38 protein-coding genes and 4 pseudogenes are annotated in these 55138 nt (G+C 64.7%); 26 read left to right on the top strand and 16 right to left on the bottom strand.

What is annotated here, in order from left to right; genetic code table 11:
* From G3N64_RS17190 to G3N64_RS17150, 10 genes and pseudogenes are all read left to right on the top strand, one after another.
* Positions 1–99: IS3 family transposase (locus tag G3N64_RS17190; protein ID WP_205784712.1), on the top strand; the 99-nt coding region annotated here is incomplete at its 5' end.
* A gap of 105 nt (positions 100–204) precedes the next feature.
* A complete protein-coding gene (locus tag G3N64_RS17185; protein WP_205784999.1) occupies positions 205–384 on the top strand; it encodes a hypothetical protein in 180 nt (59 codons plus the stop codon).
* 591 nt (positions 385–975) lie between these two features.
* A pseudogene (locus G3N64_RS40220) lies at positions 976–1191 on the top strand (Tn3 family transposase); the annotation flags it as partial.
* Between the two features lie 395 nt (positions 1192–1586).
* Entirely contained in the window at positions 1587–2660 is a 1074-nt protein-coding gene (locus G3N64_RS17175; protein ID WP_205784998.1) for an ATP-grasp domain-containing protein, read from the top strand.
* A gap of 13 nt (positions 2661–2673) precedes the next feature.
* The gene (locus tag G3N64_RS17170; protein ID WP_205784997.1) at positions 2674–3474 is read left to right on the top strand and encodes an amino acid racemase; all 801 of its coding nucleotides are present in this window, start codon (positions 2674–2676) and stop codon (positions 3472–3474) included.
* A 58-nt stretch (positions 3475–3532) separates the two neighbouring features.
* Positions 3533–4234, top strand: a complete 702-nt coding sequence (locus G3N64_RS17165) for a hypothetical protein (protein ID WP_205784996.1) — start codon at positions 3533–3535, stop codon at positions 4232–4234.
* Between the two features lie 3 nt (positions 4235–4237).
* Positions 4238–4861 (top strand): C39 family peptidase, encoded by a 624-nt coding sequence (locus tag G3N64_RS17160; protein ID WP_205784995.1) that lies wholly within the window; start codon positions 4238–4240, stop codon positions 4859–4861.
* A gap of 418 nt (positions 4862–5279) precedes the next feature.
* Positions 5280–5483, top strand: a pseudogene (locus tag G3N64_RS39765) (EmrA/EmrK family multidrug efflux transporter periplasmic adaptor subunit); the annotation flags it as partial.
* A 211-nt stretch (positions 5484–5694) separates the two neighbouring features.
* On the top strand, positions 5695–6306 hold the full coding sequence (locus G3N64_RS17155) for a PLP-dependent transferase (protein WP_241021031.1): 612 nt from the start codon (positions 5695–5697) through the stop codon (positions 6304–6306).
* A gap of 75 nt (positions 6307–6381) precedes the next feature.
* Complete coding sequence (locus G3N64_RS17150) at positions 6382–7113, top strand: SDR family oxidoreductase (protein ID WP_205784993.1); 732 nt, start codon at positions 6382–6384, stop codon at positions 7111–7113.
* 110 nt (positions 7114–7223) lie between these two features.
* On the opposite strand, the gene G3N64_RS17145 is transcribed toward G3N64_RS17150, so the two are convergent.
* The 8 genes from G3N64_RS17145 to G3N64_RS17110 all read right to left on the bottom strand — a co-directional run bounded on the left by G3N64_RS17145 (position 7224) and on the right by G3N64_RS17110 (position 15537).
* Entirely contained in the window at positions 7224–8531 is a 1308-nt protein-coding gene (locus G3N64_RS17145; RefSeq protein ID WP_241021038.1) for a sensor histidine kinase, read from the bottom strand.
* 37 nt (positions 8532–8568) lie between these two features.
* Positions 8569–9246, bottom strand: a complete 678-nt coding sequence (locus G3N64_RS17140) for a response regulator transcription factor (protein WP_205785004.1) — start codon at positions 9244–9246, stop codon at positions 8569–8571.
* Positions 9243–10550 (bottom strand): MFS transporter, encoded by a 1308-nt coding sequence (locus G3N64_RS17135; protein WP_205784992.1) that lies wholly within the window; start codon positions 10548–10550, stop codon positions 9243–9245. Before G3N64_RS17135 ends, G3N64_RS17140 begins: the two co-directional genes overlap by 4 nt.
* Positions 10551–10642: 92 nt before the next feature.
* On the bottom strand, positions 10643–11632 hold the full coding sequence (locus G3N64_RS17130) for a quinone oxidoreductase (RefSeq protein WP_205784991.1): 990 nt from the start codon (positions 11630–11632) through the stop codon (positions 10643–10645).
* A gap of 50 nt (positions 11633–11682) precedes the next feature.
* Positions 11683–12588, bottom strand: coding sequence for an ABC transporter substrate-binding protein (locus G3N64_RS17125; protein WP_241021037.1), 906 nt, complete (start codon positions 12586–12588; stop codon positions 11683–11685).
* Between the two features lie 315 nt (positions 12589–12903).
* On the bottom strand, positions 12904–13647 hold the full coding sequence (locus tag G3N64_RS17120) for an SDR family oxidoreductase (RefSeq protein WP_205784989.1): 744 nt from the start codon (positions 13645–13647) through the stop codon (positions 12904–12906).
* A gap of 66 nt (positions 13648–13713) precedes the next feature.
* Positions 13714–14391, bottom strand: a complete 678-nt coding sequence (locus G3N64_RS17115; RefSeq protein WP_205784988.1) for a DJ-1/PfpI family protein — start codon at positions 14389–14391, stop codon at positions 13714–13716.
* Between the two features lie 186 nt (positions 14392–14577).
* Positions 14578–15537, bottom strand: coding sequence for an aldo/keto reductase (locus tag G3N64_RS17110; protein ID WP_205784987.1), 960 nt, complete (start codon positions 15535–15537; stop codon positions 14578–14580).
* Positions 15538–15707: 170 nt separating this feature from the next.
* Between G3N64_RS17110 and G3N64_RS17105 the strand changes: the two genes are divergently transcribed.
* The 5 genes from G3N64_RS17105 (at position 15708) to G3N64_RS17085 (ending at position 21156) form a co-directional block, all read left to right on the top strand.
* Positions 15708–16607 carry an AraC family transcriptional regulator gene (locus G3N64_RS17105; protein WP_205784986.1) on the top strand — a complete coding sequence of 300 codons (900 nt, stop codon included), beginning with the start codon at positions 15708–15710 and terminating at the stop codon, positions 16605–16607.
* 170 nt (positions 16608–16777) lie between these two features.
* The gene (locus tag G3N64_RS17100) at positions 16778–17695 is read left to right on the top strand and encodes a LysR family transcriptional regulator (protein ID WP_205784985.1); all 918 of its coding nucleotides are present in this window, start codon (positions 16778–16780) and stop codon (positions 17693–17695) included.
* Between the two features lie 214 nt (positions 17696–17909).
* Positions 17910–18959 (top strand): Ldh family oxidoreductase, encoded by a 1050-nt coding sequence (locus G3N64_RS17095; protein WP_205784984.1) that lies wholly within the window; start codon positions 17910–17912, stop codon positions 18957–18959.
* A 140-nt stretch (positions 18960–19099) separates the two neighbouring features.
* Positions 19100–20380: an MFS transporter gene (locus tag G3N64_RS17090; RefSeq protein ID WP_205784983.1), complete on the top strand. Its 1281-nt coding sequence runs from the start codon at positions 19100–19102 to the stop codon at positions 20378–20380.
* A 44-nt stretch (positions 20381–20424) separates the two neighbouring features.
* Complete coding sequence (locus G3N64_RS17085) at positions 20425–21156, top strand: ABC transporter substrate-binding protein (RefSeq protein WP_205784982.1); 732 nt, start codon at positions 20425–20427, stop codon at positions 21154–21156.
* A 33-nt stretch (positions 21157–21189) separates the two neighbouring features.
* On the opposite strand, the pseudogene G3N64_RS17080 reads toward G3N64_RS17085, so the two are convergent.
* From G3N64_RS17080 to G3N64_RS17060, 5 genes and pseudogenes are all read right to left on the bottom strand, one after another.
* Positions 21190–21941, bottom strand: a pseudogene (locus G3N64_RS17080) (hypothetical protein).
* A gap of 51 nt (positions 21942–21992) precedes the next feature.
* Complete coding sequence (locus tag G3N64_RS17075; RefSeq protein ID WP_205784981.1) at positions 21993–23183, bottom strand: M20 aminoacylase family protein; 1191 nt, start codon at positions 23181–23183, stop codon at positions 21993–21995.
* An 84-nt stretch (positions 23184–23267) separates the two neighbouring features.
* Positions 23268–24602 carry a DUF3100 domain-containing protein gene (locus G3N64_RS17070; RefSeq protein ID WP_205784980.1) on the bottom strand — a complete coding sequence of 445 codons (1335 nt, stop codon included), beginning with the start codon at positions 24600–24602 and terminating at the stop codon, positions 23268–23270.
* A 48-nt stretch (positions 24603–24650) separates the two neighbouring features.
* On the bottom strand, positions 24651–26168 hold the full coding sequence (locus G3N64_RS17065) for an aldehyde dehydrogenase family protein (RefSeq protein WP_205784979.1): 1518 nt from the start codon (positions 26166–26168) through the stop codon (positions 24651–24653).
* Between the two features lie 58 nt (positions 26169–26226).
* Positions 26227–27114 carry an NAD(P)-dependent oxidoreductase gene (locus tag G3N64_RS17060; protein WP_346778821.1) on the bottom strand — a complete coding sequence of 296 codons (888 nt, stop codon included), beginning with the start codon at positions 27112–27114 and terminating at the stop codon, positions 26227–26229.
* Between the two features lie 128 nt (positions 27115–27242).
* Between G3N64_RS17060 and G3N64_RS17055 the strand changes: the two genes are divergently transcribed.
* Positions 27243–28151, top strand: coding sequence for a LysR family transcriptional regulator (locus G3N64_RS17055; RefSeq protein WP_205784977.1), 909 nt, complete (start codon positions 27243–27245; stop codon positions 28149–28151).
* Positions 28152–28359: 208 nt separating this feature from the next.
* Here G3N64_RS17055 and G3N64_RS17050 read toward each other — a convergent pair.
* Both G3N64_RS17050 and gcvA read right to left on the bottom strand, forming a co-directional pair.
* A pseudogene (locus tag G3N64_RS17050) lies at positions 28360–29133 on the bottom strand (formate/nitrite transporter family protein); the annotation flags it as partial.
* Positions 29134–29162: 29 nt separating this feature from the next.
* Positions 29163–30095 (bottom strand): transcriptional regulator GcvA, encoded by a 933-nt coding sequence (gene gcvA, locus G3N64_RS17045; protein ID WP_205784976.1) that lies wholly within the window; start codon positions 30093–30095, stop codon positions 29163–29165.
* 138 nt (positions 30096–30233) lie between these two features.
* Here gcvA and G3N64_RS17040 point away from each other — a divergent pair, with 138 nt between their 5' ends.
* Entirely contained in the window at positions 30234–31436 is a 1203-nt protein-coding gene (locus tag G3N64_RS17040; RefSeq protein WP_205785003.1) for an MFS transporter, read from the top strand.
* A 14-nt stretch (positions 31437–31450) separates the two neighbouring features.
* Positions 31451–32347, top strand: coding sequence for an oxidoreductase (locus G3N64_RS17035; RefSeq protein ID WP_205785002.1), 897 nt, complete (start codon positions 31451–31453; stop codon positions 32345–32347).
* 431 nt (positions 32348–32778) lie between these two features.
* Here the strand turns inward: G3N64_RS17035 and G3N64_RS17030 are convergent, their stop codons facing one another.
* Complete coding sequence (locus G3N64_RS17030) at positions 32779–33633, bottom strand: SDR family oxidoreductase (protein ID WP_205784975.1); 855 nt, start codon at positions 33631–33633, stop codon at positions 32779–32781.
* 187 nt (positions 33634–33820) lie between these two features.
* On the opposite strand from G3N64_RS17030, the gene G3N64_RS17025 reads away from it, so the two are divergent.
* The 8 genes from G3N64_RS17025 to G3N64_RS16990 form a co-directional block, all read left to right on the top strand.
* On the top strand, positions 33821–34726 hold the full coding sequence (locus tag G3N64_RS17025; RefSeq protein WP_205784974.1) for a LysR substrate-binding domain-containing protein: 906 nt from the start codon (positions 33821–33823) through the stop codon (positions 34724–34726).
* A gap of 646 nt (positions 34727–35372) precedes the next feature.
* Positions 35373–36092, top strand: coding sequence for an alpha/beta fold hydrolase (locus tag G3N64_RS17020; RefSeq protein WP_205784973.1), 720 nt, complete (start codon positions 35373–35375; stop codon positions 36090–36092).
* Between the two features lie 136 nt (positions 36093–36228).
* On the top strand, positions 36229–37179 hold the full coding sequence (locus G3N64_RS17015; RefSeq protein ID WP_205785001.1) for a UDP-glucuronic acid decarboxylase family protein: 951 nt from the start codon (positions 36229–36231) through the stop codon (positions 37177–37179).
* A 206-nt stretch (positions 37180–37385) separates the two neighbouring features.
* A complete protein-coding gene (locus G3N64_RS17010; RefSeq protein WP_205784972.1) occupies positions 37386–38696 on the top strand; it encodes a diaminobutyrate--2-oxoglutarate transaminase family protein in 1311 nt (436 codons plus the stop codon).
* 76 nt (positions 38697–38772) lie between these two features.
* Positions 38773–39759, top strand: a complete 987-nt coding sequence (locus G3N64_RS17005) for a TauD/TfdA family dioxygenase (protein WP_205785000.1) — start codon at positions 38773–38775, stop codon at positions 39757–39759.
* Between the two features lie 196 nt (positions 39760–39955).
* A complete protein-coding gene (locus tag G3N64_RS17000) occupies positions 39956–44371 on the top strand; it encodes a beta-ketoacyl synthase N-terminal-like domain-containing protein (RefSeq protein WP_205784971.1) in 4416 nt (1471 codons plus the stop codon).
* Entirely contained in the window at positions 44368–47691 is a 3324-nt protein-coding gene (locus G3N64_RS16995) for a type I polyketide synthase (protein ID WP_205784970.1), read from the top strand. The genes G3N64_RS17000 and G3N64_RS16995 overlap by 4 nt, the downstream gene beginning before the upstream one ends.
* Positions 47688–55138 (top strand): type I polyketide synthase (locus G3N64_RS16990; protein ID WP_205784969.1); only part of this gene is annotated, 7451 nt, incomplete at its 3' end. The genes G3N64_RS16995 and G3N64_RS16990, both read left to right, overlap by 4 nt.

Raw genomic sequence — 55138 nt, 5'->3', positions numbered from 1 at the left:
GATTCTTACATCCGCTGGTACAACGCCAAGCGGATTAAGATCTCGCTTGGCTCACTGAGTCCGCTCGAATACCGGGAGCGCCTCGGGCTCGCGGCATAAACCAGTCCAAGATTCTAGCCGCACCCCCTTTTGGCTACATAGAAATGTCCGCTTTCGGGCCGCGTAAGCTGTTCGGCCGCCGGGTGTCCGGCGCCGGAGGCTGCGATGGCTGCAACGGAGCGGATCACGATGACGATGCGCGAGCTGGACAGGTTCAAGGTCATTCAGGACGTGGCCGACGGCAAGCTCAAGCCGTGGCGTGCAGCGGAACGGCTGGAGTTGACGACACGGCAGATGTGCGACGGAAGCAATTCCGACCACTTCGGAGTCTGCGTAACGTATTGAATATAAAAAATTTCCATTGTTTGGTGGCCAAAGATGCTTCTTGGGCATTCGGAAGGAATCTCGATCACTTGCTATGCAAGGAGCAGCAATCTTGACCAATTCTTTGTATGGCGCCCCAAGTTGGCCAGTCGTTGACCACTCAGGCTTGAATGTAGCCACTCGTTGCCCGCCGAAATTTCTGGAGCATCGCTTTTGGAGTCTTAGCCTTATCCGTGCCGATCCGGCCTCCGACGCTCCCCTCGGCGTGTGTGATGCGCAGACAACTCAAAGCTATGTTGGTCCCGAGATCGCTGGCGCTGGCGGACAGATTCGCTACTAGCTGAACCGAGCGAAGTAGCTCTTGCAGCCCTCAGCGGTAGCCACGAGAGCAAAAATGAATGTGTGTCGGTTACATATAAAAAGGAAATGTGCCCTTCTCGAACGAAGGTGCTTAGACCATTTCCTCACTGAATTCTAGGGAAATCTGCGGATTGCAAGATTGCCCTAGAAATCGCGACCGCCAGCGAGCATTTTTGATTATCAGCCGTTGGTTTGCGTCGCATCGCGTTGTATTACATTTGCGAAATCGCCATGCCGAACTTGGGGGCACCCCTGCTCTACCACGAGTCGGATCTGCTGATCGATGAGCACTATACCGACACGGCCGGGTTCACCGATCACGTGTTCGGTTTATTCCCGTTCGAAGGGTCCGTGTTTGCACCGCGTATCGCTGATCTCCCCGACTACGTCTGGCATGCCAACAAGCGGGTTGCTCACGGGCGATTCCGGCCGCTGCGCTCCATCAAACCAGGCACTCCGCGGTCTTAGCGTAACAATCTGTCTCTTGAGGGTACCCCAAACCGACGGCTCAACCGTCACTTCTGCGACGCACTTCCTCAATCGGCCTGACGGTGGCGTCATTGCCCTGACGCATCGCCATCCGATTACACCTCCTTTCGAAAGAATTTAAGTGAGAATTATTCCATTGCAAATCAATATCGATGGAAAAATACATAAATCCCCGCATTCCTGTCAGGCTATTCGACGCTTAGTCCGATAAGCATCCACAATAAAAAACTATTTCCAAACCCGAAACAATCCTAAATCTTCAATTCTGCTAGACTCCGCCTGCATATATCCGTTCGCGCACCTTCCGTTCGGATTTCCATTATGCGAAAAGCCGTCTAACTCCATCTATATCACTGAAACCGTCGGAGGCTCCAATGTCGAGTCGTGCACGAATTTCGATTGTATTTGGCGGAAAGTCTGCAGAACATCGCGCATCTCTAGAATCGTTCCGTCACGTTGTCGGGGAGATTCATCAAGGTGAATCCATCGAGATTGACGAGATCTACTACGTGGATGTCGAAGGTCGCGTCACGATCAGGCCCTTCCGACCCGACTGCCCATTGAACGACTACATGCGGTCTAGTGAGCCCGTGCCTTACTGGGAAGCCCTCGGCAGGATGGCTAACGCCGGCACGTTTGTCCTGAATCTGTTGCACGGGAACTTCGGTGAAGACGGCCATGTTCAAGGTGCAGCGGCCATAACGTCGGTACCCGGAAGTTTTGGCCCCGTTCTCGCTGCAAGCCTGGCGATGAGCAAATACCACATGAATCAGTTTGTCTCCAGTACGCATCCGGAGGCAAAAATACCGGACACTCTCCTGCTGCATGAACGTGATCTTTCGGATGCTGGCCCCCATATCACCGATCGCTTTTCCGGAACCACAGTCGTCGTCAAGCCTAATTCGTTGGGGGCATCATTATTCACTCAACGCTATCTTGTCGATTTCGAAAATATTGCATCGATCAAAGCGAATCTTGAGCAGATATTCGAATATGACGCGCACGCCATTATTCAAGAGTATATTTCTGGCGCCGAGTATTCAGTTGGATGCATTCAGAATGGCGAATCTATCGACGCCTTGCCCGTCGTCCGCATCGAAACGGATGGTGCATTTTTCGGTCACGAACAAAAACATCGGATCGGAAAAGCAAACGAGATCGTTTTAACAGACGAATCGAAAATAATTCGGACTCTGAAGAATATGTCCGTCGACATATTCCGGTCCGTTGGCTTCAGAAACATGTGCCGATTCGATTTCATCGTTTCTCCGGATGACTCGATTTTCTTCCTCGAGGCCAATCCGATCCCGGGATTGATGCGCAACAGCATCTTCCCAAAGATGCTCGCGGCGTCCGATATCACCCTCGGCGAAGTAATTCTGCAGTTCCGTAGCAACCTTCTGTCGGAGAAGCTGCGAAAAAGCTTCGTCGACTATCAAATCGACTGATACGGAGGCAAACATGGAGAGAATCGGTCTGATAGGTGGGGTAAGCTGGGTTTCGACGATGGAATACTATCGCCGGCTGAATATGCGGGCACAGCAATCGGGAGGCTCGCATGTTTCCGCAGATATCGTCATGGTAAGCTTGAACTTCGAAGAAATCCTCGCACGGCAGAATGCCAACGATGGCGACGGCGAGTACGCGATTCTCGCCCGGGCGGCGGATGTCATTCAGCATGCAGGGGCACGGAAGCTACTGATCTGCTCAAACACCACAAGCAATACTTGCGACCGACTTCAGAACAGCTTCGAACTGGACATCGTCAATATTATCGACGCAACCCGATCGCACGTTCTGGACCACGGCTACAAGCGCGTCGGGCTATTGGGAACCCGATATGTGATGGAACGCGAGTTCTATCGAGAGCGCCTCGAATCGGCTGGCGTCGAAGTGGTGATACCCAACGCAGGCGACCGTGTAGTGATCCACAACATCATTTACCGCGAGCTGTGCCATGGAATCTTCTCCCAAGTATCGCGCGATATCTTCATGGGCGTCGTGAAGCACTTCGCGCTCTCCGGCGTTGAGGCCGTCATTCTGGGATGCACCGAGATTCCGCTTATCCTCCCGGATTTCAGCTTCCACGGTGGAATCGCCGTCATCGATTCCATCGACGTACATCTCGATTCGGCACTCGGCATATCGAACAACAGATCCACGATTGAGGACCGCGACAGTGAGCTCGGTACAGACCGAATTTTTTCTCGCAATCCTAGTGCTCGTCACCGTTCGGACGCTAGTGTTCAGGCGGGTCGTTAACGACGTCGATCCCGATGCCACTTCGCTATGCGTAGGTCTTGGCACGGTCGCGAGCTGCGTGACGTTGTGGTCGGCTCTGGCTGCATTCGGTCGTGCACCCACTCTTCATCCAAGCGCTGCAGGTATTGGTGCCGGCCTAATTAAGGGAGCGCTTCTCGCTGCGTTGATGGGAATGCAGCAACGTCTAATCGGGCGGAGCCTCTCGGCGACGACCTATACGTTTCCTATCGCAGTTGGACTCATCGCGATAGTCGAATCGTGGGCATTCGGTACACGCCTCACGCCTGGCAGTGTCGCCGCCGTCGCAATTCTTTTCGCGGCTGGGGTCGGCTTTGCCATGTTCGGCCATCTCGCTTCGATGAAAGCGGAAGACAAGCAGCGCTTTACCTGCATGATCGTGTTGGTCGTCGGATTCGCAGTCTGCGACAAGATCGGCATCCCTCGAACAGGCTGGCTCCCGTATCTCTTCTGGACCGGTATTGGTAATGTCCTCACGGCATGGCTGATCCGACGCAAGCTGTTCGGCATTCGCATCCCACCACTACTTTTCATCGGCGCAATCTGGGCAATACCCGAACTATTCTTCAATTTCTCGTTGCAGGAAAACTTACCCGTCGCTCTCGGCTACCTGGCGATTGCCTTGCGCGTTCCGTTGCTGTTGGGCGTTTCGGCCATTCTCTACGGTGAAGGCAAACTCCGGGAACAACTCGCGTTCGGCGCGGTTGCCGTCGTTGGCGTCGCGCTTCTGTTCATGGGATGACAAATGATCGAAGTGCCGTATTTTTCGCAGTGGGAATCCAGAACGCTGATCCGCCAATTTCTGTCGCTTGAACTGCGTTCTGAGGAAGATCCACTTTGGCGCAACTCGGGCGCCAGCAGTCCCGACGAATATGCTCAGTGGAGTCCTCATATCTGCGGCATAGCCTGCCTGAAGATGGTGCTGGCACATCGCACGACCCGGGTGATTCCGTTGCTCGAGCTCGTTCGTGAAGCCGTCACGCTCGGCGTCTATCAACCAGAGCTGGGAGAAAAAGGCAAACGCCTGCTCTATCGGCCGTTCGTACGCTGGATCAGCGAGCGCTTTCAAATTGAAGGCCGTGTTGTCGAACACACGGAATCATCCAGCATTGAACCCAAGCTGCGTGAAGGCCATATGCTCATGGCATCCGTTCATCCGGGCATTCGGCATACCGGATTTGAACCGCCCGCCCGCGGCGGACATCTCGTCCTAGTGCTCGGCGTCAATCCGGCGACCGACGAGTGGGTGTTCCACAATCCGTCGGGTTTCGAGCAGTGCACGCAAGAATACGTCGCGATGCAGCGAAGTACTTTCGATCGCTATTTCGCGAACCGCGGGATCTTGATCGCACCTGCAGTCTCCGCATAACGAGCGTTCCATGGCGGACGTTGGCAAAAATGGGGCGATGCTCACTCACCGCATCGAGCGCCCGCCGGACGCTTCCCGCACGTCGACGACGACAATGGTTGGCCGATCTATCTTGTCGCGTTGCGCGTGTGCCGGCCGTATGCGCACGCCCATGCCTCAAACCAGAGCTAACCGCGCATTCGCGTCGGCCACTCAAAACACTTCGGGGTCGAACGGTTCACCTAGCCAGGCTAGCAACTCGCGCCTGGCGTCGGTCATCCGGCCGGCATGCAACACGATCGCGAAGATAGCGGCATACCGCGCTCGCGAAGCAGCCAAGATGGATTTGGCTGACGGGCCGCACTGATACCAACCGGTACGTATATTTCGATGCGCTTCACCTTAGCGTACGTAAAAATCCGAATCTTGAGGGCACCCCGACACGCACGATGCGTCGGGCACGCAGTTGGGTGCCGCGAAAAACACTACGTACCGTACCGACGTTTTCGCAAAGTACGGTAGCGAAGCCGATGCGCAGATCCGCGACGTCATCGAGCAGAACAAGATTGCACCGCGCGTGGCATCTGACAAGCAGCTCGTTGCGGTTCCGTCAGCCGGCAAGACTGCACATCACGCCGGGTGATGCGGGCCGATCCATCACCGATCTGGGGCTTGCCGGCGTCGGGAACAAACGTATGCCGGTTATGCTCCCAGCCAGTATGGATCTACAGACACCTCCGTCGTTAGCGCGTGTGTTTCGATCGTGTAGAAACGGATGCGCCGGCCGTCAGGATCCTCGATCGCGAGAAGCCAGCCAAGGGCATCGGTGAGCACGGGCGAATGCACTATGCCAATTGCGTCGAAATGAGCAGCCTCACGAATCCGGTATCGATATCGTGGTGCATAGCGTGACGAAATACATCGGCGGTCACAACGACCTGATGGCCGGCTGCGTCACCGGATCGCGAGCCCTCGTCGAACGTATCTGGGACACCAGCTATACCACCGGCGCCGTGGGTGCGCCGTTCAATACCTGGCTTTCGCTGCGCGGCATCCGGACCCTCGGGCTGCGGATGAAACAGCACAATGCAAACGGTCAGACGATTGCGACCTGCCTCGAAGGGCATCCGGCGGTGAAGGCGGTCTACTATCCGGGCCTGGCGTCGCATCCGCAGCACGAACTGGCGAAACGCCAGATGAGCGGCTTCGGCGGCGTCGTGACGTTCGAGCTTCGGAACGGGTATGACGCGGCGCACCGCTTCATCGAGCGGCTGAAAATACCGACGCATTCGGACGGGCTGGGCGGCGTCAACTCCACGGTCCTGCAGCCTGCGTCGTTCTTCGGCAACCGGCTTTCCGAGGAACGGCTCGCGCAGATGGGGCTGAGCGTCGGCATGGTGCGGATCTGTTCAGGGATCGAAGAGACGGCGGACCTGATTGCCGACATCGAACAGGCGCTGGGGTGAGCGCCGGATGGGCACTCCTCGCGCACGAGACGTCATAAAACGACGACGATCAAACAACCCAGGAAGGACTCGCTGATGACCCACTCCCCCCGGATCGCACTCGTCACGGGCGCCAACAAGGGCATTGGACTGGAGATCGCACGGCAACTTGGCGTGGCCGGCGTCTCTGTCATTCTGGGTGTGCGTGATGCGCAACGAGCACGCGTCGCACTCGACGACCTGTCCTCACAAGGGCTCTCCGTGCAAGCCGTTCCCCTCGACCTCAATGACGAAGCGAGCATCGCCGCGGCAGCCGAAAGCATCCTGACGCAATACGGCAAACTGGATATCCTCGTCAACAACGCGGGCATCGTCGACGCGGCTGACGGACCACCCAGCACGGCCTCACCGGACGCTGCGAGGCGCATCCTGGAAACGAACTTCATTGGCACGCTGGCAGTCACGCAGGCGATGCTACCGTTGCTGCACAAGTCGCCAGCCGCGCGAATCGTCAACTTGTCCAGTGCGCTCGGCTCACTCACGCTGAACGGCGATCCGGCCTCTCCCTACTATGCAGCGCGTCTGATAGGTTACAACGCGTCCAAAGCGGCGCTCAACATGCTCACCGTACAACTTGCGGAAGAACTGAAAGGGACCGCGATCGCGGTGAATTCGGTGAGTCCGGGATATGTCAAGACTGACCTGACCGGCCACAAAGGATTCCTGACCGCTGAAGAGGCAGCAAAGCTTCCAGTCAAGTATGCGCTGCTCGGCGAAGATACCGTTTCCGGCACCCTTGTCGGATCGAACGGGGCGACGCCGTGGTGATCGATCGCGCGAACGGAGCAGGCCTGCCATTGGACTGCAAGCGTTGCTCCAATGCCCTTGGGGACGGGTTTCGCATGTCGCGAGATGTCCGTTCCCACGAGCCGTGCCGCTCAAGTCCATAGCGTTATACGCACCCTCGTTCCACGTCCTGCCGATGCCTCCGAGATCGAGATCGTTCCGCCATGCGCCCGGACGATTTCCCTTGCGATCGCAAGGCCGAGCCCGCTGCCCTCTTCTTCCGACAAGCGGAAAAACGGCTCGAACACACGCTCGCGCAATGCGTCCGGAATACCGGGGCCTTCGTCGGCGACATCGACATGAACCGCGGCATCCGCGCGACGCGCTTCGACGGTGACGCGCGTACGCTCGGGCGAATATCGGATCGCGTTGTCGATCAGATTCGACATCACGGCCGACAGGAGCGGCTCGCTGCCCGTCACGACAAGTGCATCGGCGAGCGAGACGACCAGCTCGATATCGCGACGCCTCGCCGCAAGCGCGAGCTTTTCCACCGCCGCCGTGACGACATCCTTCAGGTCGACGGCCTCCCCACCAAACGCGGTGTAATCGGCGGCTTCGGCCTGGGCGAGCATCAGCAACTGATTGATCAGCGCGACCATCGCGCGGTTGCTGTGATGCATCGCCGACAGTGTCTCGCGCACTTCGTCGAGCGTGCTCTGTCGGCGCGCGTATTGCAATTGCGATCCCAGCAGCGTCAGCGGCGTACGGATCTGGTGTGCGGCATCGGCGATGAAGCGTCGCTGCGTCGCCGTCTGACGCTCGATCACTTCCAGCGATGCGTTGAAAGCCGCCACCATCGGCTCCAGTTCGGCATGCAGATCCGTCGAGTCGACACGCGCCCGACTTCGCAGCGGGTCGGCCGTCAGGCCGCGGGCCAGCTTTTCGAGCGGCCGCAATTCAAACGCGAGACCTGCGCATATCAGCATCATCGCAACAGCAATGCTGCCGACGACATACATGATCTGGGGCTCCCACAGCGAAGTGATCAACGCATCGCGTGCGACGAGCGTACGCCCCACCGACACGACCACTTCAATCGTGCGACCCTCATCGAACATCGGCCGCGTGAGCGAGACGGCACGGATCGGGAACCCGGAAACGCGCGCGTCATACCACTGCGGCGAACTGCTCGGACGCGCACGCGGAAACTCGGAGGTGCCCGCGATCATCGCCCCCTCCGCGATTTCCACCCGATAGAACACTTGATCGCCGTCCGGCGTGCCGACGATCTGAATCGTGCTGGGGGACACCGACACGACCAGATCGCGGCCATTCCAGCGCACATCGGCCGCCATGACGCGCGCCGCCGCGAGCAGCGCCGCATCCTGAAGCAGATCCGCCGTGCGGCGTGCATTCGCATGCGTAATCCATGCGCTCAGCAGGCCGAACGCGGTCATCGGCACGATGAGCCAGACCAGCAGCCGCGCGCGCAGGCTACGTCTGCTGCGCTTCATGTTCCAGCAGATAACCGAGCCCGCGCAGTGTGATGATGGCGGCCGTGCTCTTTTCGAGCTTCTTCCGCAGTCGCGAGATATAAATCTCGATTGCGTCGCCGCTTGGAGGCGCATCGCGGTCGTCAACGGCTTTCGCGAGCAGCGACTTCGACACCGTGCGGCCGGTTTGCAGGATCAGCGCCTCGAGCACGGCGTGTTCGCGCGGCGTGAGCGTCATCATGTCGGCGCCGACGAAAAACTGCCGCCGGTCGATGTCGTACAGCAAGGTGCCGCAGCGAATCCGGTTGGAGCGCACCGGTGCATGGCGTCGCGCCAGCACCTTGATGCGCGCGACCAGTTCGCGATCGTCGAAGGGTTTGACGACGTAGTCGTCCGCGCCGTCGCTCAGGCAAATGACCTTTTCGCCGATATCGCCCGTGGCGGTCAGGACCAGCACGGGCGTATCGTTGGTATCGCCGCGCATCCGTCGCAGCACGGCCTTGCCCGACATGCCGGGCAGATTGAGGTCGAGCAGCACGACGTCGTAGCGCATGCCGGAGAGCGACGCCAGGGCCGCTTCGCCGTCGGGCACGTGATCGACGAGGAAGCCCTCGTCGAGCAGCGTTTTCGCGAGCCAGTGCGCCAGTTTGCGGTTATCTTCGACAAGCAGGAGCTTCATCGTTCCGGGACGCATTGCAGCCTGTGGCTGTTGCGGATCGTAGGTGACCAGTAGAGTACCAGCGTTGCCACCGCGCCACACAGCGCGGCGGCGCCCATCCATGCACCTGGCGCGGCCTTGTCTCCGGTGAAATGGATCAGGGATGTCGAGATGGCCGGCGTAAAGCCGCCCACCAGTGTCGCAAGACTGTAGGCCATGGAGAACCCCGTCGTGCGCACGTGCGCCGGCATCAACTCGGTCAGCGCGACGACCATTGCGCCGTTGTACCACGCATAGAGTGCGGAGAGCCACAGATCCACCAGCAGCAGGCGCTCGAACGACGGCGCGGCGACGAGCCAGCGCATGGCCGGATACGAAGTCAGGATCGTCAGTACGGTGAAAGCCAGCAGGACGGGCCGACGCCCGACACGATCCGACACGGCGCCCGAAATCGGTAGCCAGACGAGGTTCGACACGCCCACGCATACGGTCACGACAAGCGAATCGATCGACGACAGATGCAGCACGGTTTTGCCGAACGTGGGCGTATACGTGGTGATCAGATAGAACGACGCCGTGGTCATCACGACGAGCCCCATTCCCGCGAAAATCAGTCCGGCATTCTGCGCCATCGACAGCATGATCTCGCCCATGTGCGGATGATGCTTGCGCGTGGCGAACGCGTCGGTCTCGCGCAGCGTGCGGCGTATCAGGAACAGGAACGGCACGATCAGGCAGCCGATCAGGAACGGAATGCGCCATCCCCACATGCTGATGCTGGCGGGCGGGAGTGCCTGGTTCAGCACTACGCCGAGCGATGCAGCGAAGATCACCGCCACCTGCTGACTGCCCGACTGCCATGAGCAGAAGAAACCGCGCTTGCCGGGCGGTGCGATCTCGGCGAGATAGACCGACACGCCGCCGAGTTCGACGCCGGCGGAAAATCCCTGCAGCAATCGTCCGATCAGCACGATCGTCGGCGCGGCCAGTCCGATCGACGCATAGCCCGGCACAAAGGCCACGCAGGCGGTGCCGACGGCCATGAGCGCCAGCGACAGGATGAGCCCTTTTCGGCGCCCGTGACGATCCACGTAGGCACCCAGCACGAGTGCCCCGACAGGACGCATGACGAAGCCCGCGCCGAATACCGAAAGCGCAAGCAGCAACGAGACGAATTCGTTCTCCGCCGGGAAGAACGTGCGCGCGATGGCACTTGCGTAGTAGGCGTAGACAGTGAAGTCGTACATCTCCAGAAAATTGCCGCTGACCACGCGGAATACGGTGCGAAACAGCGATTCGGGACGGCTTGAGGCATCGTGCTTCATGAGTTCCTCTCAGGCTGAGGGACGAGTCGTGTCACCGGTGATGCATGCGCATCGCCGGACCAGAGTCTGCGTCGTGTGAATGTTCGGCGGGACTACCCGATGTCCATCACCGCCTTGCCCGACTGGCGGCGCTCCTCGAGGGCAGCATGCGCTTCCTCGACGTTGTCCAGCGTGTAGCGCCCGTTGATTTCGACGCGCAACGCACCCTGCGCGATGGCGGCGAACACGTCGTCGGCGCGGCGCTGCACGGTAATCGCGTCAGCGAGATGGTCGGCGAGCCGCGGGCGTGTCAGGAAAAGCGAGCCGGCTTCGCCGAGTTCGTAGGGATCGAGATCGCGGATCGGGCCGGTCACCGAGCCGTAGTTGACGACCAGCCCACGCACCCGGGTCGAGCGGAAGCTGTCGCGCAACGTAGTCTTGCCGACGGCATCGAACACCACGTCCACGCCCCGACCATCGGTCAATTCGCGGATGCGATCCGCGAAGCCGCCGTTCTCGTAGAGCAGGACATGATCCGCACCGCGCGCACGCGCGATCGCGGCCTTGTCGGCCGTGCTCGTCGTGGCGAACACCTCGATGCCGCGCCGCTTCGCGAGTTGCACCAGCAATTGGCCGATGCCGCCTGACGCAGCATGGACGAGACAGTTCATGCCGGGTTCGAGCTTCGCAACGTCGTCGAGCAGATAATGCGCAGTCGAACCCTGAAAAATCGCTGCTGCGGCGAGATCGTACGGAATGTCGTCCGGGATGCGTGCAAGCCGCGCGGCAGGGACGACTGCATACTGGGCGTACGCGCCCCAGACGATGCACCACGCGACGCGATCGCCAGCGCGCACGGATGTGACACCCGCCCCCACCTCCACGACCTCTCCCGCGCCCTCCATGCCAAGGGTGCACGGAATCCGCACGGGATAGGTGCGCGAATCGCGGTACTTCCCCTGTCGCGTATGAACGTCCATGAAGTTGATGCCGGCTGCAACCACACGCACCAGCACTTCGCCCACGCCCGGCTTCGGCACGTCGATATCCACCCGACGCAGCACTTCGGGGCCGCCGTATTCATGAATCTGAATGGCTCGCATGAGCATGTCTCCTTCGTTTGATCATGTTTGAACGAAATGCGCGTCTTGTCTTATCGGCGCGCATCGACGAAACGGTTGGTCCACGTGCGCGTCAAGTCAACGTGGTGCGGCATGACGTCGGCATCGACGTCGGCGACGATCGCGAGCACGGTCTGCGGCGCATCGGGCGCCATGCGCCCGGTGGACGAGAATGCCGGCTTCATGATGGTCAGCGCCTTATGGTAGGCGGCGCGGTCGCCGCCCTTGAGCGACTCGGGCACCGCCGCTTCGATATCGGCCTGGTCGTGCGTCTTGATGAAATCCAGCGCAGCCTGCACTGCGCGCACGAGACGCGCAGTCTCGTCGGGATGTGCGTCGATCCATTCCCTGCGCATGTAGATGCATGCGCCAACGTACGAGCCGCCCAGTTGCGCACGCGTGTCCGCTACACCGCGCAGGTCGATGACTGGTCGCACCACGGCGCGGGTCAACAGACGCGTCGCGGTCGGCTCCTCCGTCATGCCCGCATCGATGTCGCCCGAAGTCATCGCCCGCTCGAATGCAGCCTCGGCCGCGAGCGGTATCACCGTGTAGGCGTCGGACGCAAGACCCGCGCGCTTCGCGAGATATCGGGTCAGCACATAGGTTGACGAACCAAAACCGGTCACGCCCAGCCTGCGCCCTTTCGTGTCGGCCATCGTCCGGATGCCGTTGGAGGCGCTCGCCAATTCGATGACGCCCGCCGATTGTCCGAGCACGATCACCGATTGCACATCCATCCCTCGACTCTGAAGCGCGATGACGTGATCGTAGTAGCCGACCGCGCCCTCGATCGCGCCCGCGACGAGTTCAGTCGACACATCGATGCCCGACGGCAACGACATGATCCGCACATCGAGCCCTTCCCGACGAAAGTAGCCGAGCCGGTCCGCGAGGATCACCGGCAGATAGATCAGCTTGGCGGCACCGCCGGTCATCAGGCGGAGCGGTTGCGCGGGCGCTGCCTGGGCCGTGCACAGCACGAGCAGGCACACGAACGCACGGGACAACAGTCTTGCACCAAGCGACATCGAAAGGCTCCTGAGCATTGGCAAACGCCTCGGACGGCCGGCGTCACACTGTCAGGCAGTATAGAAAAACGTGCCCTTCTGAATGCTTTCTGTTCCGGGCGTGATTTCTACGTAGTTTCCCGGCATGAGGCTTCAACCCAATCGCCTGTAGACGCGGAAGCGATATCAAGGGCCATCCCGAGTACCCGTAGAACCACCGTACGGCATGGAGGAATTCATCCGTCAGATCTGCGAGATGCCGCCGTCGACGACCAGCTCGGTGCCCAGCATGTATCGAGACGCATCGCTCGCCAGAAAAAGTACCGCTTCGGCAATTTCGTCCGCGTCGCCCATCCGGCCCAGCGGCACCTGGGACGCCATCTGCTCCTTGAAGGCTGCCAACTGTTCCGGCGTGCGGTGACGGCTGATCAGCGGGGTGTCGATGCTGCCGGGACTGATCGCGTTGACGCGAATCGCGCGATCAAGGAGTTCACGGGACCAGCTGCGTGCCAGCGAACGAACGGCTGCCTTTGATGCGGCGAGCAGCGAGATACCCGGCCGGCCGACATGAATGATGAAGGAGGTCGTCAGGATCACCGATGCGCCTTCATTCAGGATCGGAGAGACGGCCTGCATCGAGAAGAAAACGCCCTTCACGTTGGTATCCATCATTTCGTCAAAGCGACGTTCGTCTGTCGTGGCGAGCGGTGTTCCATAAGCGATGCCGGCATTGGCGAAGAAGATATCCAGTCCTCCAAAGCGCTCGCCGATACGATGGCTCGCGGCCTGCATGTCCGCGATCGAATTCGCATCGGCAGCGAGAACCATGGCGTCGTCACCGAGAATCCTTTGAACCTGGTCGAATTTGCTCGTGTCGCGTCCGGTAACGGCAACACGTGCGCCTTCGCCGACGAACAATTTCGCCGTTGCAAGGCCAATGCCGCTGGTGCCGCCGGTGATCAGTGCGGTCTTTCCTGCAAGTCTCATACATTCATCCTCGACGTATTGACGCCGGATAGCGTCGGGAAAGCACGGTGAGCGGCAGATCGCGCGCTAGGCGCGGGAATGTTCGGCGACCGCCCCGATACGCCCTTCGGCGTCCGCGAGCGTACGCGCCATTCGGCCGAAAACCGCCTCGCGAACGTGTGACGGCGCGGCTTCGGGCAGGCCCGCATTGAAGGGCGGCTCGGGCGCATACTCCAGCAGGAGTTGAATCGACTGGGCGGTATCCGCACCGTGTAATTCCGCGACCAGTGCCAGCGCAAAATCAATTCCTGCCGTGACGCCGCCACCCGTGATGACGTTGCCGTCTCGAACGACGCGCCCGTCATCGGGCGTCGCACCAAAGAGCGTCAGCATATGGCGCCACGCCCAGTGAGAGGCTGCCCGACGACCAGTCAGAAGTCCTGCCGCGGCAAGGATGAGCGACCCCGTGCAGACAGACGTCACATGTTCCGAGAGAGCGCCGAGCCGCCGGATGGTCGCCAGGAAGCGCTTGTTTTCGATTGCAGGGACGCAACCCGCGCCCCCGGGAACGCACAGGATGTCGCATCGCTCGATTGCTTCGAGATCGGCGAGCGCGGCGAAGGTCAACCCGTGCGACTTGATTGGCACGCCGTCGAGCGACGCGACGATGATGTCAGTATCCGGAAGCATGCTCAGAATCTGATGCGGCCCGGTGAAATCGAGGTGCGTAACACCCTCGTAGAGCGGGATGACTACCGTGGTCATGTGCGCTTTCCTTTGGCTTCAGGTTCTCCAAGTAGCATTCATGGTGGCGCTAGCCACAAATCGCGTAAAGGACGTAGATCCCTTGAAATCCGCCATCGCGCACACCATCGGCTTCTTCGTTTACCCCGGGTCACCCGATCCTCGATCTGACCGGAACGGAAGGCCGAGAACCGGGACAACGAAGCGTCAGACCTGCATCTCGTGTTCCCACCAGCCGCGGGTGTTCACGTCAGCAGCGTCGGCGAGCGCTTCGAGCTCGGCGATTTCATCGGCGGCAAGCGTGATGCTGCTGGCTCGAACCAGGCCATCGACATGATCGGGCTGGGTCACGCCGATGATCGGTGTCGTTCCCTTGGCGATCGCCCAGGCCACCGCGACATCAGGCGCTGCCGCACCCCGCTTCCGACCAATCGCGGCGAGCGTGTCCGTCAGCGCTTTCAGCCGAGGCAGCAGGCGATTGTATGTTTCCGCCCGGTTGCTGCCTTCCGGCAAAGGATGCGCCGGACCGTACTTGCCACTCAGCGCGCCCTGCTCAAGCACCATATAGGCGAAGAACGGGATGCCGCGATTGCGGCAATAGTCCAGGACGCCGGCGCGCTCGGAACCGCGGCAAAGGAGACTGTAGTGGTTCTGGATGGCGTCGACCCGAAACCCGGCTTCGCCGAGAATCAGGTCGGCGTGTTCGATTTCACTCAGGTTGTGATTCGAGACGCCGACATGTTTGACCTTCCCGCTCTTCAGCAACGGAATCAGGTGCGGCGTCCACCGCGCCACGCCTGCCGGATTGTGAATCCAGTAGAGGTCGATGTAATCAGTCCCTAGGCGGGCCAGACTCTGCTCCAGCATGTCCGCCACCGGATCGGCGCCGGTTCCCGCAGCCTGCGGCGTGAATTTCGTGGAAAGCCGGTAGTCGCTGCGCGCGAAGCGCTTCAGCACGTCGCCGAGTACGGTTTCTGAACGGCCCATGCCGTACACCATGGCGGTGTCCCAGAGGCTGAATCCGGCCGCATGGGCCTTGTCGGCGACCGCTTCCAGGCCAGCCCGCGTGAGGCTGCTGCCGAAGTAGCCATTGCCCGCCTCGCCGCTGTCGCCCCAGGCCCACGTGCCCAGTGCAATCGTGGGGGTTTTCGGATTGTCGGTTGTCATGTGCGTTCCCTATTCGTTTCACGACCGGGTTTGCCGTGCCCCGGCTGCCGCTCACACTGTGATGCGCGGCGGCGCCGAACCGTTAGCCTGATATCCCGAAATAGCTGCACGATCCTCCGGAAACGGGTTCGCATTGCAGCCCTCCCGCGTCGCATGCGATAGTCGGCTGCATGGAAACCTTGACCGAAATCGCTTCCGTGATTGCCCGGCACGTGTCGATGGACGGCTTCCAGGCCACCCCGATCGAGCGCATGACGCTCGTTCGATCCTCGACGGTGACGATGCCGATGCCGAATGTTTACCGGCCGCAACTCTGTCTCGTCGCGCAGGGACACAAGGTGGTCACGCTGGGCGACCGCGTCCTCGAATATGCACCAGGGCGCTACGGAGTCGTGACCTACGATCTGCCGGCAACCGGCCGCGTGGTCGATGCGACGCCCGACAAACCCTACCTGTGCCTGTACCTCGATTTCGATCCGGTCATGCTGGCGGATCTGGCGCTGCGCGTGCCACCGCCACCGGACGCGCCCTCCCCGCCCATCGGCAAGACGGTGTCCGACGCCGGCGCCGGTCTGCTCGATGCGGCGCTACGCCTGCTGCGCCTGCTCGACAATCCGGCGGCGCTGCCCGTGCTCGGACCGCTTGCCGAGCAGGAAATCCTCTATCACCTGCTCGCCGGTCCCGACGGCGCCAGGATGCGCCACATCACCGCCAGCCAGGGTCGGGTGGCTCAGGTCGGTCGCGCCATCGCATGGCTCGGCAAGCATTTCCGGGAACGGTTCAGCATCGAGCGGCTTGCCGCGGAGGCGGGCATGAGCCCGTCGAGCCTGCACGAGCATTTTCGCGCCGTGACGGCGATGACGCCGTTGCAGTTTCAGAAGCAGCTCAGGCTGCAGAACGCGCGCAGCCTGATGCTGGTCCACGACATCGACGTCACGACCGCCGCCTTGCGCGTGGGTTACGAGAGCGCGTCGCAATTCAGTCGCGAATATCGCCGCCACTTTGGAGAATCGCCGGCACGCGACATCACTCGCTTGCGCGCATCGGCGGATTCGGCAAGGATCACTTGAGCCGGCCGCCCGGCCGACCTCGCTGCGTGCCGGGCACCGAGCAGCATGGGAATGGCGCGCCGCAAGGCAGGACGATCGCGCCGGCGAATTCATGTGCCGCACGCACGAATTGACAGCCCCCATCGGCACGCCGAAACTAACCATCCCTTTCCATCGCTGCGATCGTCGGGATGAATTTCGAAATATCAGACTTGCGAGCCTTCGTCGCGACAGCCGACCTCGGCAGCTTTCGCGCGGCGGCCGACACGCTGCATCTGTCGGCGTCCGCGCTGTCGCGCCGGATAGAAAAGCTCGAGGAGGTGCTGGGCGTCAGACTGTTCGAGCGAACGACACGGAAGATGGACCTGACGATCGTCGGTCGCGGGTTTCTCGAGCGCGCTCACCGCATCCTCAACGAGGTCGACAACTCGATGCTCGAGTTCGACGATCTTGCACGCAAGATGACCGGCGAACTCACGGTCGCGTGCGTGCCGTCGGCAGTGCGCTACTTTCTTCCGGAAACCATCGCGACCTATCATCAGCGTTACCCGGGCATTCGCCTGCGTCTCATCGACGAGCCTTCGTCGATGGTTTTTCTCGCCGTCGCGCGCGGGGAGGCCGATTTTGGCCTGACTTACGTCGGCACCGAAGAGCCGGACATCGAATTCACGCCGCTGCTCGACGACCCTTTCGTTCTCGCCTGCCCGCGCAGTCATCCGCTCGCAAAACGCAAATCCGTCGCGTGGGCGGAGCTCGCCAGCCTCGAGTATCTGGCCATCGCACAAGGCAGCGGCAATCGCGCGGTCATGGACGAAGCGCTGGCAGGCGTCGCCGGCCGGCCCAAATGGTTCTGCGAGGTACGCCACGTGCCCGCTCTCGTGAGCCTGATCGAAGCGGGCCTGGGTGTCGGTGTCGTACCTCGGCTCGCCATGCCCCGCGGCCCGCACAAGGCACTCGCCAGCGTCGCGCTCGTCGATCCGCCGATCCGGCGAACGCTGGGTGTCATCCAGCGGCGCGGCCGCGGTTTATCGTCCGCAGGCCGCTTCTTCCTTCAGTTGCTGACGGAAATGCGTGCGCCCGATGTGCCGCCCGCGAGCGCGTCCGCATAGGCGAAGCGCCGGCCACGGCTTCGGGCGGCACGGCAAAGCCTTCATGGGCATCCGGTGGCTGGACTTGATTCGTGCGCACGACGCACCAATCGAACGAAAATATGCGTTTGTTGCGTGAGCCGCTCCTGCTCGATCATGTGCGAAACGCAAGCGTCGTGCGCTTCGCAGTCGCTTGAACCGCATGGTTTTCAAATCGAAGGAGACAACGCATTCCATGACACAGCCCACTCCCACCCATGGCATCGTCACCAGGGCACATCTGACCGAGCTGACCATCGAAGCACTCTGCGCGCTCGGCCTGACGCGCGCCGATGCGACGGACACCGCGACGATCCTCGTGCTTGCCGATCTGTTCGGTTTGCGTACGCACGGCACGAGCCGTGTCGAGTCGTACGGTGCGCGCCTGCGCATCGGCGGCATCAACCCCACGCCTTCGATCACCGCCGAACAGGTGGCGCCGGCGCTTCACCGCCTCGACGGCGACAACGGCATCGGTCCGCTCGTCGGCCACCGCGCACTCGATCTGGCGATGACCGCCGCACGCGAACACGGCATTGCCTGTGTGTTCGTGCGCGGCAGCAATCACTTCGGCCCCGTGTCGCCGTATTCGTATCTCGCCGCGATGCAGGGCTTCGCCAGCATCATCGGCAGTAACGCGACGACGACGATTGCGCCGTGGGGCGGCACCGACGCGCGCCTGGGCAACAGTCCCGTCGGCTTCGGCGTCCCGAACCCGGATGGTCATCCGTTCATGCTCGACATGGCGATCAGCGTCGCGGCACGAGCGAAGATTCGCAACGCGCTCAAGCGCGGCGAGCCGATTCCCGGCGATTGGGCGACCGACGCGCAAGGCAAACCGACCACCGACCCGAAAGCCGCGCTCGACGGCTTTCTGCTGCCGATCGGCGGGCACAAGGGCTACGGCCTCGCGCTGGTGGTCGATCTGTTCGCGGGGCTGCTTTCCGGCGCGGCGTATCTCACGCACGTCAAGTCGTGGGAAGACGATCCCGAACAACCGCAGAATCTCGGCCACTTCTTCATTCTCATCGATACGACCCGACTTGGCAGCACCGAGTGGCTCGCCACGCGTATGGCCGACTATGCGGCGATCCTGCACGGCTCCAGGCCCGCGGATCCGGAGGCGCCCGTGATCGTGCCCGGCGAGATCGAACTCGGTCGCCTGGAACGCCAGATGGCCGAAGGCATCGATATCGGCGCGGCCCAGCTCGCCATGCTGGAAGCGATCGCACGTCCGCAGCGCTGAACGCCTCGTTCGCGAGCGTGGCTCACCACGCTCGCGCCGTTCCGAACGCGCGGCGCGGCCGCGAACCGACACGCGACAGACCGGGCAGCGCGTTCGCGCACCCGGCCGTCAAGCACATAACAAGCTCCAGGGAGCGACAGGTGACAAACATTCGATGGCGCATCGTCCTGCTGCTGTTCATCGCAGGCTTCATCAATTATCTCGACCGTGCGGCGCTGTCCGTCGCCGCCCCCGCCGTCATGCGGGAACTGCATATGTCGCCGAGCAGCCTCGGGCTGTTGTTCTCGACGTTCTTCATCGGCTACGCGGCATTCAATTTCATCGGCGGATGGGCGGCGGATCGCTGGGGCGGCAAGCGGGTCTTCTCCGGGGCAGTCCTGACGTGGTCGTTGCTATGCGGCGCGACCGGCCTTGCCAGCGGCTTCGGCTCGCTGCTGGCCGTCCGCACCCTGTTCGGCATGGCCGAAGGTCCGCTCGCGACGACGATCAACAAGATCGTGAACAACTGGTTTCCGCACAAGGAGTCGGCGACCGCATTCGGCTTCGCGAATTGCGGCCTGCCGCTGGGCGGCGCGGTGGCAGGGCCGGTCGTCGGCCTGCTGACGGCCGCTTACGGCTGGCGCGTCGCGTTCGCCGGAATCGCGTGCTTCGGCTTGCTCTGGCTGGTGTTCTGGGTATTCATGGCGACGGACAAGCCGCACCAGCATGCACGCGTGTCCGATGACGAACGCCGGCTGATCGAATCCGACCGAAGCGTCCCGGAAAGCTCGTCGGACCTGCGGCCCCTCGGCTTCTACCTGAAGCAGCCCGCCATTCTCGCGGCGATGATTTCGTACTTCGGTTACAGCTACATCCTGTTTTTCTTTCTCACCTGGTTCCCGACCTTTCTGACGATGGACCGTCACCTGAGCCTGAAAAGCATGAGTCTCGCGACGGTGCTGCCCTGGCTGCTGGGGTTCATCGGCTACGGACTGAGCGGCGTGCTGTCCGATCTGATCTTTCGCCGCACGGGCAATGCACTGCTTGCGCGCAAGCGGGTCTTGATCGCCTGTCTCGGCACGGCAGGCGTGTGCGTCACGCTGGCCGGCGCCGTGACCACGACGCTCGGCGCGCTGCTGTTGATGGCCGTTGCGGTGTTTGCCCTTTATCTGAGCGGCAGCGCCTATTGGGCGCTGATTCAGGACACGATCCCCGGCCCCAAACTCGGCAGTGTCGGCGGATGCGTACACGCGATCGCCAACTGCGCGGGCATCGTCGGCCCGGCTGCCACCGGCTTTCTCGTGCAGGAAAGCCATACATTCTTCAGCGCGTTCTTTCTCGCGGGCGGTATTGCGCTGGCCAGCGTGCTGGCCGTCGCGATACTGCTGAGGCCCCGGGCACTCGCGCAACGCAAGTCGAGCGATGCAAGGGTCTGTGGCTGAAGGCCCGTGCCCATCCATGAATTTCTGTTCTTCACGCAATCAACATGAAACCCGACCCATCCGTCATTCGCGCATTCACACCTGCCGGCAAGCTGCGGGCATCGATCAATCTCGGGAATCCCATCCTCGCAGGCAAGGACCTGTCCGGCGCGCCGACCGGGGTTTCGGTGGATCTGGCGCGCGCCTTTGCCGCCACGCTCGGCGTGGCGCTTGAACTGGTGGTGTTCGATACGGCGGGCAAGTCCGTCCAGGCGGTCAGCGACGAGCGGGCGGACATCGGCTTCTTCGCCATCGATCCACGACGAGGCGAGACCATCGCGTTTACCGATCCGTACGTCTTGATCGAAGGCTATTACATGGTGCGAGACGGATCATCGATTCGCGCCAACGACGATGTCGACCAGCCGTCGATCCGCGTCGCGGTTGGCGAGGGAAGCGCTTACGATTTGTTCCTGACGCGCGAGTTCAAGCATGCGCGGATCGTGCGGGCACCGTCATCTCCGACCGTCGTCCGAACGTTCCTCGATGAGGGCCTGGAAGTCGCTGCCGGCGTCAAGCAACAGCTCGAGGCGGACGCACGTCAGGCGCCTGGCCTGCGCTTGCTCGACAAGCGATTCATGGTGATCCGTCAGGCGATGGGTTTGCCGAAGCGTCGCGGTGCGGCGGCGGCCGAGACGTTGCGGGCCTTTGTCGAGGAAGCGAAGGCATCCGGGTTCGTCGCCGAGGCACTCGCGCGGCACAAGATTACCGGCGCCTCGGTTGCACCCGCTGCGTAGGCCGATGCTGCCCATGCGTCGTCGGCTTGGGCGTCAGTCCGAAACGCGCGCGGCCGATCGCGTCCGCGCCGCGCCGAGGGCAACGATCGCGCCACCCAGTATCGCCATGCCGATCGACGTCAGCGTCACGACGAGTGCCACGCGCCCATGGCCGGAGAAGAGCCCGACGAGCAGCCCGGCAAGCGGCTGCGTCGCGTTGTTCAGCAGGACGATGACGCCCGTCGTCTTGCCGTAGTCCCGAGGGGGGGATGATCGCCTGCCGCGCGCTGCGGATGTACATGTTGAACATCTTGTCGAAACCGACGACCATCAGGAAACCGGCAACGTACGTCGCGATCGAACCCGACAGGCCCATCACGAGACCGCCAGCCGCGATCGCGACGAATGCGACGATACCGAGCCGCCCGCGCGATACCTCGATACGCGCGACGAACAACAGGATCGCGACCGTCGCGACGGCACCCGCGCCCTGCAGCCCCGCATAGAAACCGCCTGACTGCCGAAACGTACCGGTGACCATGGCAGCCGACGTCGCAACAGGCGACGGCCCGACTGGCCTGGCTCGTTCGTAACTCGCGAATCGGCGACACGCGGTCGCTCAGTGCGCCGCAGATCGGGAAGGCAATGAATCGCGGGAGCGTTTCGATGAAAAAAGCGAGCCCGGACCACGTCGCTTGCTGAGTGACCTGAAAGACGACGAGCGGCACCAGAAAGAGCAGCAGCTGGTCTGCAAGACGCGCCAGAAAGAGCGAACCCAGAAAGGCCGACCGATCGACCACGCGTATGCCCCTGCAAGATTGGTCGGAACGCGTCCCGAGTATGCCAGCACCGCCTCCCTACCACCCCAAAACCCGCTCCACCAGCCTCACGAAATAACTCGCTCCCACCGGCAACAACGCATCGTTGAAGTCGTAACTGGCGTTATGCAGCAGGCAAGGCCCGCCGCCATGCCCATGCACGCGATGATCGCCCACCCCATTCCCGAGGAACGCATAACAACCCGGCTTCTCGCGCAGCATGAACGAGAAATCCTCCGCCGCCATGGTCGGATCGACGGCTGCGTTCACATGCGCGTCGCCCACCAGCTCGCGCATCACCGCCACCGCCACCGCCGTCTGCTCGGCGTCGTTCACGGTGGCCGGATACTGGCGCTGGAAATCCACCTCGCTCTCGCAATCGAAGGCCGCGGCCGTCGCGGCCACCACGGCGCGCATGCGCGCCTCGATCAGGTCGAGCGTCGCCTCGGAGAAGGTCCGCACCGTGCCGCCGAGCCACGCATCGGTCGGCACCACGTTCATCGCCTCACCCGCATGCACCTGCGTGACCGACAGCACCGCGCCGTCGATCGGATTGCGGTTGCGCGTGACGATGCCCTGCAGGGCGCTCAGCACCTGTCCCGCCGCGAACACCGGATCGCGGCCCAGGTGCGGCATGGCCGCGTGGCAGCCGGCCCCGCGCAAGTTGATCTGGAACAGGCTGGTCGAGGCCATCAGCGGCCCCGGCCGCACCGCGAAATCGCCGGCCGCGATGCCGGGCCAGTTGTGCAGCCCGAACACGGCATCCACCGGGAAACGCTCGAACAGGCCGTCCTCGATCATCGCGCGCGCGCCGCCGCCCGACTCCTCGGCCGGCTGGAAGAACAGCTGCACGGTGCCGTCGAACTCGCCATGCCGCGCCAGATGGCGCGCGGCTCCCAGTAGCATCGCGGTGTGCCCGTCGTGGCCGCACGCATGCATCGCGCCGGGCACCGTCGAACGATGCGTGAAGGTGTTGGCCTCCTGCACGGGCAGCGCATCCATGTCGGCGCGCAGGCCGATCGCACGCGCGCTGCCGCCGCGCTTCAAGGTGCCGACCACACCGGTGCGGCCGACGCCGCGCGTGACGGCGTAACCCCATTGCTCGAGCCGCTCGGCGACGAGTTCGGCGGTACGGAACACGTCGTAGCCGACCTCGGGATGGGCATGGATATCGCGGCGTATCGCCATCAGTTCGTCGGCGTGCGCGACGATGGAATCGATCAGTTTCATGCGGATGGGAGTGCTTTTGTCGGTCGTCGCAGCGCGGCGCGGCGACCGGCCGTGCCAAGCCGCCCGCCGCCGCGCCGCGAGGCATCAGATATGGAACAACTGCGCCACCAGGGTCGCGCCGATGAAGGTGCCGGCATTGGCCACGAAGGACACCAGCACGATGCGCCAGCCGAGCCGGCGGAAGGCCGGGATGTCCTTGGCGATCGACAGCCCCGCGAACACCAGCATCGGCGTGGTCACGCCGAGGAAATCGTTGTGCGAGCTGAGCGCGGCGATTTGCGAAGCCCACGGGGACCACGGCGAGGTCAGGAACATCGCCACCACCGATACCCAGCAGACCGCCGGAATCCGCCGCCCCGTCACACGCGCCAGCGCGTCGCCGACGATCGTCGCGCCCACCATGATCGCGATCCCCGGCAGTCCCGCCAGCGGTGTAGTGCCGTGGGCAATCCAGTCGCACACGAGCGCCATCGCGGCCGTCACGATCCAGGCCAGCAGCTTGCCGCCGTAGCCGAGCGCGGGCGCCTCGGTCCGCACGTCGCCCAGAGACGGGCTGGCCGCCTCGGGCTGCGCCGATGCCCGGGTGGTGCGGCCGATCAGCGGCTCCAGCACGCGATAGCCCCAGACCGCGAGCGGCAGCGAAATGAACAGCGTGAAGTAGGTACCGATGGTGGTGGTGATCAGGTTGCTGGCCGCGGCGAACGCGAGCACCGATTTCGCCGTCTCCGGGTCCTGCTGCGCGGCAATCGCGCCCGACGCGGCCGCCATCATGCTGCCCGAGCCGACGCCCGAGCCCATCGCCAGCGCAAGCGGATCGAAGATGCCGAGGCCGCTCACGAAACCTGCGAACACGGCGATGAACACCGCACCGAACACGGTGCCGGTCAGGTACTCGGCCAGCACGCCGCGGCCCTCCGCCGAATCCATCCCGTACTTCTCGCCGATGATCGCCAGGCTCGGCTCGCGGCCCACCGAGAAGGTCGCGCCGATCGCCTCGCGCTTGATGCCGAGCAGCAATGCGAGCGGCAAGCCGAGCAGGATGGTGCCGACGAAGTGGCCGAATTCCTGGAAGGCCAGCGCCCAGCCCGCCGACGCCAGCTTGGGCAGCGCGCTGCCCACCATCAGCCCGAGCTTGGAGACGAACAGCAGCAGCGCCGGCTGCAAGATCGCGGCCGCGAAGAACTGGTCGGGCACGCTCAGGCGCGCGCTGCTGTTCCAGCGCGCGCTGGCCAGCCCCACCGCGGCGCCGAGCAGCAGCGCCCAGATCATCGGCAGCAGCACGACCTTGCCCGGTCCGAGCTTGAACGTGAACGAGCCGATCCATTCGGCGACCAGCAGGATGCCGGCCGCGTAAAGCAGGACCTTGGCGGTGGCCGCGCCGCCCAGCGCGCGGCGCTCGATACCCAGTGCGTGTTCCATGACGAATCTCCCCTTGAAGCCCGGCTGCCGTCGAATGCGGGCCGGTGGTTACAGATAACCGAACGCGGTGGGCGGCGCTTCGGCCGTCTCGACCCACACGCTCTTGGTCTGCGTGTATTCGTACAGCGCCTCGACCCCGCTCGAGCGACCGTAGCCGCTCATGCCGTAGCCGCCGAACGGAGAGGCCACGTTGATGGTCTTGTAGCCGTTGACCCAGAAGGTGCCGGCATTCACCTGCGCAGCCATGCGATGCGCGCGCGCCACGTCGGTGGTCCACGCCGCGCCGGCCAGGCCGAAGTCGGTGTCGTTGGCGATCGCGATCGCCTCCTCCTCGGTGTCGAACGGGATGGCGGCCACCACCGGCCCGAAGATCTCGGTGCGCGCCACCGCCATCGCGTTCGACACGCCTGCCAGCACGGTGGGCGCGACGAAGTAGCCGCCGCGGCCCGCCTCGACACGCTCGGCCGAGCCGCTGGCGAGCGTGGCGCCCGCCGCCACGCCGTTCGCGATCATCGACATCACGTGGTCGTACTGTTTGCGATTGTTGATCGGGCCCACCTCGGTCGCCTCGTCGAGCGGTGCGCCGACACGGATCTTCTTCGCGCCCGCAGCCACCATCGCGACGAATTCGTCGTAGACGGCGCGCTGTACCAGCAGACGCGAGCCGGCCACACAGCTCTGGCCCGCACCGGCGAAGATCGCCGCCTGGGCGGTCAGCGCGGCGCGCTTGAGGTCGGCATCGGCGAACACGATATTGGCCGACTTGCCGCCCAGCTCCAGCACGCACGGCAGCACGCGGCGCGCGGCGGCCTCGGCGATGCGCGCGCCGGTGGCCGGCGAGCCGACGAACACCACCTTGCTCACTACGCGATGCGCGATCGCGGCCTGCCCGGCGGTGTGACCGAAGCCGGCCAGCACGTTGACCAGGCCGCGCGGCAGTCCGGCTCGCTCGCCGAGCCTGGCGACCGCCAGCGAGGTAAAGGGCGTCAGCTCCGAGGGCTTGAGCAGCACGCCGTTGCCCATCGCCACCGCGGGCGCCACCTGCCAGCCGCAGGTGAACACCGGCGCATTCCACGGCGTGATCTGCAGCACCACGCCGGCCGGCTCGCGGCGCGTGTAGTTGAGATGCGAGGTCGGCACCGGGATCACGCTGCCGTAGAACTTGTCGGTCCAGCCCGCGTAGTACTCGAACATCTCGGCGACCTTGGCCACCTCGCCCCGACAGTCGCGGATCGGCTTGCCCGAGCCCAGCGCCTCCAGCCGCGCAATCGCCTCGGCCTCGGCGCGGATCGCGCGCGCCACCTCCTGCATCACGCGGCCGCGCGCGGCATGCGTGAGCGCCCACCATTCGCGCTGTGCGCGGCGCGCGCTTTCGGCGGCATGGTCGATCACGGCTGCGCCGGCGTCGCGATAGGCGAGCGTGGCCTCGCCCGTCGCCGCATCGTAAAGCTGGATCGTGTCGCCCTGGCCGGCGACGAGTTCGCCGTCGACATACGAGCCGATCGTGGCGGCACCGGGGAAGAAATGCGCGAAGGCGGCAAGCAACTGGTCTGCGTACTGGGTCATGTCAGGTTTCCGTACAGGTAGGTGGGTCGAGCGGGATCGTGGCGCGCGCTGCCCGGCCTCAGGCAGGGTCGAGGAAGTCGACGATGCGGTTGAAGTCCTCGGCGTCGGCGACGGAACCCTCGCTGGAGGCCCACACGCGCGCCGCCTCGCGCGCCACCGGCGCGACGCTGTCGAACTGGTCGAGCAGGCCCAGCGCGAGCCGCACGTCCTTGCGCATCAGCTTCATGGTGAAACCGGAGTCGAACTTGCCGTTGAAGATCCACGTCGGATAGTTGGTCAGCGTCGCGCTGTTGCGGCCGGAGCCGCCGTTGAGCGCGTCGACCAGCTTTTCCGGATCGACACCGGCCGCGCGCGCGGTGCGCACCGCCTCGCTGGCGGCCAGCAAGTGCACGCCGGTCAGCAGATTGTTGAGCAGCTTGGTGACGTGGCCGGCGCCCACCGGGCCCACATGCACGCGCTTGGCGCTGATCACCGCGAGGATCGGCTCGATGGCCGCGATATCGCTGTCCGAGCCGCCCAGCACCATGGTCATGGTGGCGGTGGCCGCGCCCTTCGGGCCGCCGCTCACCGGGCCGTCGACGAAGCCGATGCCGCGCTCGGCCAGGGCCGCCGCCACGCGCCGCGTGCTGTCCGGATCGGCCGTGGTGGTGTCGATCACGATGCTGCCCGGCCTCGCGTTCTCGAGCACGCCGCCCGCGCCCAGCACCACCGCCTCGACCACCGCCGAGGTCGGCAGCGACAGCAGCAGCACGTCGGCGTCGCGCGCGATCTCGGCCACCGAATCGCGCGCCGACAACACCGCCTGCCCGGCCAGCGCGAGCGCCACGCCGGGCGCCGCGTCGTAACCGAGCACCGTGTAGTCGCCGCGCCGCAGCGAACCCGCCATGCCGCGCCCCATGTTGCCCAGACCGATCACGCCCACCGTTTTCATCCGACGACTCCTGATAGCTGTTGGTTCGAGGCCCGCGCGCCAGCTTGCGCCTGCCTTGCATGCCAACGATGTTCGGTCCGGCGACCCGTATAATCAATCAACGCCAATATTGAGATTGTTCTCTTTTTTAGAACGCTCGGATCATGACCGATACCCTTACCGACAGCCGGATCGTCTATTTCTACGAGGCCGTGCGCTGCGGCACGATCCGCGCCGCGGCGGACTGGCTCGACGTGGCGCCCTCGGCCGTGAGCCGCCAGATCGGGCTGCTGGAGAAGGAGCTCGACGCCACCTTGATGGAGCGCCACGCGCGCGGCGTGACGCCCACCGAGGCGGGACGCTGCGTGATCGAGTATTTCCGCGAGCAGCTCGCGCACCGCGACGACCTGATCTCGCGTTTGCAGGAACTGCGCGGGCTCAAAATCGGCGAGGTCAGCCTGGTGCTCGGCGAAGGCTTCGTCTCCGACCTGCTGGCCGGGCCAATGCAGCAGTTCTGCCGGCAGTTCCCCGGGATCCGTGTCAATCTCGACGTGGGCAGCACCAACGACGTGATTCGCAAAATCTCGAACGACGAGGGCGAGATCGGCCTGGTCTACAACCCGCCCGCCGAGCCCAAGCTGGTGTCGCGCGCGTCGAAGCGGCAGCCGATGATGGCGATCGTCGGCCCCGATTTCCCGCGCCGCAGCCACAAGGTGCTGACGGTGCAGCAGCTCGCCACCTACCCGCTGGCGGCCACTCACCCGTCCTACGGCACGCGACAGATGATGGAGGCCGTGGAATATGCCGAGCGCGTACGGCTCGCGCCGATCGTCACCACCAATTCATTCGCGATCCTGAAGGAATTCGTGAAATCGGGACTCGGCATCGCAGTGATGCCGGCCTTCGCGGTCACGGCCGAACTGCAGGCCAGGGAGCTGTTCGCGATCGAGATCGCGCATCCGATCCTCGAGAACGCCGAGGCGCACATGGTCACGCGTGTGGGCCGCAAGCTGTCGGTGGCCGCCAACAAGATGCTGCAGATGATGACGGGGCAGATGCGGGCGTTCCGCTAGCGGAGATGCCCGTGCCCCTGCTCCTGCCCGCGACGCAAGGCCGGGCTGAGAAGTCTTAACAAAATGAGTTTTTCAGGTGTCGCCAGCCGTGGACAAAAATCTCGCGTCGTAGATCAGCCCCGGCGCATCCGCCGGCGTGAAGGTCGCACGCCCCCCGGTGCGCGTTTCAGCGCCTCGCCGGCGTTCGGTTGCGGCTTGCGCAGCGCGATCAGGCCTTGCGCGCGACGGCACCCATCGGCGAAGCGGGCGCGCGTTTCGGTGCGGTCTTGTAGTGCGTGCTGTACAGCGCCGCGCCGACGAACACCAGCCCACCGACCAAGTTGCCGAGTACCGTCGGGATCTCGTTCCACAGCAGATAGTCGACGATCGTGAAGTGGGCGCCGAGCATCAGGCCGGACGGGAACAGGAACCTGTTCACGACCGAGTGCTCGAAACCCATGTAGAAGAACTCGAGGATCGGCATCCACGTCGCGATCACCTTGCCGGGTACGGACGTCGACATCATCGCGGCGACCACGCCGGTCGACACCATCCAGTTGCACATCACGCCGCGCACGAACAGCGTGAGCATGCCGGCGGCGCCGTGCGCCGCATAACCGAGCGTGCGTGCTTCGCCGATGCCGCCGATCTTCTGTCCGATTGCGTTCGGCGCTTCCGAAAAGCCGAATGTGAAGACGATCGCCATGAACAGCGCGACCGTCAGCGCGCCAGCGAAATTGCCGAAGAACACCAGCGTCCAGTTGCGGAACACGCCACCCCAGGTCGCGCCGGGCCGGCGGTCGATCACAGCGAGCGGCGCGAGCGTGAAGACGCCGGTGAGCAGGTCGAGGCCGAGCAGGTACAGCATGCAGAATCCCACCGGAAACAGCAGCGAACCAGCCAGTGCGTTACCGGTGTTGATCGTGATGCTGACCGCGAAGGCGGCTGCGAGCGCGAGGATCGCGCCCGCCATGTACGCGCGAATCAGCGTATCGCGGGTCGAAGGTGTGCTGCCTGGTCTGATCCGCGAGCCTAGCCGGCCTCTTGGCTCGCCATCTCATCCATCCATTGCTCGAATGCGGACACAGCGGCATCGTCGACACGATCGGCGTTCGTCACCAGTGTGTAGTCGTCAGCACGCCAGGCAGGGGATGCGATGGGACACACGAGGCGCCCCTCGGCGAGATCGCGCCTGATCAGCGGCTGCGAGGCCAGCGCCACACCCAGACCCTCGATGGCCGCACCCAACTGAAGATTCACGTGATCGAATTCGACATGGCGCGCCGCCCGCAGATCGGAAGCGCCCGCTTCCTTCAACCAGTTCGACCAGGCTGAGCGCGTCGTGGCTGAATGCAGCAGCGTGTGATGGCGCAGGTCGGCCACGCTCTGTATCGGATGCTGACGCAGCAACACGGGGTTGCAGGCCGGCACGCGCAGGTCGGGCATCAACGGGCGCGACAAGACGCCCGCGCCTTGCTCCGGACCGGAGCGAACACCGATATCGAAAGCGTCGGCGACATAGCGCAGCTTGCGCGATGTCGTCGACACCCTGACGTCAATGTCGGGGTACCGCATATGGAAATCGGCGAGCCGTGGCAGCAGCCAGCACAGTGCAAAACTCATCGGCACATTCACCCGCACGACGCCTGATATCCGGTGCGTGAATGTGTTGTGGCGCAGCCGCACCACCGCGGTACCGAGCCGCTCGAACGCATTGCTGACGTCGCTCAGCAAGGCCGCCCCTTCGTCGGTCAGCACGACACCGCGCGGGCGACGGTCGAACAACGGCAGGCCGAACCAGTCCTCGAGCAGCCTGATCTGTTTTCCGACGGCCCAGTGGGTGACATAGAGTTCCGCCGCAGCACCCGCGAAGCTGCCGTGCCTCGCGACCGCATCGAAAGCGCGCAGCGCATTGAGCGGGGGCAACTCGTCCCGGTACTTCGCGGCATCTCGGCTTCCGGTCATGACGTGACTTTTTCTCTCCAATGACGCGATTTTAGCTCAATTGAAATGGCGGGTGCCTCGGTCATAAAATCTACGCGTCGAGCCTGAAAGCAACACCGCGAGCGGCTTCCGCTAACCACTCGCACGGAGAAAATGACGATGCGCCCGCCAGTTTTTTCCCCTCCCCTTATGCGGGAGACTGCGCCATCGCGGCCACGCGTGCTGTGGCTGTCGTGCGTTGCGCACGCCATGCACGATGGCTATACGGACATGATCTACGCGTTGCTACCCGTGTGGCAGTCGGACTTCGGCCTCGACTTTGCCGCGTTGGCTATCCTGCGCGGCATCTATGCCGGCACGATGGCGACGCTGCAGTTGCCTGCGGGGCGTCTCGCACAACGTCTGGGCAGTCGCGCCACCCTCGCAATCGGCACGCTGCTCGCAGCGCTCGGCTATGCGATCGCGGGCATGTCGGGTGGCCTGCTCGGTTTGTGCGTGGCGCTGGCGATTTCGGGCAGCGGATCCAGCACGCAGCATCCGATCGCATCGGGCGCCATCTCCCGCACCTATGGACGTGACGCGAGAGGTCCGCTGAGCATTTACAACTTTTCCGGCGATCTGGGGAAATCCGCGCTGCCGGCAGCCATTTCGCTGCTCGTGACCATGATGCCCTGGCGTCACGCGCTCTGGATCGTTTCTGGATTGGGCTGCGTCGTTGCCGCAGTCATCGCCTTCTCGTTTCCCGCAGTGCCACGCGGCGCCGGGAAGACGACGGAAAAAGAGCAAGCGTCCGCTCAACGCAGCGGCACGTGGGGAAGCGGATTCTCCGCCCTGTTTTCCATCGGCGTGCTCGATACGGCCGTACGCATGGGACTGCTTACCTTTTTGCCGTTCCTGCTCAAGGCAAAGGGCGTCTCGCCTCAATTGGTGGGAACGGCCCTCGCACTTGTTTTCATTGGCGGTGCCGCCGGCAAGTTCATTTGTGGCTGGCTTGGTGCGCGCATGGGCGTGGTGCGTACGGTACTGCTCACGGAGGGCGGTACAGCTGCGTGTATCGTGGCGGTGATGTATCTCCCGTTGGGGGCCAGCATGGTGCTGCTGCCGATTCTGGGCATGATGCTCAACGGCACGTCCTCTGTGCTGTACGGAACCGTTCCGGAGATGTCCGCGCCCGAGCGCACCGAGCGCGCATTCGCAATGTTCTACACGGGGACGATCGCCTCGGGCGCGATATCGCCTGTTCTCTATGGGTTCCTAGGCGACAGCATCGGTGTGCATGGCGCAACGTACGCCACCGCGTTGACTGCCTTGGCCATTTTTCCGCTCGCCCTCGTACTGCGCCCGCATCTGGCAGATGACTAAACAGGATGAACACGATGACAAAGTCTGACTACCCAACCGTTGCCCTTGTCGGTCCGGGCGCAATCGGAACAACCGTAGCCGCAGCGCTTCATGAAGCCGGTCGTACGCCGGCGATCTGCGGCCGCTCGACGCACGAGCGGCTGGTGTTGCGCTTTGATGGTGGCGAGATCGTCGTGCCCGGGCCTGTCATGATCGATCCGCAAGCGGTCAAGGAAAGGTTTGATCTGGTGTTCGTTGCGGTCAAGTCGACGCAGGTGGCGAGCGCGGCACCCTGGGTCTCCGCGCTTTGCGATGCGAAGACTGTTGTCTGCGTACTGCAAAATGGCGTCGAGCAAAAAGCCGCCTTCGCACCGTATGCAGCCGGCGCTGCAGTCGTGCCGTCGGTAGTCTGGTTTCCAGCGCAACGCGAATCGGGCTCGTCAGTGTGGCTGCGAGGCGACCCTAGGCTTACCCTGCCCGATACACCGGCGAGCAGCGTGGTGGTCTCGGCTTTGCGCGGCACACGATGCCTGGTCGAGGTTGCGGAGGATTTCACCTCGCTCGCATGGCGAAAGCTTTTGCAGAACGCAGTGGCGGGACTCATGGTGCTGACCGGTCGCCGCGCCGGCATGTTCTCGCGTAGCGACATCACCGAGCTGTCACTCGCCTACCTGCGGGAATGCCTCGAGGTGGCCCGCGCGGAAGGCGCGAAGCTGGGCGACGACGTGCCGCAGGAGATCGTCGAAGGGTTCCATCGCTATCCGCCCGATTTGGGTACGTCTATTCTTGCCGACCGGCAGGGTAACCGTCCCCTCGAATGGGACTGCCGGAATGGCGTTGTGCAGCGATACGGACGATCTCACGGAATTCCGACGCCGATCAGCGATCTGGTCGTGCCGCTTCTCGCGGCCGCCAGCGACGGTCCCGGCTAGCAGTAAGGACCGGGATCCAACCCGACCAGCGTGAACCGTCACCGGAGATGACGACAGTGAGGAATGCCACGGCCGCCTGCCAGCTCGACTTCTCTCATAAAGGCGCCTGAGCATCGCGAAGCTGCCGCGGACGGCTGGCATCGGAATGTCAGGCAGTATAAAAAATGTCCCCTTCTGAATGCTTTCCGCCGCGGGAGTGATTTCTACGTAGTTTCCCCGGCATGAGGCCAGATCGAACCCTATCCCGGGGCTCCGGACCTTGAGGGTGTATGTAGCGCCGTGCCTGGCGTCACGAGAAGTGGTGCCCGTACAGAGGGTGGGGCCGCGCCATCCCGGTACTTCCGGCGCGCTTTACCGTCAGCCTTGCAATCAGTGCAACAGGCGCGGACACCCATTCGGGGAATCTGCGCCTGTCGCCCGACTTCTTTTACTTACAAAGGAAGTGCTGACTGAACGGCCTCCGCCAACGTCGTGGTCGGCCGTCCGATCAGCCTGGAAAGCTCACGGGAAGTACTATCCAGGTCGCCCTTCAAAGCGATCGCGTCGGCGTCGATGATCACGTCAACGATCATCCCGGGCAATCCCGTTTCAAGCAGGGCCGCCTCGTATTCCATCGGCGCAAGATCGCGATACGCAATCGTGCGGTTGAGCCTTGCAGATACTGCAGCGGCCAAATCGTCCATCGTATACGCCGTATCGCCGGCGAGCTCATAGATCCTTTTCGAGTGCCCTGACTGCGTGAGCACGGCAACGGCGGCGGCAGCGTAGTCGACCCGGGATGCCGAGGCGAAACGCCCGGAACCGGAACTCGCGATCAATCCGCCCTGTTCGACGGCCATCGGGAGTGCCGCCGTATGGTTCTCGATGTACCAACCATTTCGCAAAAGAACGTAATCGATACCGGATGCGATCAGGTGATTTTCGGTAGCCAGGTGTTCCCCGGCGAGTATGCTCCGCGAGCTGTCGGTGCGAAGCATGCTGGTATACGCAATGAATTGCACACCGGCTTCACGGGCAGTATCAATCACGGCCTTGTGTTGCCGGAGTCGTTGCCCAGGCACCGTCGACGAAATCAGCAGAACCCTCTCGATGCCTTGGAAAGCGTCCCGAAGCGACGCCGGATCATCGTAATCGGCCTGGCGCAAGGTCACACCGAGCGCACGAAGATCGGCAGCCTTGGCGGGGTCGCGAACCAGCGCCACCACCTGATCCGGCGAGACCTTTTGCAGCAATTGATGGATGACGAGATGGCCGAGCTGGCCACTGGCACCTGTTACAGCAATCATCGATGTTCTCCTTTTGCATGGCCTTGAGATGAAACGTCGGCACGTGCAGGCCGTCACCTGATGCCAACCCTTCATTGCGCGCCCCGGTTAATGGGGATACGAATCAGGTTACAAAATAGAACGATGATTGAAAATCCGATGCATTTGAGACATCCTGTTCCATATTTGGTTTTAATGGGCGCATATCATGCAGCCGCTGGAAGCGTTCTACTACTTCACTCAGGTCGTCGAGCACGGCGGTTATGCAAAAGCGGCTCGCGCGCTGGGCATTCCCAAATCCCGTCTCTCCCGCCACGTGGCCAGCCTGGAAACCACACTCAATGTCCGGCTGCTGCAGCGCTCCACACGGCGGTTCGTGGTCACCGATGTCGGGCGTGATGTCCATCGTCATGCGATGGCAATGCTGGCGGAAGCCGACGCGGCCTTGCAGGTGGTCGAGGTGGCGCGCGCCGAGCCCCGCGGCGTGGTACGTCTGAGTTGCCCGGTACCCATGGCGCGAACGATGCTCGCCGGGATCCTGCCGGAGTTTATGCATCAGCACCCTGCCGTTCGACTGCAAATCCACGTGAGCAACCGTCAGGTCGACGTGCTGGAAGAGGGTTTCGACATCGCATTGCGTGTGCGTGCCAAACCCACCGGCGAAGATGGACTTGTCATGCGCAGCTTCGGCGAAGCACGGGAGCTATTGGTTGCCAGTCCAGAGTATCTGGATCGAGCGGGCCGTCCCGCCGTAGCATCGAAACTTGCCGAACACGACACGCTGGCTGTCGACAGTGAGTCCGATCATCCGACTTGGGAACTATGCGGATTGGATGGCGAGCTGGTGCGAATCGAGATCGCACCACGGATACGCTGCCACGACTTTGCCGTATTACGCACCGCAGCGCTCGCGGGACTGGGAATTGCCAAGCTGCCTGAAAACGTGGTTCGTGCCGACCTGGCGGACGGCACGCTCGAACATGTGCTGCCGCAATGGAATGCGCCACTCGGCCTCGTACACCTCGTCTTTCCGACTCGGCGCGGGCTATTGCCGGCAGTACGCATGCTCATCGACTTTCTAGCCATGAAACTGCCGTCGTTGATCGGGCAGTGATTTTCCATCCAGCCTATTGCGGATCGACCCGAAGCCACCGCTTTTAACCTCGGACGCCAACTGCAGTCCGGACTAAAACCGGAAGCAGGTCAATTTGCTCGTTGCCGATCGTTACAGAAGCATAAATACCCGCCGGCTTCATGCGTTCGCTCCGCCAAGTGTGCTCCAGCTTATCAGCAAGGATGTTCGTCTGGTTCCGACAAAACGCCGGCAGACATAAATGACCGGCAAATGAACATCTGAATCAGGGCATGCCATCAGGGGGCGACATTTTCGCCCCCACGCGTCCCCTTTTCCTACGACATACATCCACGCGGTCTCATGTTTAACTCATGCCGAACCGGATCGGACGCATTCCGAATCCGAGCGGCGCGCACCTTGAATTGTCATGAAGCAAATCATGCTTCCATGACTTCCGGTGTGCTTGACGCCCTGCCCTTGTACGGCCATGGCGAACCGGCTATTGGAGTATGAAACGAGACGCGCCTGGCTGTCGCGCCCGCTTCTCTCCAAGTGAAGATTGCCATTGCGTCGCCATGGCAACAATGACTGGAACTTGAATGGTGAAAAACGCCGAACACGTGAATTTCCGCCGCGCGATCTCCGATGCGCCAGTCGCACATCAGCTGCTCGAGTACCCGCTCGCATGCGTCTGATCTGTTTTCCGTATGCAGGCGGCTCGGCCGCCGCTTATCGTGCTCTGCAAGCCTTGTTGCCCGGTATCGAAGTGCACCGTCATGAACTTGCAGGCCGAGGCAGCCGCCTGTCCGAGCCTGCCGCACGAGACATGTCGGCGCTGATCGACGCGCTGCTGTGCGACCTGGGCCACTGCTTCGATCGTCCCTTCGCACTGCTCGGACACAGCATGGGCGCAGCTATTGCCGTCGAACTGGCGCTGCGGCTTCCCGCCCAGGCGCGAGCGAACCTGCGACATCTGTTCGTGAGCGGACGCGCCGCACCGGGCAACGCGCGTCCCGTTCGACGCATGCAGGCGCTGGACGACCGTGCCTTCATCGATGCACTGCGCGAGATGGGCGGCACACCGAAGCCGGTGCTGGACAACAGTGAAATGATGGCGCTGCTGATGCCGGCGCTGCGCGCGGATTTCACGATGATCGAAAACTACCGGCCCGTGCCCGGGCGCCGGCTGGCGGTGGACATCACCGCGTTCGCGGGCCGGGCGGATGAATACGCCCCCGTTGATTCCGTTGCAGGCTGGGGCGCCGAGACGACCGGGCGCTTCGATTTTCACGTCATCGAAGGAGATCATTTCTTCTTGAGAAGCGAAATGCGGACGATGGCCGGCATCATCGCGGCGCGCCTGCGGCGCCCGGCACACGTTGCGCTGAGCGCACTGCAAGCATGACGGGCCGATCGTTGTCGTGATCGTCGAATGAAGCGCCTCGCGCGCCTTGTCGGTTTCCGTGCCGGAGCCGCGGGCCGGTCAAGCATGCCTGGAGGCCGCGCTGCGCCTCCCTGCGCGCGATACTTGGAGTGCCATTGTGCAACGTAATCGAAAGCGAATCCTCGTAACAGGTGGCGCGGGTTTCCTCGGTTCGCATCTTTGCGAACGTCTGGTCGAACTCGGTCACGACGTATTGTGCGTCGACAATTATTTCACCGGCACGAAGCAGAACGTGGCTGCGTTGCTCGGCAACCCGAGCTTCGAGGCGCTGCGCCACGACGTGACCTTTCCGTTGTACGTGGAGGTGGACGAGATTTACAACCTCGCCTGCCCGGCTTCGCCAGTCCACTATCAATTCGATCCCGTGCAGACCACCAAGACCAGTGTGATGGGCGCGATCAACATGCTGGGGCTCGCCAAGCGCACGCATGCACGCGTTCTGCAAACCTCGACGAGCGAAGTGTACGGCGACCCCGATGTGCATCCGCAACCGGAGAGTTACCGGGGCAACGTCAACCCGCTCGGGCCGCGCGCCTGCTACGACGAAGGAAAACGTTGCGCGGAGACCCTGTTCTTCGACTATCACCGCCAGCAGAACGTGGGAATCAAGGTGGTACGCATCTTCAACACGTACGGGCCGCGCATGCATCCCAACGACGGCCGCGTGGTTTCCAATTTCATCGTGCAGGCGCTGCGCGGCGAGGACATCACGCTGTATGGCGACGGCAGCCAGACCCGAGCGTTCTGCTATGTCGACGATATGGTCGACGGTTTGATCCGGATGATGGCGACGCCCGCGGACCTCACCGGCCCGATCAATCTCGGCAATCCGCACGAGATCGCGGTCAGCGAACTTGCTCAGGTCATCTTGCGCCTGACCGGCTCGAAGTCGCGGCTCGTATTCCGTCCGCTGCCGAAGGATGATCCGACGCAACGTTGCCCCGATATCGGCCTCGCACGCGCCCACCTCGACTGGGAGCCGACGGTCGGGCTCGAAGCGGGGCTCCGGCGGACCATCGACTATTTCTGCTCGATCATGCCGGCTTGACGCCGCAGACGGAAACCACACTTCAATGATAGGGAGGCGACGGCATGACGTAGTGACGTCGCATTGCCGGTGTCCCATTTTTACGTGACAGACGCGATTTCGCGGACATGCTCCAATCTGGCCGTACCGTTACGCCATTGGCCAGGATGAAGCGATTCTCGTGCGCCAGTGTCCATCAATCCGCCTCGCAAGCCGGATCTCCGCGCATGGAAAAACTCGAGTATCTGAAGCACGTCGAATCGAAGGCGCGAACCTACGCAAACTCCTTCCCGCGGCTGTTTACCCATGCCGAAGGCATACGCGTACGCGACTCCGACGGGCAGGAATACATCGACTGTCTGTCAAATGCCGGTACGCTCGCGCTCGGACACAATCACCCGGAAGTCAACGAGGCCGTCATGCGGTTTCTGTCGTCCGGTCAGATGCAACAGGCACTCGACCTGGCGACGCCGGCAAAGCACGCGTTCGTCGAGCAGCTGTTCTCGCTCCTGCCCCGGAAGATCGCCGAATCCGGCAAGATCCAGTTTTGCAGTCCCAGTGGAGCAGATGGCGTCGAAGCGGCTGTCAAGCTGACCAAGCACCACACGGGCCGCTCGACGATCATGGCGTTCCACGGCGCCTACCACGGCATGACGGCCGGCGCACTCGCCGCGTCGGGAAATCTCACGCCCAAATCGGCCGGCGGCAATGGACGTGACGTTCATTTCCTGCCTTATCCGTACGCGTTTCGCTGCCCGTTCGGCACCGACGGCTCGGCGACCGATCAACTCAGCATCAACTATATTCGGACCGTCCTGTCCGATCCCGAGAGCGGGATAACGAAACCGGCGGCCGTCATTGTCGAAGTCGTGCAGGGCGAAGGGGGCTGCATCCCCGCTTCCGACGCCTGGCTGATCGAGTTGCGTGCCCTGACGCTGCGGCATGAAATCCCGTTGATCGTCGATGAAGTGCAGACCGGACTCGGTCGAACCGGCGCCCTGTTCGCCATCGAACATTCCGGCATCCGGCCGGACGTACTGGTGTTGTCGAAGGCATTCGGCGGCGGCTATCCATTATCGGTGGTGGTCTATGACGAGCGTCTGGACACCTGGCCGCCCGGCGCGCACGCCGGCACCTTTCGAGGCAACCAGATTGCGATGGTGGCCGGCTTGTCGACCATGCGCATCGTCGAACGAGAGGATCTCTCGGCGCACGCGGACCGAGTCGGCAAACGCCTGGTTGCCGGCCTCGAAGGGCTTGCCGAGCGCTTCCCCTGCCTGGGCCAGATACGTGGCCGCGGCCTGATGATCGGCGCTGAAGTCGTCATGCCCGGCACACATGGCCAACCCGCTCCGACCCATGCAGAACTGGCAAGAACCATCAAGCTGAACTGCCTGCGAAACGGGCTCATCATCGAAACCGGCGGCCGCAACGGCGCGGTACTCCGGTTCCTGCCGCCGCTGATCGTTTCGGAAGCGGATATCGACGAAATTCTCAATCGCTTCGAGCATGCCGTGGAAACGGCATGCCGTGCATAGCCGCACCGCGGCGCGACCACGCAGACCGATTCGTTCGGTTTCGCCGTGATCCACGTTCAGAAAAGGACTCGTGACGATGCTGGGCATGACGGAACGCAAGCTGCTTGCCGAGGGGAGCTCTCCGTGGCTGCTGGAGCCTATATCGAGCGGGCGCGATATTGTGCGGGCGGTGAACGACAACCGGCAGGAACTCGAATCCCGGCTTCTGGAACAGGGTGCGCTCCTGTTTCGTGGCTTCGACGTTTCATCCGTCGGTGACTTCGAAGCGTTTGCGCACGCGATTTCGGCCCATCAGTCCGACTACGTCTATCGCTCCACGCCGCGCACCTCGATCGGCAATGGCATATTCACCGCCACCGAGTATCCGCCGAGCGAGACGATCGCACTGCATTGCGAAAACGCGTATCAACGAAGCTGGCCGCTGCGCGTTGCATTCTGTTGCCTCGCTCCGGCCACGACCGGCGGCGAAACGCCGATTGCCGACATGCGGGAGGTCAGCCGCAGAATCGGACCGCGCATCCTGGACGACTTCGAGGCGAAGCAGGTCCGCTATGTCCGGCACTACCGGCGGCACGTCGACATTCCGTGGGAAACCGTCTTCCAGACCCGCGACCGCAGCCAGGTTGCCGCCTTCTGCGCAGACAACGGCATCGAGCACGAATGGCTCGACGACGACACGTTACGCACCGCGCAGATCAGCCAGGGCGTGGCGTGCCATCCGGTCACCGGCGACCGGATATTCTTCAATCAGGCCCATCTATTCCATATCTCGAACCTGGATGCATCGCTCGCCAGTTCGATCGTCAGCCTGTTCGGCGAGGATCGAATTCCGCGCAATGCCTGCTATGGCGACGGGAGTCCATTCGATCTCGCCGACATCGAGCAGATCCGCAACGCGTTCCGCGAATGCGCGATCACGTTTCCATGGCAGCGAGGCGACGTCCTGCTCGTCGACAACATGCGCTTCGCGCATGGCCGCAACCCGTTCGAAGGCGAGCGCAAGATCGTCGTGTCGCTGCTGGACCCGTACTCGCCCGACCTCGAACGAAAGGCCGATCGTTAGCGATGCGCGAGCGCACGAATGAATAAAAAGCCCTGTTGATCAAGTGCGCGAAACGTCGTGTCCATGGATTACGGGGCAGACGCCGGGTTAGAGCGATGCTCTAATTTCAATACCATCCAATTCAAGAAGCAAGCTTGGCGGGATCGCACAACCGGTCCTGAGAAATTCAACGTTTAGAAGACGACGAAGGTTGAGTATGCTTCCCGATACAAAATTCAGGACTGTTACGGAAATATTGTTGTTTCGCGGCAAGGTCGAACCTGAAAAGACGGCATTCATTTTTCTCGATAACGGCGAAGCGGAACTGACTCGACTCACGTTCGGCGACCTGGACAAGCGGGCTCGCGGTATCGCCGCCACGCTGCAAGGCATCGCGCAACCGGGCGATCGCGTCCTTCTGGTCTATCCCCCCGGGCTGGAATTCATCTGCGCATGGGTGGGATGCCTGTATGCCGGCCTGATCGGCGTGCCGGCCTATCCGCCGCGCCGGCATCGCCCCGCCGATCGTCTCAAGGCCATCGTCGCCGACGCCGGGCCGGTCGTCGCGCTGACCGACGCAGCCACGCTCGACGGCATCGTGCATCGCGCGGACGGCTATTCCGACACGCTGGAACTGAAGATTCTGGCGACCGACCAGCGCTTCGACGCACCGCCCGAGCAATGGCGCGCACCGGAAATCACGCCGCAGACGCTGGCGCTTCTGCAATACACGTCAGGCTCCACCGGTACGCCAAAAGGCGTGATGATCAGCCACGCGAACATCCTGAGCAATATGGCGGTCATCGCCGAGGCGAGCGATGCCGATGCGTCGGCGGTGTTCGTCAGCTGGCTCCCGGTGTTTCACGACATGGGTTTCTTCGGGAAGGTGCTGCTGCCGATCTATCTCGGTGTGCTGTCGGTGCTGATGGCGCCCGCGGCGTTCGTGCAGAAACCCGTCCGCTGGCTGCGGGCCATCACGAAGTATCGCGGCACGCATTGCGCCGCGCCGGATTTCGCGTATGACCTGTGCGCACGCAAGATATCCGATGAAGCGCGCGCGCAGCTGGAGCTGAGCAGCTGGCGGGTTGCATTCAACGGCGCGGAGCCGGTGCGCGCGGAGTCGGTGGCACGTTTTTCGCGCACATTCGCCACGTGCGGCTTCCACGCGCAAACCATGCGCCCGGTCTACGGCATGGCCGAGGCGACCTTGTTCATCTCCGGTCAGCCGGCACGCTCGCTGCCGCGCGTGGCGGACTACGACGCCGACGACCTCGCACAAGGCGTGGCGACGAGAAGCGACCAAGGCAAGCGCCACGCGCTGGTCTCATGCGGCCGGACCTGGGCGGCGCACCGCCTGCAGATCGTGAATCCGGATACCGGTGAGCGTTGCGCGCCCGGCCGGATCGGCGAAATCTGGCTGACCGGCCCGAGCGTCGGCGTCGGCTACTGGAACCGCGTCGAGGAAACGGCGCACACCTTTCGCGCGAAGCTGGACGGCGATGACGCGCGTTACCTGCGCACGGGCGATCTCGGCTTCGTCGATGGTGAGGATCTCTTCGTCACCGGCCGCTTGAAAGACCTCATCATCGTGGCCGGCCGCAATCACTACCCGCAGGATCTCGAGCAATCCGCCGAGGGAAGCCACCCCGCGCTGGCGCCCAACGCGTCGGCGGCTTTCTCGATCAACGTCGATAACGCGGAGCGCGTCGTTGTCGCATGCGAAGTGCGCCGGGAAGCGCTCAACGCCCTGGACGCGGAAGCCGTCGCCACGGAAATCCGGCGCACGCTCGCCGAAGCGCATGACGTCGACCTGTATGCGGCGATCCTGTTGAAGCCCGCCACGATCCTGCGCACGTCCAGCGGAAAAATCCAGAGGAGCCGGATCAGGCAGGCGTTCCTCGATGAACAGGGGCTCGCGATCGCGGGCGAGTGGCGACGTTCGTTCTCCCCGGCGTACGCGCCCGCCACGGCCGCGGCACGCGACACGCAAGCACTGGTGCAATGGTGCATCGAGCGCGTCTCGCGTCTGTCGGGAATCGATGCCGGCAAGATCGACCCCGACGCGCCGTTCAGCATCCATGGGCTCGACTCGAAGGACGCGATCATGCTCTCGGGCGAGTTGCAGGACTGGCTCGGGCGGCCGGTTTCCCCGACCGTCGTCTACGATTTTCCGAGTATTTCCCTGCTGGCGCGCCATTTGAGCGGCACCGGAAATGCCATGGCGGACCAGGCGCCCGGTTCAGCCGCAGCACGCGCGGATATCGCGATCGTCGGCATGGGATGCCGTTTCCCCGGCGCCAATCATCCCGACGCATTCTGGCAACTGTTGCTGGAGGGCCGGGACGCGGTCGGCGCGTCGAAGCAGCGCGCCGGCGACCTTCCGCCCGCCGGACTGCTGGAACAGGTCGATCTGTTCGATGCGGCGTTCTTCGGCATCAGCGCCCGCGAAGCCGAATCGATGGATCCGCAACAGCGTCTGCTTCTCGAGGTTGCCTGGGAGACGCTCGAGCATGCAGGGATCGCGCCCCGGCGTCTCGCCGGCGGACGCACCGCGGTCATCGTGGGCATCAGCAATTCGGACTACGTGCGTCTGGCGCAGGAAGAAGTCGCGGATGTCGGCCCTTATGTCGCGACCGGCAATGCGCTCAGCGTCGCCGCCAACCGCATTTCCTATACGCTCGACTTGCGCGGCCCGAGCTGGGCGGTCGATACCGCGTGTTCATCGTCGCTCGTCGCGGTTCATCAGGCGTGCCGCGCGCTGCAGCGTGGCGAGGCCGATGCGGCGCTGGCCGGCGGGGTCAACCTGATTCTGGCGCCGCAATTGAGCGCGTCCTTCACGCAAGCGGGCATGCTTTCGCCGGATGGCCGATGCAAGGCGTTCGATGCGGCAGCGAATGGTTACGTGCGCGGCGAAGGCGTGGGCATGGTGCTGCTCAAGCGGCTCGACGACGCGCTCGAGAACGGCGACACCGTGTTCGCCGTGATCCGCGGCTCGGCGGTGAATCAGGACGGACGCAGCAATGGCCTGACCGCGCCCAATGGGCCGGCCCAGCAGGCCGTGATTCACGGTGCGCTGCGCGATGCCGGCGTACGCGCGCAGGACATCGGCTTCGTCGAAGCGCACGGTACGGGAACGCCGCTCGGCGACCCGATCGAGTTGAATTCGCTGACGGCCGTCCTGGGCGAGTCCCGTCGGCCGGACGATCACTGCTGGATCGGTTCGGTCAAGACCAACATCGGCCATCTGGAGTCGGCGGCGGGCATCGCCAGCCTGATCAAGACCGCTCTCGCGCTACACCATCGTGCGATTCCGCCGAACCTCCATTTCCGGTCGATCAATCCGCAAATCGCGCTCGACGGCACGCCCTTCCGCATTCCGCAGCAGGTCACGACCTGGCATTCGGAACACGGGCCGCGCCTGGCCGGCGTGAGTTCGTTCGGCTTCGGCGGCACCAACGCGCACCTGATCCTGTCCGAAGCGCCACGCGCCGCCGAGGTTGAAGCCGATCCGGCAGCGCCTGCGGCGCGCGTCGTGACGCTCTCCGCGCGCACGCCCGAAGCGTTGCAAGCGCTGGCTGCGTCCTATGCGGCGTATCTCGACGCCCATCCGGAGAGCCGTGTGCAGGATGTCGCGTTCACGGCGAACACCGGGCGCACCCACTTCACGCGGCGAGCCGCCATCGTCGCATCGAATCTCGATACGTTGCGTTCGCAACTGCATGCCGTTGCGGCCGGCGAGGCCGCCGAAACACCGCCTGCGGCGACGTTCCACTTTTCCGACGACGACGGCGGCAGCGCCGAGGCGGTTCGGCAATTGCGTTCGGCCAGCCCCGCCTTCGGCGCGCTGCTGCAGCAGCAATCCGAGATGCCCGGCCCCGTCTCCGCCGACGCCGGGTTCACGGCATTCCAGCGCGCGCTCGCGCAACTGTGGATGTCGTTCGGCATCACGCCGGGCGTCATCAGCAGCACGGGCGACGGGCATCGCGCCGCGGCCGCGTTTGCGGGCGTGCCGCAGGCGCCGGACGGCGCCGCGGCGGGAAACCACGCCATCGTGATCGAAATCGGCGCGCACACGGCCGCGTGGGACACGATCCTGCACACGCTCGCCGCGCTCTACGTCCGCGGCGCGTCCATCGACTGGGATGCCGTGGAGCGGGACGCATCGCGCCGCCGGCTCGCCCTGCCGACCTACCCGTTCGAGCGTCGCGGCTTCTGGATCAGTCCACGTGCGTCCCGGCATCCGTTGCTCGGGCGCCTGATGGAGCAGCACGCGCATGCGCCGGCCACGTGGATCTGGCAATCGCGTCTCGACGCTCCGGCGACCACCTTTCTCGACGGTCATCGCATCAAGGGATCGCCCGTCCTGCCCTATTCCGCCTATGTGGAAATGGCGCTGGCGGCCACGTCGGAAATCGGCGCAGCCGGCCATACGACGTTGAAGGACCTCGCCCTGCATGCGCCATTGCCGCTGCATCCGCATGCATCGCGCACCGTGCAGACCGTGCTGAGCCGCCGGTCCTGGGGACCGTTTTCGTTTGCCGTCTATCACCGGATCGAGGACACCCGCACCGCCGCGACATGGCAGATGTGCGCGAGTGCCGAAATTCACGAATCGGATCGGAGCCAAGCATGAAATTCGGCCTGATGTTCTTCGCCAGCAGTGAAGAGGCGCTGTCCGGCAACAAGTACCAGCTCGTGATGGAAAGCGCGCGTTTCGCCGATGCGAACGGGTTCTCCAGCGTCTGGGTGCCGGAGCGCCATTTCACCGAGTTCGGCTCGCTGTACCCGAATCCCGCCGTCCTGCACGCCGCGCTCGCCGCTGCCACCCAACGCGTGAAGCTGGTCGCGGGCAGCGTGGTCGCCGCGCTGCACAACCCGATCCGGATCGCGGAAGAATGGTCCATGGTGGACAACCTGTCGAACGGCCGCGTGGGCGTGTCGTTCGCGTCCGGCTGGAATCCGGACGACTTCGTGTTCGCTCCGGAGAAATATGCGAGCCGGCAGGATGACATGCTCACCACGATGCGCACCGTCCAGCATCTGTGGCGCGGCGGGTCGCTGGATGCGACGAACGGCGTCGGCAAGCCGGTGCAGTTGCGCATCTATCCGACGCCGGTGCAGCCGGAACTGCCCGTCTGGGTGACGGCCGCGAGCAATCCGCAGACGTTCGTGCGCGCCGGCGAAGTCGGCGCCAACCTGCTGACCCACGTGCTCGATCAGGATCGGGACCAGCTCGCGCACAAGATTGCCCTCTACCGCGAGGCACGCGCGAAGCACGGCTTCGATCCGGCGGCCGGCACCGTGTCCGTGATGCTGCACACGTTCGTCGGCGACGATGCGGCGCGGGTGCGCGAACAGGCGCGTGCGCCGTTCTGCAACTACATCCGCAGCAATATCGGGCTGTTGAACGGGCTGGCGCAGAGCCGCGGCCAGTCGGTGGACGTGCGCACGATGGGCGCGCACGAACTGGACGCGTTCGTCGAGTTTCTCTATGAACGCTTCGCGCAATCGCGCGGCCTCATCGGCACGCCGGAGACCTGCGTCGAACTGGTGCGGGACCTCGAGTCGATCGGCGTGGATGAAGTGGCCTGCCTGCTCGATTTCGGTCCGCCGGTCGAGCTGATCCTCGGCAATCTTCCGCAGCTGAGTCGACTACGGAAGATGTGCGCCCCCAGGCGATCCGCCGCGCCGGCGAGATTCGATGCCGCTGCGGTGCAGGCCCGTTGCACCGGAACGACTTCGGGTGCGGACTTCAACGGCGAAATCCGGCAGCACGGCGTGCAGATCGACGGCGTGTTCAACGCGATCCAGCAGATCTGGCGCACGGCCGGCGAGGCGCTGGGGAAAATCTGCCTGCCGGCCGACGCGCTGGCATCGACGCAATACCAGGTGCACCCCGCTTTTCTCGACGCGTGCAGCCGCGTGCTCGCCGCCGCTATCGATCCGGACGCGCTGGCGGCGGGCGACCTGTACCTGCCCAGCTCGATCGGGGCGGTACGGGTTCATCAGCCGCCGTCGTCAACCGATGCATGGAGCCACGCGACACTGCGCAAGCCGATCGGGCAAGGCGCGCTGGAGGGCGATATCCGCGTCTACGACCTCGCCGGGCGCCTGCTGATCGAGATCGATGCGCTGCGGTTGCAGCATGTGCGCGCCGGGCGCGCCGTCGAGCGGCACGACTTCGCCGCGCTGCTTTATCAGCGCGTCTGGAGACCGTCGAGCGTCGCAGCGGCAACCGGCGGTTCGGCGCACGGCGAGTGGCTGATTCTCGCGGACCGTGGCGGCGTCGGCGCGCAACTGTCGGCTCTGCTGGAGAGCACGGGCGATACGTGCACGCTGCGCTTCGCCGACGCGACGCCGGAACTGCCCGCGCCCGAGCGGCCGCTGAAGGGCGTCATCCACCTGTGGAGCCTCGATCTCGCGCCCGCCGACATCGCGGCGAGACGGCGTGCCAGCGCGAGCGTGCTGCAACTGGTCAGGGCACTGGCGTCACGCGCGCCGTCAGCCCGGCAGGCGCGCCTGTGGCTGGTGACGTCGGGCGCGATGAACGTGCTGGACGGCGAATCGATCGCCGTGGCACAGGCCCCGCTGTGGGGATTGGGCCGGGCGATCGCGGTGGAGCATGCGGCGCTGTGGGGCGGGCTCATCGACCTCGATCCCGCCCAGCCGTCCGCGGCGGACATCGTGCAAGCGGTTCGGGCCGACGGCCGTGAAGACATGATCGCGTTCCGCCGCGGACAGCGCCACGTCGCGCGCATCGCCCGCGACAATCGCGAATTCGTCAGCCAACGGCCGATCCGGTTCCACGATGACGCGACCTACCTGGTGACCGGCGGGCTCGGCGGGCTTGGCCTGCGGCTCGCGTCCTGGCTCGCCGACAACGGCGCCGGCAAGGTCGTGCTGCTCGGGCGCAGCGAACCGTCCGCCGCGGCCGAAAAAATCCTGCGCACGCTCGACGCGCGGTTCATTCGCGCCGATCTGTCGCGTCGCGACGACGTCGCACAGGCGCTCGGCGAAATCGCGCATTCGATGCCGCCGCTCAAGGGGGTCTTCCACCTCGCCGGCGCGCTCGACGATGCGCTGCTGACGCGCCAGGACGACGACTTCTTCCATCGCGCCGGGAGCGGCAAGGCCGACGGCGCGTGGTATCTGCACGAACTGACGGCCGACGTGCCGCTCGACCATTTCGTCCTGTTCTCGTCGATGGCCGCGCTGATCACCATGCCGGGCCAGGGCAACTACGCGGCGGCGAACAGCTTCCTCGACGCCCTCGCACAGCATCGGCGCGCGCAGGGGAAACCGGGGCTCAGCGTCAATTGGGGGCCGTGGGCGGAGATCGGCCACGCCGCCACCGACTACGGCCGGCGCGCGCACGAACAACTGGCCGCGCTCGGCGTCGGCACGCTGTCGCCCGAACTGGCCATCGCGACGCTGGAACGGCTGATGGCGTCCGGCGTCGCCCAGTCCGGGGTGGCGCGGATCGACTGGCCGACCCTGTTCCGGGTCGATGCGCCGGCCGCCGGGTCGGCGCTGTTCTCCGAGCTGGCGCAACCCGCCGCGCAGCCTGCGCAGCAAGAGACGGCGTTGCTGCGACAGCTGCATGCGTGCGTGCCGCGCGAGCGGGTCGAGCGCATTACCGACACGCTCGCGACGATGCTGGCCGAGACGCTGCGGCTTGCCGGCCCCGACGCCATCGCGCCCGAGCAATCGCTGCTCGATCTCGGCCTGGATTCGCTGATCGCGCTCGAACTGACCGACCGCCTCACCAAGGCATTCGGGCGACCGTTTCGCGCGACGCTGTTCTTTTCCTATCCGAACCTGCAAACGCTCGCCCAGTACGTGCTGAACGAGCTGTCGCCGTCGCTCCCCGCGCCTGTCGTCGACGAAACGTCCGACGACCTCGACGAGGACGACCTTTCCGAACTGATCGCCCAGGAGATCGGCGCCCAATGAACGCCAAGGCCACGCATGCACTGAAAGCCGCGCTCGACGAACTGCGCCTGCGGCGCGCGGAAATCGCGGCGCTGCGTTCGGACCGCAACGAGCCGATCGCCGTCATCGGCATGGCTTGCCGCTTCCCCGGACGCAGCGATACGCCGGACGCGTTCTGGCAATTGCTCGACGGCGCGCGCGATGCCGTCACCGAAGTGCCCGGCGAACGCTGGGACATCGATCGCTATTACGACCCCGATCCGTCCACGCCCGGCAAGATGGCGACCCGCCACGGCGCCTTTCTCGAACGCGTGGACGAATTCGACGCGGCGTTCTTCGGGATTGCGCCGCGCGAAGCCACCTACCTCGATCCGCAGCAGCGACTCCTGCTCGAAGTGGCCTGGGAGGCGCTCGAAAACGCCCATCTCGCGCCCGAGCGCTTCCGGCAGTCCGCCACGGGCGTGTACGTCGGCATCACCTGCTTCGATCATGCGATCCAGGTGTCCAATGCGTCGATGCCGTCGAGCAGCTACGCCGGCACGGGCAGCGCGCTGAACATGGCCGCGGGCCGGCTGTCGTTCGTGCTGGGCCTCACCGGCCCGAGCATGGCGATCGATACCGCCTGCTCGTCGTCGCTGGTCTGCCTGCACCTGGCCTGCGAAAGCCTGCGCTCGCGCGAAACCGGCATGGCGCTCGCGGGCGGCGTCAACCTGATGCTGTCGCCCGAGGTGATGGTCAGTTTCTCGCAAGCGCGCATGCTGTCGCCGGACGGACGCTGCAAGACCTTCGACGCGGCGGCGGACGGCTACGTGCGCGGCGAAGGATGCGGCATGGTGGTGCTCAAGCGCCTCGCCGACGCGCTCGCCGACGGCGACCGGGTGCTCGGCATCGTGCGCGGCACGGCGGTCGACCAGGGCGGCGCGGGCGGCGGGCTGACCGTGCCGAGCCGCGATTCGCAGGAACGGGTAATCCGCCGCGCACTGAACCAGGCCGGCCTCGCGCCCGGCGACGTGTCCTATGTCGAGGCCCACGGTACCGGGACGTCCCTCGGCGACCCGATCGAGGTCGAAGCGCTGGCCGGCGTCTACGGCCCCGGGCGCGCGGCGAACGAGCCGCTCGTGATCGGTTCGGTCAAGACCAATATCGGGCACCTTGAATCCGCCTCCGGCATCGCCGGCCTGATCAAGGTCTTGTTGTCGTTCGAGCATGACCGGATTCCGGCGCACCTGCATTTCACGCACCCCAATCCGCATACGCCGTGGCAGGACATCCCGGTCCGCGTCGCGGCCGATCCGGTCGCGTGGCAGCGCGGGGAACGCAGGCGAATCGCCGGGGTGAGCGCGTTCGGATTCAGCGGCACCAATGCCCACGCGATCGTCGAGGAACCGCCCGTCGCGCCGGCGCATGCCGCGCAGCGCGCGCTGCTGCTGCTGTCGGCCCGATCCGAAGCGGCGCTGGCGGCGCTCGCGCAGCGCTACGAGCGCGCGATCGCCGGCGCGACGCCGCACGAGCTGGCCGCCATCTGCCGCGCCGCCGCCACCGGACGGATTCACTATCCGTTTCGCGCGGCCTACGTGTCGGGCGTGAGGGAAACCTCGGCGGCAGCCGCACGCACGGGCAAGGCGTTGCGCACGGGCTTCATGTTCGGCGCGCCGGACGCCGGCGTCGCGCGCGAACTCCACGCGTCGGAGCCGCTGTTCCGCGACGCGTTCGCGCGATGCCAGGTGCCGCTGGAGGCACTCGAGACCGACGCGGGCCGCTTCGCGATCCAGTTCGCGTGGGCGGAACTGTGGAAGGGATGGGGCATCCGCCCGGCCGTCGTGTCGGGCCATGGCGTCGGCGAATATGTCGCGGCCTGCGTGGCGGGCGTCGTGAGCGTTGCCGACGCGCTGCGCCTCGTGGCCGCCCGCCCGGATGCCGAAGCCTCGCGCGCCGTGCTTCAGGACATGCCGCTCGCACGGCCGTCGGTCCGCCTGATCTCCGGCCGTCTCGGCGCCGAGGTGACCGACGAGGTGACACACCCGCAGTACTGGTTGCAGCTGGCCGGGGCGCCGGATCAAGACGATGCGCCGCACACGCCGGAAGGGCTGGCCGACGGCTGGCTGCCGCCGCCATGCGCCGGCGACGCACTGGAGCGCGCAATCGCGGCGCTGTACGTGCAGGGCGGGCAGTTCGACTGGCGCGCGCTGTTCCCGGCGCCCGCCCAGCCCGCCACGACCCTGCCGAACTACCCGTTCGAGCGGCAGCGCTTCAGCCTGGAGAAGATCCAGTCGCCCGTCATCGGCATGGATGCCGGCAGCATCGACGAAGCGGTGCGGCACCTCAAGTCGTCCGGCAAGTACTCGGAGGACGTGCTGAACGCGTTTCCGGAACTGCTCAGGACTGCGTTCACCCCCGCCGAAACCACCGCCTCGAACGCAAGCCCGCTCTATCACGTGGCGTGGGAGCCGCAAGCCGCGCTGCCGGCGGCACAGGTCGCCGCCGACGCGTCCCCGTGGCTGATCTTCGCGGACGCGAGCGGTGTCGGCGAGCGGCTCGCGGGACTGCTGCGCGCGCGCGGCGCATCCTGCTCGCTGGTGCGCCCCGGCCTCGACGATGGCGCCGGCATGGATGCGGACTGGCAGATCGCGCCCGAGCGGCCGGACGACTTCGTCCGCTTGCTGAACGAAACCGCCGCCCCCGGCCAGCGCATCGTCTTTCTCTGGGCGCTGGACGAAACCGTCGGCGAGACGCGCATGTCCACGGCGCTGCTGCATCTCGTGCACGCGCTGGTCGGCAGCGAGCGCGAGTGGACGCCTTCGACCCGCCCCAGGATCTCGGTGGTCACGCGCGACGCGGTGGAAGCCGGCGACTCGCCGCGCGTAACGGGGCTCGCACAGGCTGCGCTGTCGGGCCTGGCACGCGGGGCGACGATCGAGCATCCGGAATGGTTCGGCACCGCGATCGATCTCGACCCGGCCGCGCTGGAGGACGAGACGCCTGCGTTGCTTCAGGAGATGCTCGGCGAGAGCCGCGAGGAACAGGTGGCGTTGCGGCACGGCACGCGCCATGTGGCGCGCCTGAGCCCGCTCGCGCAAGCCGAAAGCGCCGCGCTGCCGGTCGACCCGGGCGCGGCCTACCTGATCACCGGCGGGTTCGGCGCACTCGGGCTGCACACCGCCCGGTGGCTGGCGGCGCGCGGCGCGGGCACGCTGATCCTGATCGGCCGGCAAGGGGCCGCGAGCGACGACAGCCGGCAGGCAATCGCCGAGCTGCGCGAGCGGAACGTATCGCTGCGCTGCGAGCGCCTCGATATCGCCGACCCGGCGGCGGTCGCCGATTTCTTCGCCGCGCTCCGGCGCGACGGCGTGCCGCTGCGGGGCATCGTGCACGCGGCCGGCATCGTCGGCTACAAGCCGATCATGCAGGTCGAGCGCGACGAACTGGACGCGGTCCTGCAACCGAAGGTCGCCGGCGCGTGGCTGCTCCATCAGCACAGCGAACATTTCCCGCTCGATTTCTTCATCCTGTTTTCGTCGATCGCGTCCGCGTGGGGGTCGCGTGAGCAGGCGCACTACAGCGCCGCGAACCGATTCCTCGACGCGCTCGCGCATCATCGCCGCGGCCTGGGCCTGCCGGCGCTGAGCGTGAACTGGGGGCCCTGGGCGCAAGGCGGCATGACGTTCCCCGAGGCGGAAGCGCTGCTGCGGCGCGTCGGCATCCGGTCGCTGGCGGCCAATCGCGCGCTCGACGTGCTGAATCGCCTCCCCGCGGTGCCGCAGGTGGCGGTCGTCGATATCGACCTGGCGCTGTTCCAGGGCTCCTACGAAGCACGCGGGCCCAAGCCGTTCCTCGACCGCGTGCGGGTGGCCGGAACCCCGCCAGGCGCGCCGGCGATGCCGGCATTGAGCGACGCCTCGCCGCGCGAGCGAAAGCGCCTGCTGGCGGACAGCATCGATCGCGCGGTTGCCCAGGTGCTCGGCTACGCAGCGGGGACGCTGGATCGCGACCTCGGCTTCTTCGAGATGGGCATGGATTCGCTGATGGCGCTGGACGTGCGCACGCACCTCGAAACTGCGCTGGGTGTCCCGTTGTCGGTCGCGCTGTTGTTCGATCATCCGACGGTCAACGCCCTCGCGGATTTCCTGGCGGAGCAGGCATCCGGCGCGGCAGCGGACGCGCCCGCGGCGCCGACGCAGGCCGTGCCGCCGCAAACGCAGCCGCGGCCGGTCGCACCGGCCGGTGCGGCCCGCGAGGCCGGCACGCCGGAGCCGATCGCGATCGTCGGCATGAGTTGCCGGTTTCCGGGCGCCGCGCACGATCTCGACGCCTATTGGCGGCTGCTGAACGACGGGGTGGACGCGATCTCCGAAGTGCCGCGCGAGCGCTGGGACATCGACGCGTACTACGATCCCGATCCTGAAAAGCCGGGCAGCATGGTTTGCCGCTTCGGCGGTTTTCTCGACGACGTCGATCAGTTCGACCCGGCGTTTTTCCGTATCACGCCGCGCGAAGCGGCCGCGATGGACCCGCAGCAGCGCCTGTTGCTCGAAGTCAGTCACGAAGCGCTGGAACATGCCGGCATTCCCGTCGACAGTCTCAAGGGCAGCCGGACCGGCGTCTTCGTCGGCATCACCACCAACGATTACGCGAACCTGCAGCTTCGCAACGGCGGCGGCAGCGGCATCGACGGCTATTTCTTCACCGGCAATCCGCTGAACACGGCGGCCGGCCGCATCTCGTATGGATTGGGCGTGCAGGGGCCGAGCATGGCGATCGATACCGCCTGCTCGTCGTCGCTCACCGCGATCCATACCGCCAGCCAGAATCTGCGAAGCGGCGAGTGCGATCTCGCCATCGCGGGCGGCGTCAACCTGATCCTGTCGCCGGACAACTCCATCGCCGTCTCGCGCACGCGGGCGCTGGCGCCGGACGGCCGCTGCAAGACCTTCGACGCGTCCGCGAACGGCTTCGTGCGCAGCGAAGGCTGCGGCGCGCTCGTGCTCAAGCGCCTGTCCGATGCGCTCGCCGCGGGCGATCGCGTGCTGGCCGTGCTACGCGGTTCGGCCGTCAACCACGACGGCGCGTCGAGCGGCTTTACCACGCCGAACGGACGTGCGCAGGAAGCCGTGATCCGCCAGGCGCTGGGCGGGCTGCCCGCCGCGTCCATCGATTACGTGGAAGCGCACGGCACCGGCACCCCGCTGGGCGATCCCGTCGAGCTGAAGGCGCTGGCGACGGTGTTCGGCGAAGGCCGCGACGAGGAGCGGCGGCTGCGGGTCGGCTCGGTGAAGACCAACATCGGCCACACGGAATCCGCCGCCGGCATCGCCGGGGTCATCAAGGTCGTGCTGGCGTTGAACCACGATCGCCTGCCCGCCCACCTGCACTTCCGCCACCCGAGCCCGCTGGTGCAGTGGGACGCGCTGCCCATCGAGATCTGCGCCGAGACGAGCGCGTGGCCGCGCGGCGAGCGGCCACGGCGAGCCGGCGTCAGCGCGTTCGGCGCGAGCGGCACCAATGCCCACCTGGTGCTGGAAGAAGCGCCCGCGCCGGCGCGGCAGGCGACGCCGTCGAGACACAAGGTGCATCCGCTGGTGCTGTCGGCCAAGACGCCGGCGGCGTTGCGCGAGCTCGGCCTGCGCTATCAGCGTCGGCTCGAAGCCGAACCCGGTCTCGATATCGCGGCCGTGACCTTTTCGGCGGCGACCGGCCGTTCGCATTTCGCGCATCGGCTGGCGCTGCCGGTGACGTCGCTCGACGACGCCCTCGACAAGCTGCGCGCCTTCCAGGCGAAGGAGCCCGCCGGCGCGGCGCAGCCCGCCCCGCGCGTGAAGATGGCGTTCCTGTTCACCGGCCAGGGCTCGCAATACGCCGGCATGGGCCGCAATCTGTACGACGCGTATCCGGTGTTCCGCGACGCCATCGACCGCTGCCGCGCGGTGGCCGATCCGCTGCTCGACAAACCGTTGCTCGAGGTGCTGTCGGCCCAGGGCGAGGACATCCACCAGACCGGCTACAGCCAGCCGGCCCTGTTCTCGCTGCAGTTCGCGCTCACCACGTTGCTGGCGTCGTTCGGTGTGGCGCCCGACGCCGTGATGGGCCACAGCGTCGGCGAGTACGCGGCGGCCTGCGCGGCCGGCGTCTTCTCGCCGGAAGACGGCCTGCGGCTGATCGCCGAACGCGGCCGGCTGATGCAGGCGTTGCCTCGCGACGGCGAGATGGCGGCCATTTTCACCGGCCTCGCCACGGTCGAGCGCGCGATCGAAGCCTGGCCGCACGAGGTCGCGGTGGCGGCCGTCAACGGTCCGGCGAGCATCGTGATCTCCGGCAAGCGCGAGCGCATCGCGATGCTGGTCGACGCGTTCGCGGCGCAGGACATCCGGTCCGTGCCGCTCAACACGTCGCACGCGTTTCACTCGCCGCTGCTCGAGCCGATGCTGGACAGATTCCAGGCCGCGGCGAAAACGGTGCGCGCCGCACGCCCGGCGATCCCGTTCTATTCGAATCTCACGGGCGCCGTGATGGACGACGCGCCCACCGACACGTACTGGCGCCGTCATTGCCGGGAGCCGGTGCAGTTCGCGAGCAGCGTCGAGCGACTCGCCGAAGCCGGTTTCAACGTGCTGGTCGAAATCGGCCCCAAGCCGGTGCTCGTCAACCTGGCCCGCGCGTGCTGTGCGCCGGACGCCGGGATCCAGTTCCTTGCCCTGCAGCGGCCGCAAGTCGAGCAGCAAGCGCTGATCGAAACGCTGTCGAGCCTTTATGCGCGCGGTGTCGATGTCGACTGGGCCCCCACCGAAACACCCGCGCTCGCGCGCGTCGCATTGCCGTCCTATCCCTTCCAACGCAGCCGTACCTGGTTCCAGAAAGCGGACATGTCCATGACTCAGACAAGCGCATCACCCATCGCTGCAACGCCGACGCACAACCGTAGCGGCGAGGTTCTCGAATGGCTTCGCGGCAAGATCGGCGAATTGATCCAGGCCGACCCCGCCACCATCAACATCGAACTGCCCTTCCTGGAGATGGGCGCCGACTCGATCGTGCTGATCGAGGCCATCCGGCACATCGAGGCAGAGTACGGCGTGAAGCTGGCCATGCGCCGCTTCTTCGAAGACCTGGCGACGGTCCAGGCGCTCGCCGAGTATGTCGCGGACAATCTGCCGGCGGCCGCCGCGCCGACCGGGGCCGAGGTCGTGGCAGAACCGACCACGGCGGCGGTCGCGGACGCGGTTGCGCCGTCCACGGCGATGCTTGCGCCGCGCCCCGCCGCCCCGGCGGAATGGGTGGCGGCCGAAGGCGGCTCCACGGTCGAGCGCGTGTTGCGGGAGCAGAACCAACTGCTGTCCCACGTGATGAGCCAGCAGATGGAACTGCTGCGCACGTCGCTGACCGGCCAGGCCGGTGTCCGGCCGGCGACGGTCGCCGCGCAAGCCGTCGCGAGCACGGCCAGCGTCGCACCCGGGGCCGCGATCGCGGCCAGACC

Source organism: Burkholderia sp. Ac-20344 (assembly GCF_017104975.1).
Lineage (GTDB): Bacteria > Pseudomonadota > Gammaproteobacteria > Burkholderiales > Burkholderiaceae > Burkholderia.
The sequence above is the reverse complement of the archived record's forward strand: the minus strand, read 5'-3'. Positions and strand labels throughout refer to the sequence as shown.

Coding starts and splice junctions, on each gene's coding strand:
- G3N64_RS17185 (WP_205784999.1), top strand. CDS start 205: ATGGCTGCAACGGAGCGGATCACGATGACGATGCGCGAGCTGGACAGG.
- G3N64_RS17175 (WP_205784998.1), top strand. CDS start 1,587: ATGTCGAGTCGTGCACGAATTTCGATTGTATTTGGCGGAAAGTCTGCA.
- G3N64_RS17170 (WP_205784997.1), top strand. CDS start 2,674: ATGGAGAGAATCGGTCTGATAGGTGGGGTAAGCTGGGTTTCGACGATG.
- G3N64_RS17160 (WP_205784995.1), top strand. CDS start 4,238: ATGATCGAAGTGCCGTATTTTTCGCAGTGGGAATCCAGAACGCTGATC.
- G3N64_RS17150 (WP_205784993.1), top strand. CDS start 6,382: ATGACCCACTCCCCCCGGATCGCACTCGTCACGGGCGCCAACAAGGGC.
- G3N64_RS17145 (WP_241021038.1), bottom strand. CDS start 8,531: ATGACCGCGTTCGGCCTGCTGAGCGCATGGATTACGCATGCGAATGCA.
- G3N64_RS17140 (WP_205785004.1), bottom strand. CDS start 9,246: ATGAAGCTCCTGCTTGTCGAAGATAACCGCAAACTGGCGCACTGGCTC.
- G3N64_RS17135 (WP_205784992.1), bottom strand. CDS start 10,550: ATGAAGCACGATGCCTCAAGCCGTCCCGAATCGCTGTTTCGCACCGTA.
- G3N64_RS17130 (WP_205784991.1), bottom strand. CDS start 11,632: ATGCGAGCCATTCAGATTCATGAATACGGCGGCCCCGAAGTGCTGCGT.
- G3N64_RS17125 (WP_241021037.1), bottom strand. CDS start 12,588: ATGACCGGCGGTGCCGCCAAGCTGATCTATCTGCCGGTGATCCTCGCG.
- G3N64_RS17120 (WP_205784989.1), bottom strand. CDS start 13,647: ATGAGACTTGCAGGAAAGACCGCACTGATCACCGGCGGCACCAGCGGC.
- G3N64_RS17115 (WP_205784988.1), bottom strand. CDS start 14,391: ATGACCACGGTAGTCATCCCGCTCTACGAGGGTGTTACGCACCTCGAT.
- G3N64_RS17110 (WP_205784987.1), bottom strand. CDS start 15,537: ATGACAACCGACAATCCGAAAACCCCCACGATTGCACTGGGCACGTGG.
- G3N64_RS17105 (WP_205784986.1), top strand. CDS start 15,708: ATGGAAACCTTGACCGAAATCGCTTCCGTGATTGCCCGGCACGTGTCG.
- G3N64_RS17100 (WP_205784985.1), top strand. CDS start 16,778: ATGAATTTCGAAATATCAGACTTGCGAGCCTTCGTCGCGACAGCCGAC.
- G3N64_RS17095 (WP_205784984.1), top strand. CDS start 17,910: ATGACACAGCCCACTCCCACCCATGGCATCGTCACCAGGGCACATCTG.
- G3N64_RS17085 (WP_205784982.1), top strand. CDS start 20,425: ATGAAACCCGACCCATCCGTCATTCGCGCATTCACACCTGCCGGCAAG.
- G3N64_RS17075 (WP_205784981.1), bottom strand. CDS start 23,183: ATGAAACTGATCGATTCCATCGTCGCGCACGCCGACGAACTGATGGCG.
- G3N64_RS17070 (WP_205784980.1), bottom strand. CDS start 24,602: ATGGAACACGCACTGGGTATCGAGCGCCGCGCGCTGGGCGGCGCGGCC.
- G3N64_RS17065 (WP_205784979.1), bottom strand. CDS start 26,168: ATGACCCAGTACGCAGACCAGTTGCTTGCCGCCTTCGCGCATTTCTTC.
- G3N64_RS17055 (WP_205784977.1), top strand. CDS start 27,243: ATGACCGATACCCTTACCGACAGCCGGATCGTCTATTTCTACGAGGCC.
- gcvA (WP_205784976.1), bottom strand. CDS start 30,095: ATGACCGGAAGCCGAGATGCCGCGAAGTACCGGGACGAGTTGCCCCCG.
- G3N64_RS17040 (WP_205785003.1), top strand. CDS start 30,234: ATGCGCCCGCCAGTTTTTTCCCCTCCCCTTATGCGGGAGACTGCGCCA.
- G3N64_RS17035 (WP_205785002.1), top strand. CDS start 31,451: ATGACAAAGTCTGACTACCCAACCGTTGCCCTTGTCGGTCCGGGCGCA.
- G3N64_RS17030 (WP_205784975.1), bottom strand. CDS start 33,633: ATGATTGCTGTAACAGGTGCCAGTGGCCAGCTCGGCCATCTCGTCATC.
- G3N64_RS17025 (WP_205784974.1), top strand. CDS start 33,821: ATGCAGCCGCTGGAAGCGTTCTACTACTTCACTCAGGTCGTCGAGCAC.
- G3N64_RS17020 (WP_205784973.1), top strand. CDS start 35,373: ATGCGTCTGATCTGTTTTCCGTATGCAGGCGGCTCGGCCGCCGCTTAT.
- G3N64_RS17010 (WP_205784972.1), top strand. CDS start 37,386: ATGGAAAAACTCGAGTATCTGAAGCACGTCGAATCGAAGGCGCGAACC.
- G3N64_RS17005 (WP_205785000.1), top strand. CDS start 38,773: ATGCTGGGCATGACGGAACGCAAGCTGCTTGCCGAGGGGAGCTCTCCG.
- G3N64_RS17000 (WP_205784971.1), top strand. CDS start 39,956: ATGCTTCCCGATACAAAATTCAGGACTGTTACGGAAATATTGTTGTTT.
- G3N64_RS16995 (WP_205784970.1), top strand. CDS start 44,368: ATGAAATTCGGCCTGATGTTCTTCGCCAGCAGTGAAGAGGCGCTGTCC.